Origin of the sequence: Pseudomonas sp. TTU2014-080ASC, assembly GCF_001446935.1 — a bacterium.
Taxonomy (GTDB): Bacteria; Pseudomonadota; Gammaproteobacteria; order Pseudomonadales; family Pseudomonadaceae; genus Aquipseudomonas.
In genome coordinates, this window is the sequence record NZ_LKKK01000011.1 from 341609 (window position 1) to 399279 (window position 57671).

The 57671-nt window shown below is 56.3% G+C and carries 49 protein-coding genes and 9 tRNA genes (2 of these 58 running past the window's edge); 51 read left to right on the top strand and 7 right to left on the bottom strand.

Features of this window, described 5'->3' with window-relative positions; all coding sequences use genetic code 11:
* A protein-coding gene (gene uvrB / locus AO726_RS12000; protein WP_058068310.1) for an excinuclease ABC subunit UvrB crosses the window boundary here: on the top strand, window positions 1–870 show its final stretch. 1146 nt of this gene lie to the left of the window's left edge; 870 of the gene's 2016 nt are visible here — the last part of the coding sequence; its start codon lies off the left edge, out of view; its stop codon occupies window positions 868–870.
* 6 nt (window positions 871–876) lie between these two features.
* On the opposite strand, the gene AO726_RS12005 is transcribed toward uvrB, so the two are convergent.
* Window positions 877–1776, bottom strand: coding sequence for an EamA family transporter (locus AO726_RS12005; RefSeq protein ID WP_058068311.1), 900 nt, complete (start codon window positions 1774–1776; stop codon window positions 877–879).
* Between the two features lie 295 nt (window positions 1777–2071).
* On the opposite strand from AO726_RS12005, the gene gltX reads away from it, so the two are divergent.
* The 10 genes from gltX to AO726_RS12050 all read left to right on the top strand — a co-directional run bounded on the left by gltX (window position 2072) and on the right by AO726_RS12050 (window position 7497).
* Window positions 2072–3553, top strand: a complete 1482-nt coding sequence (gene gltX, locus AO726_RS12010) for a glutamate--tRNA ligase (protein WP_058068312.1) — start codon at window positions 2072–2074, stop codon at window positions 3551–3553.
* A gap of 146 nt (window positions 3554–3699) precedes the next feature.
* Window positions 3700–3775, top strand: a tRNA-Ala gene (locus AO726_RS12015).
* 64 nt (window positions 3776–3839) lie between these two features.
* A tRNA-Glu gene (locus AO726_RS12020) sits at window positions 3840–3915 on the top strand.
* A 50-nt stretch (window positions 3916–3965) separates the two neighbouring features.
* Window positions 3966–4041 (top strand) — tRNA-Ala (locus tag AO726_RS12025).
* 48 nt (window positions 4042–4089) lie between these two features.
* Window positions 4090–4165: transfer RNA gene (locus AO726_RS12030), tRNA-Glu, on the top strand.
* 213 nt (window positions 4166–4378) lie between these two features.
* Window positions 4379–4501, top strand: a complete 123-nt coding sequence (locus AO726_RS21515; RefSeq protein WP_275044099.1) for a hypothetical protein — start codon at window positions 4379–4381, stop codon at window positions 4499–4501.
* Between the two features lie 269 nt (window positions 4502–4770).
* Complete coding sequence (locus AO726_RS12035) at window positions 4771–5412, top strand: bifunctional 4-hydroxy-2-oxoglutarate aldolase/2-dehydro-3-deoxy-phosphogluconate aldolase (protein WP_058068313.1); 642 nt, start codon at window positions 4771–4773, stop codon at window positions 5410–5412.
* 5 nt (window positions 5413–5417) lie between these two features.
* Window positions 5418–5864 carry an acyl-CoA thioesterase gene (locus tag AO726_RS12040; protein WP_058068314.1) on the top strand — a complete coding sequence of 149 codons (447 nt, stop codon included), beginning with the start codon at window positions 5418–5420 and terminating at the stop codon, window positions 5862–5864.
* Window positions 5865–5949: 85 nt separating this feature from the next.
* The gene (locus AO726_RS12045; protein ID WP_058068315.1) at window positions 5950–6927 is read left to right on the top strand and encodes a tRNA dihydrouridine synthase; all 978 of its coding nucleotides are present in this window, start codon (window positions 5950–5952) and stop codon (window positions 6925–6927) included.
* A 123-nt stretch (window positions 6928–7050) separates the two neighbouring features.
* Window positions 7051–7497 (top strand): Hsp20 family protein, encoded by a 447-nt coding sequence (locus tag AO726_RS12050; protein WP_058068316.1) that lies wholly within the window; start codon window positions 7051–7053, stop codon window positions 7495–7497.
* 62 nt (window positions 7498–7559) lie between these two features.
* Here the strand turns inward: AO726_RS12050 and AO726_RS12055 are convergent, their stop codons facing one another.
* Window positions 7560–10859 carry a PAS domain S-box protein gene (locus tag AO726_RS12055; protein WP_058068317.1) on the bottom strand — a complete coding sequence of 1100 codons (3300 nt, stop codon included), beginning with the start codon at window positions 10857–10859 and terminating at the stop codon, window positions 7560–7562.
* 111 nt (window positions 10860–10970) lie between these two features.
* Entirely contained in the window at window positions 10971–11852 is an 882-nt protein-coding gene (locus AO726_RS12060) for a LysR family transcriptional regulator (protein ID WP_058068318.1), read from the bottom strand.
* Between the two features lie 170 nt (window positions 11853–12022).
* Between AO726_RS12060 and leuC the strand changes: the two genes are divergently transcribed.
* The 16 genes from leuC (at window position 12023) to AO726_RS12140 (ending at window position 34331) form a co-directional block, all read left to right on the top strand.
* Entirely contained in the window at window positions 12023–13450 is a 1428-nt protein-coding gene (leuC, locus tag AO726_RS12065; RefSeq protein WP_058068319.1) for a 3-isopropylmalate dehydratase large subunit, read from the top strand.
* A 10-nt stretch (window positions 13451–13460) separates the two neighbouring features.
* Window positions 13461–14108: a 3-isopropylmalate dehydratase small subunit gene (leuD, locus tag AO726_RS12070; RefSeq protein ID WP_058068320.1), complete on the top strand. Its 648-nt coding sequence runs from the start codon at window positions 13461–13463 to the stop codon at window positions 14106–14108.
* A gap of 51 nt (window positions 14109–14159) precedes the next feature.
* A complete protein-coding gene (gene leuB, locus AO726_RS12075; RefSeq protein WP_058068321.1) occupies window positions 14160–15242 on the top strand; it encodes a 3-isopropylmalate dehydrogenase in 1083 nt (360 codons plus the stop codon).
* Between the two features lie 54 nt (window positions 15243–15296).
* A complete protein-coding gene (gene asd, locus AO726_RS12080) occupies window positions 15297–16409 on the top strand; it encodes an aspartate-semialdehyde dehydrogenase (RefSeq protein WP_058068322.1) in 1113 nt (370 codons plus the stop codon).
* Between the two features lie 140 nt (window positions 16410–16549).
* On the top strand, window positions 16550–17560 hold the full coding sequence (locus tag AO726_RS12085; protein WP_058068323.1) for an aspartate-semialdehyde dehydrogenase: 1011 nt from the start codon (window positions 16550–16552) through the stop codon (window positions 17558–17560).
* 154 nt (window positions 17561–17714) lie between these two features.
* Entirely contained in the window at window positions 17715–20642 is a 2928-nt protein-coding gene (locus tag AO726_RS12090) for a FimV/HubP family polar landmark protein (protein WP_058068324.1), read from the top strand.
* A gap of 3 nt (window positions 20643–20645) precedes the next feature.
* Entirely contained in the window at window positions 20646–21527 is an 882-nt protein-coding gene (gene truA, locus AO726_RS12095; RefSeq protein ID WP_058068325.1) for a tRNA pseudouridine(38-40) synthase TruA, read from the top strand.
* A 36-nt stretch (window positions 21528–21563) separates the two neighbouring features.
* Window positions 21564–22196 carry a phosphoribosylanthranilate isomerase gene (locus AO726_RS12100; protein ID WP_058068326.1) on the top strand — a complete coding sequence of 211 codons (633 nt, stop codon included), beginning with the start codon at window positions 21564–21566 and terminating at the stop codon, window positions 22194–22196.
* A gap of 198 nt (window positions 22197–22394) precedes the next feature.
* The gene (gene accD / locus AO726_RS12105; RefSeq protein ID WP_058068327.1) at window positions 22395–23279 is read left to right on the top strand and encodes an acetyl-CoA carboxylase, carboxyltransferase subunit beta; all 885 of its coding nucleotides are present in this window, start codon (window positions 22395–22397) and stop codon (window positions 23277–23279) included.
* Complete coding sequence (gene folC, locus AO726_RS12110; RefSeq protein ID WP_058068328.1) at window positions 23276–24583, top strand: bifunctional tetrahydrofolate synthase/dihydrofolate synthase; 1308 nt, start codon at window positions 23276–23278, stop codon at window positions 24581–24583. The genes accD and folC overlap by 4 nt, the downstream gene beginning before the upstream one ends.
* The gene (locus AO726_RS12115) at window positions 24567–25172 is read left to right on the top strand and encodes an SPOR domain-containing protein (RefSeq protein WP_058068329.1); all 606 of its coding nucleotides are present in this window, start codon (window positions 24567–24569) and stop codon (window positions 25170–25172) included. The genes folC and AO726_RS12115 overlap by 17 nt, the downstream gene beginning before the upstream one ends.
* Before the next feature lie 125 nt (window positions 25173–25297).
* A complete protein-coding gene (locus AO726_RS12120) occupies window positions 25298–25840 on the top strand; it encodes a CvpA family protein (protein ID WP_058068330.1) in 543 nt (180 codons plus the stop codon).
* 53 nt (window positions 25841–25893) lie between these two features.
* On the top strand, window positions 25894–27399 hold the full coding sequence (purF, locus tag AO726_RS12125) for an amidophosphoribosyltransferase (protein ID WP_058068331.1): 1506 nt from the start codon (window positions 25894–25896) through the stop codon (window positions 27397–27399).
* Window positions 27400–27438: 39 nt separating this feature from the next.
* Complete coding sequence (locus AO726_RS12130; RefSeq protein ID WP_058068332.1) at window positions 27439–28650, top strand: O-succinylhomoserine sulfhydrylase; 1212 nt, start codon at window positions 27439–27441, stop codon at window positions 28648–28650.
* 178 nt (window positions 28651–28828) lie between these two features.
* Window positions 28829–31462 carry a LuxR C-terminal-related transcriptional regulator gene (locus tag AO726_RS12135; RefSeq protein ID WP_058068333.1) on the top strand — a complete coding sequence of 878 codons (2634 nt, stop codon included), beginning with the start codon at window positions 28829–28831 and terminating at the stop codon, window positions 31460–31462.
* Between the two features lie 127 nt (window positions 31463–31589).
* Window positions 31590–34331, top strand: a complete 2742-nt coding sequence (locus tag AO726_RS12140) for a peroxidase family protein (protein ID WP_058068334.1) — start codon at window positions 31590–31592, stop codon at window positions 34329–34331.
* Between the two features lie 357 nt (window positions 34332–34688).
* On the opposite strand, the gene gspD is transcribed toward AO726_RS12140, so the two are convergent.
* Window positions 34689–36641 carry a type II secretion system secretin GspD gene (gene gspD / locus AO726_RS12145; protein ID WP_058068335.1) on the bottom strand — a complete coding sequence of 651 codons (1953 nt, stop codon included), beginning with the start codon at window positions 36639–36641 and terminating at the stop codon, window positions 34689–34691.
* A gap of 4 nt (window positions 36642–36645) precedes the next feature.
* Entirely contained in the window at window positions 36646–37296 is a 651-nt protein-coding gene (locus AO726_RS12150) for a type II secretion system protein N (RefSeq protein WP_058068336.1), read from the bottom strand.
* A 249-nt stretch (window positions 37297–37545) separates the two neighbouring features.
* On the opposite strand from AO726_RS12150, the gene gspE reads away from it, so the two are divergent.
* The 14 genes from gspE to AO726_RS12220 all read left to right on the top strand — a co-directional run bounded on the left by gspE (window position 37546) and on the right by AO726_RS12220 (window position 45651).
* Window positions 37546–39033 (top strand): type II secretion system ATPase GspE, encoded by a 1488-nt coding sequence (gspE, locus tag AO726_RS12155; RefSeq protein WP_058068337.1) that lies wholly within the window; start codon window positions 37546–37548, stop codon window positions 39031–39033.
* Between the two features lie 2 nt (window positions 39034–39035).
* Entirely contained in the window at window positions 39036–40253 is a 1218-nt protein-coding gene (gene xcpS, locus AO726_RS12160) for a GspF family T2SS innner membrane protein variant XcpS (RefSeq protein ID WP_058068338.1), read from the top strand.
* 3 nt (window positions 40254–40256) lie between these two features.
* On the top strand, window positions 40257–40682 hold the full coding sequence (gspG, locus tag AO726_RS12165) for a type II secretion system major pseudopilin GspG (protein WP_058068339.1): 426 nt from the start codon (window positions 40257–40259) through the stop codon (window positions 40680–40682).
* Between the two features lie 5 nt (window positions 40683–40687).
* Window positions 40688–41248: a type II secretion system minor pseudopilin GspH gene (gene gspH / locus AO726_RS12170; protein ID WP_058068340.1), complete on the top strand. Its 561-nt coding sequence runs from the start codon at window positions 40688–40690 to the stop codon at window positions 41246–41248.
* Window positions 41245–41634, top strand: coding sequence for a type II secretion system minor pseudopilin GspI (gene gspI / locus AO726_RS12175; protein WP_058068341.1), 390 nt, complete (start codon window positions 41245–41247; stop codon window positions 41632–41634). The genes gspH and gspI overlap by 4 nt, the downstream gene beginning before the upstream one ends.
* The gene (gspJ, locus tag AO726_RS12180) at window positions 41631–42305 is read left to right on the top strand and encodes a type II secretion system minor pseudopilin GspJ (protein WP_058068342.1); all 675 of its coding nucleotides are present in this window, start codon (window positions 41631–41633) and stop codon (window positions 42303–42305) included. Before gspI ends, gspJ begins: the two co-directional genes overlap by 4 nt.
* Window positions 42302–43267, top strand: a complete 966-nt coding sequence (gspK, locus tag AO726_RS12185) for a type II secretion system minor pseudopilin GspK (RefSeq protein ID WP_058068343.1) — start codon at window positions 42302–42304, stop codon at window positions 43265–43267. Before gspJ ends, gspK begins: the two co-directional genes overlap by 4 nt.
* Entirely contained in the window at window positions 43264–44397 is a 1134-nt protein-coding gene (gene gspL / locus AO726_RS12190; RefSeq protein ID WP_058068344.1) for a type II secretion system protein GspL, read from the top strand. Before gspK ends, gspL begins: the two co-directional genes overlap by 4 nt.
* 2 nt (window positions 44398–44399) lie before the next feature.
* The gene (gene gspM, locus AO726_RS12195) at window positions 44400–44915 is read left to right on the top strand and encodes a type II secretion system protein GspM (protein WP_241492103.1); all 516 of its coding nucleotides are present in this window, start codon (window positions 44400–44402) and stop codon (window positions 44913–44915) included.
* A 131-nt stretch (window positions 44916–45046) separates the two neighbouring features.
* Window positions 45047–45122 (top strand) — tRNA-Val (locus tag AO726_RS12200).
* 35 nt (window positions 45123–45157) lie between these two features.
* Window positions 45158–45234 (top strand) — tRNA-Asp (locus AO726_RS12205).
* Window positions 45235–45331: 97 nt separating this feature from the next.
* A tRNA-Asp gene (locus AO726_RS12210) sits at window positions 45332–45408 on the top strand.
* 54 nt (window positions 45409–45462) lie between these two features.
* Window positions 45463–45538 (top strand) — tRNA-Val (locus tag AO726_RS12215).
* Between the two features lie 36 nt (window positions 45539–45574).
* Window positions 45575–45651: transfer RNA gene (locus tag AO726_RS12220), tRNA-Asp, on the top strand.
* Between the two features lie 285 nt (window positions 45652–45936).
* On the opposite strand, the gene AO726_RS12225 is transcribed toward AO726_RS12220, so the two are convergent.
* Window positions 45937–46974, bottom strand: a complete 1038-nt coding sequence (locus tag AO726_RS12225) for an AraC family transcriptional regulator (protein ID WP_058068346.1) — start codon at window positions 46972–46974, stop codon at window positions 45937–45939.
* A 212-nt stretch (window positions 46975–47186) separates the two neighbouring features.
* Between AO726_RS12225 and AO726_RS12230 the strand changes: the two genes are divergently transcribed.
* From AO726_RS12230 to AO726_RS12250, 5 genes are all read left to right on the top strand, one after another.
* Window positions 47187–49220, top strand: coding sequence for an NADPH-dependent 2,4-dienoyl-CoA reductase (locus tag AO726_RS12230; protein ID WP_058068347.1), 2034 nt, complete (start codon window positions 47187–47189; stop codon window positions 49218–49220).
* Window positions 49221–49297: 77 nt separating this feature from the next.
* Window positions 49298–49729 carry a nuclear transport factor 2 family protein gene (locus AO726_RS12235; RefSeq protein ID WP_058068348.1) on the top strand — a complete coding sequence of 144 codons (432 nt, stop codon included), beginning with the start codon at window positions 49298–49300 and terminating at the stop codon, window positions 49727–49729.
* Window positions 49730–49991: 262 nt separating this feature from the next.
* Window positions 49992–51332: a hypothetical protein gene (locus AO726_RS12240; RefSeq protein WP_058068349.1), complete on the top strand. Its 1341-nt coding sequence runs from the start codon at window positions 49992–49994 to the stop codon at window positions 51330–51332.
* A 2-nt stretch (window positions 51333–51334) separates the two neighbouring features.
* Complete coding sequence (locus AO726_RS12245) at window positions 51335–52261, top strand: 1-aminocyclopropane-1-carboxylate deaminase/D-cysteine desulfhydrase (protein WP_058068823.1); 927 nt, start codon at window positions 51335–51337, stop codon at window positions 52259–52261.
* A gap of 79 nt (window positions 52262–52340) precedes the next feature.
* A complete protein-coding gene (locus tag AO726_RS12250; protein ID WP_058068350.1) occupies window positions 52341–53450 on the top strand; it encodes a cyclic nucleotide-binding domain-containing protein in 1110 nt (369 codons plus the stop codon).
* A 2-nt stretch (window positions 53451–53452) separates the two neighbouring features.
* Here AO726_RS12250 and AO726_RS12255 read toward each other — a convergent pair whose 3' ends face one another.
* The gene (locus AO726_RS12255) at window positions 53453–54391 is read right to left on the bottom strand and encodes a DUF1853 family protein (protein WP_058068351.1); all 939 of its coding nucleotides are present in this window, start codon (window positions 54389–54391) and stop codon (window positions 53453–53455) included.
* Between the two features lie 106 nt (window positions 54392–54497).
* Between AO726_RS12255 and AO726_RS12260 the strand changes: the two genes are divergently transcribed.
* The 5 genes in view from AO726_RS12260 to AO726_RS12280 are tightly spaced (at most 31 nt apart) and all read left to right on the top strand, a layout consistent with a single transcriptional unit that may run on beyond the window.
* Window positions 54498–55388 carry an NAD(+) kinase gene (locus tag AO726_RS12260; RefSeq protein ID WP_058068352.1) on the top strand — a complete coding sequence of 297 codons (891 nt, stop codon included), beginning with the start codon at window positions 54498–54500 and terminating at the stop codon, window positions 55386–55388.
* Window positions 55388–56362, top strand: coding sequence for a metallophosphoesterase (locus AO726_RS12265; protein WP_058068353.1), 975 nt, complete (start codon window positions 55388–55390; stop codon window positions 56360–56362). The genes AO726_RS12260 and AO726_RS12265 overlap by 1 nt, the downstream gene beginning before the upstream one ends.
* Entirely contained in the window at window positions 56359–57240 is an 882-nt protein-coding gene (locus AO726_RS12270) for a rhomboid family intramembrane serine protease (RefSeq protein WP_058068354.1), read from the top strand. The genes AO726_RS12265 and AO726_RS12270 overlap by 4 nt, the downstream gene beginning before the upstream one ends.
* A gap of 31 nt (window positions 57241–57271) precedes the next feature.
* Window positions 57272–57535 carry a YeaC family protein gene (locus tag AO726_RS12275; protein WP_058068355.1) on the top strand — a complete coding sequence of 88 codons (264 nt, stop codon included), beginning with the start codon at window positions 57272–57274 and terminating at the stop codon, window positions 57533–57535.
* A gap of 25 nt (window positions 57536–57560) precedes the next feature.
* Window positions 57561–57671, top strand: partial view of a DUF2797 domain-containing protein gene (locus AO726_RS12280; protein ID WP_058068356.1) — the start only. The gene runs 726 nt beyond the window's last position; the window shows 111 of its 837 coding nt (coding positions 1–111); its start codon is at window positions 57561–57563; the stop codon falls past the right edge of the window.

Consider the following 57671-nt stretch of genomic DNA (forward strand, 5'->3'; position numbering starts at 1 on the left):
GCAGCCAGTCCGCAGACCATCTTTGTCTCCGCCACGCCTGGCCCTTACGAGGCGGAGCATTCCGGGCGGGTGATTGAGCAGGTGGTGCGCCCGACCGGTCTGGTTGACCCGGAAATCGAAGTGCGGCCGGCCCTGACTCAGGTGGACGACTTGCTCTCTGAAATCAACAAGCGCGTGGCAGTTGAGGAGCGGGTGCTGGTCACCACACTGACCAAACGCATGGCTGAAGACCTTACAGACTATTTGGCCGATCACGGCGTCAAGGTGCGTTACTTGCACTCGGATATTGATACGGTCGAGCGGGTCGAAATTATCCGTGATCTGCGTACTGGTACGTTCGATGTGCTGGTGGGCATCAACCTGTTGCGTGAAGGTCTGGACATGCCGGAAGTGTCGCTGGTGGCCATTCTCGATGCTGATAAAGAGGGCTTCCTGCGCAGCGAGCGCTCGCTGATCCAGACGATTGGCCGAGCAGCGCGAAACCTCAACGGCAAGGCCATTCTGTATGCCGACCGCATGACCGGCTCAATGGAGCGGGCGATCAACGAAACCGAACGCCGCCGGACTAAACAGATTGCCTTTAACGAAGAGCACGGCATCGTGCCCAAGGGTGTGGTCAAGGACATCAAAGACATCCTTGAAGGTGCCGTGGTGCCGGGGGCGCGTAGCAACAAGCGCAAAGGTATGGCCAAGGCAGCCGAAGAAAGCGCCCGTTACGAAAGCGAGCTGCGCTCGCCGAGCGAGATCACCAAGCGCATCCGTCAGTTGGAAGAGAAGATGTACGCGCTGGCCCGCGATCTGGAGTTCGAAGCGGCGGCGCAGCTGCGGGATGAAATCCAGAAACTGCGCGACCGTCTGCTACAGGTCTGACGGTAATCAGCGTCGCGCGAAGATAATCAGCACTACGCCGCCCAAGGTTATGGCGCAGGCCAGCAGGGCGGTCAGGCTGAGTTGTTCGCCGAGCAATATGTAACCGAGTAGCAGGGCCACCACTGGGTTCACAAAGGCAAAAGTGGACACCATGCTTGGTCTGACTTCCCGCCGAAGCCAAAAGTAAGCGGGATAAACGCCAAGGCTGACTGGCAGGATCAGATAGGCCAGCCACAGCCAGGCCTCGCCGCTGAATTTAGAGAACTCCAATTGCTGCCAGTCGCCGTGCCACAGGCCAAACAGCGCCAGGGTCAGGGCGCCGATGATCATTTGCAGGCTCAGTCCCAGCCAGCTAGATTTGAACGCCGGGCGCTGGCGCATTATCCAGGCTCCGCCTGCCCAGAACAGAGTAGCCAGTACGACCAGCAGGCCGGAAAACCATTGCTCGACTGAGGCGCGGTGATCCAGTCCGTTACTCATCAGCAATACAATCCCGGCGCACGCAAGTGCTAACCCGGCAATGACCCAGAAGGGTGGGCGCTCTCCCAGTAGCCATTCCAGAGCCACACTCCACAACGGCAGTGTGGTGTAGAGCATGGCCAGCATGCCTGTGGGCAAATATTGGTTGGCGTAGATCAAAGCGCCCTGACCAACGGCAATTAAGGCCAGGCTGCCGATTAGCACGCCACCCCAATCACTGCGCTGTATGTGCATCTGTTTGCTGGCGATCACCCAGGCCAGCGCCAACAAGCCCGCAATGGAAAAGCGCAATGTACCAATAATGAATGGCGGGACTTCACGCAGCAGATAATGGTTGGCCAGATATGTGGTTCCCCAGCCGATATAAATGACGGCAAAAGCAAGGACGAGCAGCAGACTACGGGCAGGAGCTGTGGTTGACGACATGTGAACCTGAAAGGCTGATGTGAGCGGCGACAGATCGGAGGTGTGCTCGAAAAGCTGTGTTCCGTGATGCCGAGCAGAATAGGAGATTAATCGGATAACAGCATACGGATAGCACGACCTGATCGATATAGCGAAGGCGTCATCGTCAGGCAGGATTGCGGCTTGCGTACTGCAAAGGTGCAGCTGGGTGGTTGCAACCGAGCCCCCTTGTATAGGGCGTCGCTGGAGCCAGCCCCGCGTTGCCTGCTAACATTCCTCTTTTAATCGCGTTCACAGTAATTCTCCGGGAACTTTCATGACCACCGTACGCACCCGTATCGCGCCGTCGCCAACTGGCGATCCGCACGTAGGCACCGCCTATATCGCTTTGTTCAACATGTGCTTTGCCCGTCAGCACGGTGGCGAATTCATCCTGCGTATCGAAGATACTGACCAGCTGCGTTCGACTCGTGAATCTGAGCAGCAGATTTATGATGCGCTGCGCTGGTTGGGGATTGAATGGAGCGAAGGTCCGGACGTAGGCGGCCCGCACGGCCCATATCGTCAGAGCGAGCGCGGCCACATCTACCAGAAGTACAGTGCTGAACTGGTCGAGAAGGGCCATGCATTCCATTGCTTCTGCACCGCTGAGCGCCTGGACAAGGTCCGTGCTGAGCAAATGGAAGCCAAGCAGACACCGCGTTACGACGGTCACTGCATGCACCTGTCTGCTGAAGAAGTGCAAAAGCGCCTGGCAGCTGGCGAGCCGAATGTGGTGCGCATGAAGGTGCCGACCGAAGGTGTCTGCGTGGTGCCGGACATGCTCCGTGGTGACGTTGAAATCCCGTGGGATCGCATGGACATGCAGGTGCTGATGAAGACCGACGGCCTGCCAACTTACTTCCTGGCCAACGTCGTTGATGATCACCTGATGGGTATCACCCACGTATTGCGTGGGGAAGAGTGGCTGCCTTCGGCTCCGAAACTGATCCTGCTGTACGAATACTTTGGCTGGGAGCAGCCTCAGCTGTGCTACATGCCGCTGTTGCGTAACCCGGACAAGAGCAAGCTGTCCAAGCGTAAGAATCCGACCTCAATTACCTTCTACGAGCGTATGGGTTTCCTGCCGCAGGCCATGCTCAACTACCTCGGTCGTATGGGCTGGTCGATGCCAGATGAGCGAGAGAAGTTCACTCTGGATGAAATGATCGCCAACTTTGACATCAATCGCGTGTCGTTGGGTGGTCCGATCTTCGATCTGGAAAAGCTGTCCTGGCTCAATGGCCAGTGGATGCGCGAGCTGTCAGTTGAGCAGTTTGCAGCAGAGGCACAGAAGTGGGCCTTTAACAGTAACTACTTGATGCAAATCGCTCCGCACGTGCAAGGGCGGGTGGAAACTTTCAGTCAGATTGCGCCGTTGGCGAGCTTCTTCTTTGCGGGCGGTCTGAATCTGGATGCCAAGCTGTTTGAGCACAAAAAACTTTCGGCAGATCAGGTGCGCCAAGTCATGCAGCTGATTTTGTGGAAGCTGGAAGCCTTGCGTCAGTGGGAAAAGGACAACATCACCGCCTGTATTCAGGCTGTTGTTGAGCATTTGCAGCTGAAACTGCGCGATGCCATGCCGTTGATGTTTGCCGCCATTACTGGGCAGGCCAGCTCTGTTTCTGTACTGGATGCGATGGAAATCCTCGGCCCGGATCTGACCCGCTTCCGCCTGCGTCAGGCCATCGAGTTGCTCGGTGGTGTGTCGAAGAAGGAAAACAAAGAGTGGGAAAAACTGCTGGCAGCGATTGCCTGATCAGCCGACATGACCGGCCAGCGCTGCGCGATGGCCGGTCATGTCGGGTAAGTGTTTGTTCTGTCAGCAGAAAATATTGCGATAGCGCATAAAAATTTGTTGACACAAACGGGGCGCGCTCTTAACATGCGCCCCGTCCTTGAGATGGGGCTATAGCTCAGCTGGGAGAGCGCTTGCATGGCATGCAAGAGGTCGACGGTTCGATCCCGTCTAGCTCCACCAATCTCAAAGCCGAAAGGCTTGCCACAGTGGACTCAAACGAGTCGGCTGTTTTGAAGGGTTCTGCGTCCCCTTCGTCTAGTGGCCTAGGACACCGCCCTTTCACGGCGGTAACAGGGGTTCGAGTCCCCTAGGGGACGCCACTATTTCCAGCCCAGTGCTTCGGCACTGAGTGTCGAGAGACATAAAATCTGGGGCTATAGCTCAGCTGGGAGAGCGCTTGCATGGCATGCAAGAGGTCGACGGTTCGATCCCGTCTAGCTCCACCAATTTCCACGACCGATCAGCCAGTTGCTGATTGCGTTATCGAAGGTTTCGTCCCCTTCGTCTAGTGGCCTAGGACACCGCCCTTTCACGGCGGTAACAGGGGTTCGAGTCCCCTAGGGGACGCCATTTTTACCTGCCTTGCAGGCTCTGAAAGGGTCATTCGTATGAATGACCCTTTTGTTTTATTTGCCCGAATGATTTCTCTTGCCGCAAATTCAGCTCCTGATTGATCCCATATTGTCATCTTTGTTGTGGCACATGCAGGAGCTGTATGGGGATATCAGACTGGTGCCCTCCGTTATAGACTGCTCGCCTATGTCGTACTGATAAGGTCCAAGTATGCTGCATCCGGCGATGGAGCAAGTGGCGGCTGTGGCAGATTGCGTTGGCGACCGAGCAGGCTTCAGCGCACTGGGCTGGCTGTTCGAATCTGGCTGGTGCCTTGGCGATGCAGTTGAATGAGGCGCGTCTGGTCATGAAGCTGGGCGGCGTTGCGCACCTCGCGATTATTTTCAGTTATAACGACCTTTTTTCGGTCCCTGCGCCGCTGTGCGAGAGTGCCAAGCGGCTTAAACGCGCGTTTTTGTGTGGTTTTTGCAGGAGTGCCGGTAATGGGCGATGGCATCATTTAGGGCAAGGCCGGGATGTAGCTGTCGCTGTTTGGCCGTGATCTGATTGCGTGGATGCCAGCAGTTTAGGTCTGAATGAATGACACGAGTGGGGAGCTGGCTATGAGCCTGACGATGGATGCGGTGCTGCAGCAGGCCCGCCCGGTATTACCGGTTCTGGTAATCGAAGATGTAAGTCTGGCTTTGGATCTGGCAGCTGCGCTGCATGCCGGTGGCATCAGCGTGCTGGAGGTGACATTGCGTACGCCGGTAGCGCTGGATGCCTTGCGTACCATGCGTCAGGAGTTACCTGATCTGTTGATCGGGGCGGGTACGTTGATTCACGCCGAGCAGTTTCGGGAGGCCAAAGAGGCTGGAGCGCAGTTTTCTGTCAGTCCGGGGTTTACTGAGCGACTGGCGGCAGCAGCAGATGATTCGGGGTTGCCGTACCTGCCGGGTGCCATGACGCCGTCCGAAGTATTGCTGGCGCTGGAGCATGGCTATCGCTCGTTGAAATTGTTTCCAGCTGATGGGGCCAGCAGCATCAAGATGCTGAAGAGCTTCAAGGGGCCGTTCACTGGCATTCGCTTCTGTCCGACTGGTGGGGTTAACCCTGATAATCTGTTGAGCTTTTTGCGCTTGCCCAATGTTGCCTGCGTGGGCGGAACCTGGATTGCTCCAAGCAATCTGGTGCGGGCACGAGCATGGGATCAAATCACTCAACTGGCTCGGGAAGCGTGTGAGTTGGCCGGTAGTCTGGAGTAATCGATATGAATTGGGATTTCACCGACCCGTTTGTGATTGATCTGTGTGTCAATGCAGAGGACATCGATGGGCTGGGGCACGCCAACAATGCGGTGTATGTCAGTTGGCTGGAGCGTTGCGCTTGGCGTCACTCGCAGTTTCTTGGTCTGGATCTGGCTGAGTACCGCCGTCTGGACCGGGCCATGGCAGTGTTGCGCCACGAAATTGATTACCTGGCCAGTGCTTACGAGGGCCAGCAATTGCAGATGGCCACTTGGATTATTGAGTCAGATCACCGCTTGAAAATGACCCGACACTTCCAGCTTGTTCGTCCAGAAGACGGCGTGACGCTATTGCGGGCCCGCACGACCTTTGTCTGCATCGAACTCTCTACCGGTAAGCCCAAACGCATGCCCGCCGAGTTTGTGGAAGGATACGGAGCAGCCGTGTTAAGCGCAGACGCCTTGCTTTAAAAGGTGTTGACCGCACGATACCTAGCTGTTCATCCGGGACGCTGCGCCGCGTACACTACGCGGCGTTTTTTCGAGAGCTGACCCGATGCAGATTGCTTTGGCCCCGATGGAGGGGCTGGTTGATGAGATTCTCCGTGATGTCTTGACCCGCGTTGGCGGTATCGACTGGTGCGTGACGGAATTTATTCGCGTCACTGAGCGCGTGTTGCCGGTTAACACCTATGAGAAGCTTGCTCCGGAACTGTTCACCGGTGCGCAGACAGCAGCGGGAACGCCAATGCGCGTGCAGTTTTTGGGCTCTGATCCGGCTTGCCTGGCGGATAACGCCGCGTTTGCCTGCACTTTGGGGGCACCGGTCGTTGACCTCAACTTTGGCTGTCCGGCCAAGACCGTCAATAAGTCACGCGGTGGTGCCATCCTGTTGAAAGAGCCGGAATTGCTGCATGCCATCGTGCGTGAGGTGCGCCGCTCGGTTCCTTCGGATATCCCGGTCACGGCAAAAATGCGCCTGGGCTTTGATCACAAGGACTACGCCCTAGAGTGCGCCGAGGCGCTGGCAGACGGTGGCGCTGCGCAAATCGTGGTGCATGCCCGGACTAAAATGGAAGGTTATAAGCCGCCGGCGCATTGGGAATGGGTGGCTAAAGTGCAGGATGCGGTCAAGATTCCGGTGTTTGCCAATGGCGAAGTGTGGACGCTGGAGGACTGGCGGCGCTGCCGCGAGGTCAGCGGCGTCGAAGACATCATGTTGGGGCGTGGGCTAGTGGCGCGCCCCGATCTGGCCCGGCAGATTGCAGCTGCGCGTGCCGGGCAGGAAGTAGTTCCGATGACCTGGGAAGAACTGCAACCACTGTTGGCTGACTTTTGGCTGCAGGCGCGGCGTAAGCTTTCCCCGCGTTATGCACCTGGGCGGCTTAAGCAATGGCTGGCGATGCTGACGCGCAGCTATCCGCAAGCCACTGAGCTGTTCAACCTGTTGCGTCGGGAAACGGACTGTCTGCGTATTGATCACCTGCTGGGAGTGAAGTACCTGCCCGACGATTTACAGCACGCGATCGCCTGAACCGTCTGTAAGGAAAATTTTCAGGGTCTTGAAAACCATTTGTGTGGCCACATGTTTAGTAGCGTGGGATGCCGAAGTCGGGTCCCGCGTGACACAACTCGCTGAATTTCAGGAGATTTAAACATGAGCACTGCATTTTCTCTGACCCCACTGTTCCGTCATTCCGTTGGCTTTGACCGTTTTAACGATTTGTTTGAGTCGGCCATGCGCAATGAAAGCGGTAGCAGCTATCCACCCTACAACGTCGAAAAATACGCTGATGACCAGTACCGCATCGTGGTCGCAGCAGCTGGCTTCCAGGAAGAAGACCTGGAGCTTCAGGTAGAACGTGGGGTGCTGACTGTGACCGGCAGCAAGCGTGAATCCCAAGCCGAGAGCGTGACTTACCTGTATCAGGGCATCGCTCAGCGTGCGTTCAAGCTGTCCTTCCGTCTGGCAGACCATATCGAGGTCAAATCAGCGAGCCTGGTTAACGGACTGTTGAACATTGATCTGGTCCGTATCATCCCGGAAGAGGCCAAGGCCAAGCGCATTCCGATTGGCTCTGCGACCCCGGCGCTGCAGAACTAAGCAGCTGTTGGCCGACACGCGGCCTGTAAACGACAAGAGCACCTTAAGGTGCTCTTGTCGTTTCAGAAGGTGCTCGGCAAGCGATTTTCCATCAGCAGCTCGGCGAATTTGTCAGCAGGCACTGGCTTGCTGAACAGGTAGCCCTGGTAAAAGTTGCAACCCTGCATTTGCAGGAACTGCAACTGCTCAATTCGCTCAACGCCTTCTGCTACAACGCTCAGCCCCAGACTACGAGCCATGGCAATGATGGCGCGGATGATGCCCGCATCGTTGATATCCAGCACTGCATCGCGGACAAATGACTGGTCGATTTTCAGGGTCTCAACCGGCAGCCGTTTGAGGTAGGTCAGCGAACTGTAGCCGGTGCCGAAGTCATCCATGGCGAAGCTGACGCCGATGCGTTTGAGTCGGTGCATCTTGGCAATGGTGTCATCCAGATGCTGAATCACGATGCTTTCGGTGATTTCCAGCTTGAGCATGTGCGCCGGTAACTCACAGTCGTTGAGAATGCATTCGACCTGTTCAACGAAGTCGTGCTGGCGGAACTGGCGCGGGCTGATGTTGACGCAGAGATTGAACTCCTGGGCGTTGATCAGCCCTTTGCGGATCAGCCGTGAGCATTCGAGGCAGGCTTTCATCAGTACCCAGTTGCCCACTTCGATGATCAGGCCGCTTTCTTCCAGTACATGAATGAAAAGGGCAGGGGACTGCACTCCGTATTCAGGGTGCATCCAGCGCAGCAGTACTTCGCATCCGGTGATGTGATTATCGCTAGCGTTGATCTGAGGCTGAAAGAACAGCTCAAATTCATTACGCACTAAGGCCAGACGCAGTTCGTTTTCCAGGCGCAAACGGTCACTGGCAGCCTGTTGCATGGACTCATGGAAGAACTCTGTGGTGTTTCGACCGCCGTCTTTGGCCCGATACAGTGCGATGTCGGCGCGCTTGAGCAGGTCGTCCGGGTTGTCACCATGGTCTGGTATCAGGGCAATACCGATGCTGGGAGTGACGCGCAGCTGATGGCCGTCCACTTGCATCGGTTCGATCAGTAACTGCCGCAGCTTTTCCGCAATCTCACGCACCTGTTTGAGTACTGAGGTGCGTCTGCCTTCCAGCCCGGAGATCAGAATCACAAACTCGTCACCACCCAATCGCGCCACGGTGTCTTCTTGGCGCACGCTGGATTCAAGGCGGGCAGTAATCAGTTTTAGCACTGCATCGCCAATCGGATGGCCCAGCGAGTCGTTGATGTGCTTGAAGTGATCCAGATCGATAAACAGCAGCGCTCCACGCAAGTTATGGCGTTTGAGCAGGGCAATTTGCTGGCTGAGTCGATCCAGCAGCAGGGCGCGGTTAGGCAAGTTGGTCAGTGGGTCGTGGTAGGCCATGTGCTGGACCTGCGCCTGAGCCTCCTTCAGCTCACTGATGTCCCGGGCAGTCAGAAGCAGGCAGGGTGTGCCGTGCAGCTGAATATGTTCGACCGAAACCTCAACATTTTTGAGCTTTCCGCTGCGATGCCGGCCTTGCATTTCCATGTGGTAGACATGGCCTTCCTCTACGACCCGTTTGATCATCCTGGCGCGCTCTTCAGGGTTGACCCAGATGTTGAGTTCGTCTGTGGTGCGGCCAATAACCTCATCGAAGCTGTACCCGGTCAGGCGGCAGAATCCCTCATTGACCTCCAGGCAGCGTCCACTGTCACGCTCGGTGATGGTGATGGCGTCAGGGCTGGAGTGAAAGGCCAGGGCGAATTTCTCCTCACTGGCCTTTAGCTCTTCTTGAGCTTGCTGTAGCTGGGTGATGTCGCGGAAGGTGCTGAGCAGGCAGGGGCGCTCATTGAGCATGACGGTCCGTGAAGAGATGACGCAGGTGATCGGGTTGCCGTGTCTGTTGCGGAAGTGGGCGACTTCATTATCGAGGCGGTGATCACTCTGGACTTTAAGGAACAGCTTCTGGCGCTCTTCCAGATCAACCCATAGTTTGACGTCAGTCATCTTGCGGCCAAGCACTTCTTCCGGTTCCCAGCCAAATGTCTGGGTGAAGCTGGAGTTGATCTCCAGTGCGATACCTTCCGGCAGAGTGGTCAGAGTTACCGGGTCCGGACTGGCCTGAAACAGGCTGGAGAATTTGGCTTCGGAGGCAGCAAGGTCCTTCTCGCGCAGAACACGGTCGGTGATGTCGATAAGAATGCCTGCCATCCGTTCGGGTTTGCCGTCGGCGCAGCGGTAGAGCTTGGCTGTACTCTCAAGGTAGCGCACCTGATTGTCGGCAAGGTTGGCTCGGTAGGTGATCTGGTAGTGGGTGCGAATGCCTTGCAAGAGCTCTTCGTAGTGCTGGCGCATCATCAAGCGGTCTTCCATCGGGATCACCGTGAAAAACTCGCCGAAGGTGTCATGAAAAGGCTTTTCCGGCAGTCCGTGAAGCTGTGCCGCTCGCGCTGAGCCGAACAAGGTATTGCTGGGGATATGCCACTCCCAGGTCCCTAGTGCCACTGAATCCAAGGCCAGATTCAGCCGCTCCTGACTGTCACGCAGTTCCTCTTCCTGCTGACGTTGTTGGGTGATGTCACGGAGTGACAGTACCAGACAAGGCTTGCCCTCTAAATGGATCAGGCCGCCAAATATAAGGTTGCGACAGAGCTTGCCGTTACGGTGGTAGTGGGTGGCTTCAAGTCCGTTGAGCTGGCCTGCGCGCGCGGCGTCGACCATGACCTGGCGCTCTTCTTGGCTGGCCCAAAGCTTGAGATCGACTGAGGTACGGCCGATGGCTTCTTCACTGCTCCAGCCGAATTGACACTCAAAGCCACGGTTGACTTCAATAAAGCGGCCTTCTTCCAGAGTGGTAATTACCACCGCATCGGGGGTGTAGTGGAAGGCCTGCGAGAACTTCTCCTCACTGCTGCGTAGGGCTTGTTCCTGAGTCTGTTGTTGTGTGATATCGCGGATAACCCCCATAACCCGCTGCTTGCCGTCAGCGTCTTGCTGCATGCTGCCGCTGATTTCAAGCCAGTGTAGGCTGCTGTCTGGCCAGTAGATGCGGTGGCGGATAGCTGTTCGGGTAGGGTTGCCTCTGAGGAATTGCTCAAAGACTTGGATGACTGCAGGGCGGTCTTCTTCGTGGATCAGGTTGATGTAGTCTACGCGCCTGCTTAGTGGGTAGTTCGGGTCCAGGCCAAAGAGTGCTTGGGCTCCGCGGGACCAACTGATAGCGCCACTTTCAATATCCCAGTACCAAGCACCAAGCTTGGCTCCAGTCAGGGCTCGTAACAGCCGGGGAGCATCATTCCACGTGCTTTCGAATTCGGCAGGGTCGGTGGCGGGAACATAAGGTAATGGGGGACGGCGATCAGTGGGTGTGGCCACGTCCGCGTTTCCTTTCTAGTGAGCGGGTAGCACAGGCCGAAACCCTCGTGGGCTTAGTCGTGCCAACCCTTTCTTATATTTATATGTGCACGTTAGCGTTTTGTCGCTTCACTATGCAAGACCGTCCCGGTTTGAATCGAGCAGGCGCATAAAGGCCCTGGCTGCGTTGGATAGCGTGCGCTCGCTATGAAAGATATAGCCCAGCTGGCGAGATAATTGAATGCCGGGTAATGGCAGGCGAACTACTTGTTCATCCAGCATTGTGCGTGGCAACACACTCCATGCAATACCGATGGAGACCATCATCTTGATGGTTTCCAGGTAGTTGGTGCTCATGGCGATATTGGGTGTCAGGCCCTGGGCCTCAAACAAGCCGCTGACGATATGTCGGGTGAAGGTGTTTCCGCCGGGAAAAACCGCCGGATGGCCAGCTACATCCGTTAGGGTGACCGCATCAATTTGAGCCAGCGCGTGGCCGGGAGCGGCAACAAAGTCCAGTGGGTCATTCCATACAGGTACCGCATGAACTGGTTCGCGGGTCTGTGGGGCTAGGGTGATGACAGCCACTTCCGCCCGGCCATGCAGGATCTCCTCGTAGGCCACCTCTGAGTCCAGAAACTGAATATCCAGCGCCACTTGCGGATGTGCCTGGGTGAAGGCGCGTAGCAGAGGCGGCAAGCGATGTAAGCCGATGTGGTGACTGGTGGCCAGGGTCAGGCGGCCGCTGATCTCGCCGTTCAGGTTGGTCAGCGCGCGGCGCGTATCATCAAGCACATTAAGGATCTGGTAGGCCCTTGGCAGTAATGCGCGTCCGGCTTCAGTCAGGCTTATCTCCCGGCCCAGTCGGTCAAACAGGCGCATATCCAGCTGTTGCTCCAGGCTGGCGATCCGTTTGCTCACCGCAGGCTGGGTCAGGTGTAGGCGCTCACCTGCTTCAGAGAAGCTGCCGTGTTCAGCAACGGCAATAAATGCGTGTAGGGCAGCTAGGTCCATGTGGCGATCTCACTGAGTCAAAGACGGCATATGTAGCTTTTGTATTCCACTTTGGAATTCATAAGATGAAAAATATGAATTTGAGTAATTTAAACCAAAACCATAGGATTGGCACATAAGCCAAAGGGCTATTAGCCCTGGCATATAAATACGCTGATGAGGATAGGCTGATGGCCGGTAAAACGCTGTATGACAAGCTTTGGGATATGCATGAGGTCAAGCGTCGTGACGATGGTTCGTCACTGATCTATATCGACCGTCACATTCTTCACGAAGTAACTTCGCCGCAAGCGTTCGAAGGTCTGCGTCTGGCTGGACGTAAGCCATGGCGCATCGACGCCAACATCGCCACGCCTGACCACAACGTACCGACCAGCAAGGACGAGCGTGAAGGTGGTGTGAGCGCGATCGTTGATGAGGTGTCCCGTATTCAGGTGCAGACTCTGGACGAGAACTGCGACGACTTCGGCATCCTTGAGTTCAAAATGAACGACATCCGTCAGGGCATCGTTCACGTGGTTGGCCCGGAGCAGGGCGCAACCTTGCCGGGCATGACCGTGGTGTGTGGCGACTCCCACACCTCGACGCACGGTGCGTTTGGTGCGCTGGCTCACGGCATCGGTACTTCTGAGGTTGAGCACGTGCTCGCCACTCAGTGCCTAGTGGCCAAGAAAATGAAAAACATGCAAGTGCGTGTTGAAGGCAAGTTGCCGTTTGGAGTGACTGCCAAAGATATCGTGCTCGCCGTTATTGGCAAAATCGGTACCGCTGGCGGTACTGGCCACGCGCTCGAGTTCGCCGGCAGCGCGATTCGCGACCTGTCCCTCGAAGGCCGTATGACCCTGTGCAACATGTCCATCGAGGCCGGTGCCCGCGTTGGCCTGGTGGCTGTTGATGAAAAGACCATTGCTTACGTTGAAGGTCGTCCTTACGCGCCGAAAGGTGCGGATTGGGAAAAGGCTGTGGCTCAGTGGAAAGGCTTGGTTTCCGATCCTGACGCCAAGTTCGATACTGTGGTCGAGCTGAAAGCTGAAGACATCAAGCCTCAGGTGAGCTGGGGTACTTCGCCGGAAATGGTTCTGGCGGTTGATCAGCGTGTGCCGGATCCGGCTGCCGAGGCTGACCCGGTCAAGCGTGACTCTATCGTACGCGCACTCAAATACATGGGCCTGACCGCCAATCAGCCGATTACCGACATTCGCTTGGATCGCGTATTTATCGGCTCTTGCACTAACTCACGCATTGAAGACCTACGCGCTGCAGCTGAAGTGGCCAAAGGCCGCAAAGTAGCCGCCAACGTCAAACAAGCGCTGGTGGTTCCAGGGTCTGGTCTGGTTAAGGCTCAGGCCGAAAAAGAAGGTCTGGATAAGATCTTTATCGAAGCCGGTTTCGAATGGCGTGAGCCAGGTTGCTCCATGTGTCTGGCGATGAACCCGGACAAACTGGGCAGCGGTGAACACTGCGCCTCTACCTCTAACCGCAACTTTGAAGGGCGTCAGGGGGCCGGTGGACGTACTCACTTGGTCAGCCCGGCCATGGCTGCTGCCGCTGCCGTAGCGGGCCACTTTATCGACGTGCGTGAATTGCTCCAGGCCTGAGGACTCGATTATGAAAGCTTTTACCCAACACACCGGCCTGGTCGTGCCTTTGGATCGCGCCAACGTCGACACTGACCAGATCATCCCGAAGCAGTTTCTGAAGTCGATCAAACGCACCGGCTTTGGCCCGAACCTGTTTGATGAGTGGCGTTATCTGGATGTCGGCCAGCCGAATCAGGACAATTCCAACCGTCCGGTTAATCCTGAGTTCGTGCTGAACTTCCCACGTTATCAGGGCGGCAGTGTACTGCTGGCCCGTGAAAACTTCGGCTGTGGTTCCAGTCGCGAGCACGCTCCATGGGCATTGGAAGAGTACGGTTTCCGCGCCATCATCGCGCCGAGCTTTGCAGATATCTTCTTCAACAACAGCTTCAAGAATGGTTTGCTGCCGATCATCCTCAAAGAGGAAGAGGTGGACGTACTGTTCCAGCAGGCTGAGGCCAATGTTGGTTACCAGTTGACCGTTGATCTGCAAGCGCAGACAGTAACCCGCCCTGACGGCGTGCAGTACAGCTTTGAAATTGATGCTTTCCGTAAGCATTGCCTGCTTAATGGTCTGGACGACATCGGCCTGACCCTGCAGGACGCCGACGCCATCAAAGCTTTCGAAGGCCAGTATCAGCAGAGCAGCCCGTGGCTGTTCGGTGCCATCAAGTAATGACTCGGGCGGGCGCACAGGCGCTCGCCGTTTTTTAGGATTGAGAAAAGCATGTCCAAGCAGATTCTGATTTTCCCAGGCGACGGCATTGGCCCGGAAATCGTGACCGAAGCAGTCAAGGTGCTGCGTACCGCGAATGACAAGTTCCAGCTGGAGCTAGAGCTGAGCTTCGACGAGCTCGGTGGTGCAGCCGTAGACAAGTACGGCGTACCGCTGGCTGATGAAACGTTGGAGCGTGCCCGTGCCGCTGACGCCATTCTGCTGGGGGCTGTTGGCGGTCCGAAGTGGGACAAGATCGAACCGGCCATCCGTCCTGAGCGCGGCCTGCTGAAGATTCGTTCGCAACTGGGCCTGTTTGCTAACCTGCGTCCGGCCATTCTGTATCCGCAACTGGCCGCGGCTTCTTCGCTGAAGCCAGAAGTGGTGGCTGGTCTGGACATCCTCATCGTGCGTGAGCTGACCGGTGGCATCTACTTTGGTCAGCCGCGTGAAAGTAAAGTGCTGGAAAATGGCGAGCGTATGGCTTACGACACGCTGCCATATAGTGAGAGTGAAGTGCGCCGTATCGCCCGTGTCGGCTTCGACATGGCCCGCGTTCGTGGCAAGCGTCTGTGCTCGGTAGACAAAGCTAACGTGCTGGCGTCCAGCCAATTGTGGCGTTCTGTAGTCGAAGAAGTGGCGAAGGATTATCCGGACGTCGAGCTGTCCCATATGTACGTCGATAATGCCGCGATGCAGCTGGTACGTGCACCGAAGCAGTTTGATGTGATGGTTACCGATAACATGTTCGGTGACATTCTCTCGGACGAGGCTTCCATGCTGACCGGTTCCATCGGTATGCTGCCGTCCGCGTCGCTGGATGCCAACAACAAAGGCATGTACGAGCCTTGCCATGGCAGCGCACCAGATATCGCTGGTCTGGGTATTGCTAACCCACTGGCAACCATCCTCTCTGTGTCGATGATGCTGCGCTATAGCTTCGGTCAAGTCGCTGCTGCAGATGCAATTGAGCTGGCAGTCAGCAAGGTTCTGGATCAGGGCCTGCGCACAGGTGACATTTACAGCGAAGGTACGACCAAGGTTGGAACTGCCGCGATGGGTGACGCTGTAGTCGAAGCGTTGCGCAATCTGTAATCTTTCTGGCCCGCCGGATGCCTCTGGCGGCTAGCTTATATAGGTGTTGTGGTTATGAAACGTGTAGGTCTGATCGGCTGGCGCGGCATGGTTGGTTCCGTGCTGATGCAGCGCATGCTGGAAGAGCGGGATTTCGACTTGATCGAGCCGGTGTTCTTCACCACCTCCAATGTCGGCGGTCAAGGTCCGTCCATTGGCAAGGAAACTGCGCCTCTTAAAGATGCTTACAGCATTGATGAGCTGAAAAGCCTTGACGTGATTCTGACCTGTCAGGGTGGCGACTACACCAATGAAGTCTTCCCTAAGCTGCGTGAAGCAGGCTGGCAGGGCTACTGGATCGACGCGGCATCCTCGCTGCGTATGGATGACAGCGCAGTCATCGTGCTGGACCCTGTCAACCGCAAAGTGATCGATCAGCAGTTGGATGCAGGTGTTAAAAACTACATCGGTGGCAACTGCACCGTTAGCCTGATGCTGATGGCACTGGGCGGACTATACGAAGCCGGTCTGGTTGAGTGGATGAGTGCCATGACTTACCAGGCTGCATCGGGTGCAGGTGCGCAGAACATGCGTGAACTCATCAAGCAAATGGGTGCGATTAACGCTTCCGTTGCTGATGATCTGGCTGATCCGGCCAGTGCCATTCTGGATATCGACCGCAAAGTGGCTGAAGCCATGCGCAGTGATGCCTTCCCGGTCGATAACTTCGGCGTGCCGCTGGCAGGCAGCTTGATTCCTTACATCGACAAGGAGCTGCCTAACGGTCAGAGCCGTGAAGAATGGAAAGGTCAGGCTGAAACCAACAAGATACTCGGCCGCTTCAAGAACCCAATTCCGGTTGATGGCCTGTGTGTACGTATTGGTGCAATGCGCTGCCACAGCCAGGCACTGACCATCAAGCTGAACAAGGATGTGCCCCTGTCGGACATCGAAGGTCTGATTAGCCAACATAATCCTTGGGTCAAATTGGTTCCGAACAACCGCGAAGCGAGCATCCGTGATCTCGGCCCGACTGCTGTAACCGGAACCCTGAATGTCCCGGTTGGTCGTCTGCGTAAGTTGAACATGGGTTCCCAGTACCTGGGCGCGTTCACTGTCGGTGACCAGCTGCTGTGGGGGGCTGCGGAACCGCTGCGCCGCATGCTGCGGATACTTCTGGAGCGTTAAAAGGCTGGACCTGATTTCAGGTTGCGCCATGAAGCGGGCTACTGAGCGTCGACAAGATCGATTGCTGGGTAGTCCGCTTCTTTGCATTTGGCTGCTCGATCTATAGAGTGCAGAACCCGTTTATTTGTTGAAGTGATCTAATGAGTCGAAAGTTTGAGATTGCCGTGATCGGTGCCACTGGCAGTGTGGGAGAAACACTTGTGCAACTTCTGGAGGAGCGCGCGTTCCCCCTGGGTTCGCTGCATCTGCTGGCCAGTGGTGAGTCGACAGGCCAGTCTGTCTCTTTCAGGGGCAAGAATCTGCGGGTTAAAGATCTGCAGATGTTCGACTTTTCAACGGTGCAGATCGCTTTCTTTGCGGCTGGAAAGACCGTGACCCAGCGGTATGCACCAGTAGCTGCAGCCGCAGGCTGCTCGGTGATTGATCTAAGCAATGGCCTTGAGTCTGATCGGGCGGTGCGAGTTGTTCCTGAGGTTAATGCGCACGCGCTCGAAGGTCTAAAAGCGCCATTTGTACTGGCCTGTCCGAGCGCTATTGGCACTGTTCTGGCTTGTACCCTAGCTGCGTTGCCTGTGGCTGTCCGGGTTGAGCAGGTTGTAGTTACGGCGTGCATGGCTGTGTCGAGTCGGGGCCGTGAAGGCGTCAGCGAGTTAGCTCGGCAAACAGCTGAGCTGCTTAATGCGCGTCCTTTGCAAAATAATGTTTTTGATCGGCAAATGGCATTTAATCTACTGGCACAAGTCGAGTCAGTTGATGAGCATGGGCATAGTGCCATCGAGCGACAGATTGTCGCTGACTTGAAGTTATTGCTGGGTCGTCCTGAACTGCATGTTTCGGTAAGTTGTATTCAAGTACCTGTATTCTTTGGAGATAGTCTCAATGTCAGTCTGCAGACTGCTGCGGATGTTGACATGCAACAGGTTCGATCTAGTTTGGATGCGGCGCCAGCTCTGGAGTTAGTGGAAAACGACGACTTCCCGACAGCCGTTGGGGATGCTGTAGGGCAAGATGCCATATATGTCGGAAGAGTTCGTTCTGGTTTTGACAAGCGCTCCGAACTGAATTTGTGGATTACGTCTGATAATGTGCGCAAGGGTGCAGCGCTAAATGCTGTGCAATTAGCCGAATTATTGATAAAACACTATCTGTAAAAGATACTTACCAAGAAATTTGAAGAATCTTTCGAGCTTGGCAATACTGCTTCCGATGTATTGCTGAATGGGGGAACGCCGCAGGCGTGGGTGTTCAGCAATGCTCAGTAACTCTCGCGGGCTGAGATAAAAAGATAAAACAAGGGATAACGCTATGGTTCGGGTTCGCAAACTTGTGCTGGCAATAGCAGCGGCTTCGGCGCTGACATCCGGTATGGCGCATGCGCTGGGGCTTGGGGAAGTTACGCTGCGTTCCGCGTTAAATCAGCCATTGCTGGCTGAGATCGAGTTGCTGGAAACGCGTGATCTTTCCGCTGGCGAGCTAGTCCCCGCGCTGGCCTCCCAGGAAGACTTCAGCAAAGCAGGTGTTGACCGCCAGTACTTCCTCTCGGACCTGAAGTTCACTTCCGTAGTAAAACCCAACGGTAAGAGTGTCATTCTGGTCACGTCCAGCAAGCCGATGCGCGAGCCTTATCTCAACTTCTTAGTTGAGGTGCTGTGGCCAAATGGCCGCTTGCTGCGCGAATACACCTTGTTGCTTGACCCGCCACTGTATACCCCGCAGAGCGTTATCCCATCCAATACCCAAATGCCGGTGGTTTCTTCACCTGCGCCGCGCATCCAGGCGCCTCAGCCCACGCCACGCCCGACAGCCGTAACCCCTGCGCCACGCCCAGTAGCTCCGTCCGCGACGCCAGTCGCTGGGAGGGCGCCCAGTACACCTTCCCCAAAGCTTGTGGGTAGCAATGAGTATCGTACCTCCTCCAACGACACTCTTTGGGAAATAGCCCGTAGTGCGCGAGGAAATGGCAGTGTGCACCAAGCCATGTTGGCAATTCAGGATCTGAACCCTGGCGCTTTTATTGACGGCAACATCAATCGCCTTAAGAGTGGACAGGTGCTGCGTCTGCCAACTGATGAGCAGATCAGAAGCCGCTCACAGCAGGAAGCAATCAGTCAGGTAACCGAGCAAAATACAGCTTGGCGAGAGGGGCGCAGCTTGTCGGCGACAGCCCGACAGCTGGATGCGACTCGACGCACCACTGCTGAACCTGCTCCAGCCAAAGTTGAACAGACTGATAGCCTCAAACTGGTAGCTGCAGAGAGTGGTAAATCTACTGCAGGCAGCGAAGCGGGGGTGGAAGACAGTAAGGCTCTGGCCAATAAACTGGCTGTCACTCAGGAAAGTCTCGACTCCAGTCGCCGTGAAAGTGAAGAGCTGAAGGGGCGTCTTGCAGACCTGCAAAGCCAGTTGGATAAGCTGCAACGCTTAGTTGAGCTTAAAGATAGTCAACTGGCTAAGCTGCAAAGTGACCTAGCCGCTCAGTCTCAAGAAACAGCTACAGCTGAGACGTCTGCTGCAGAGCCTGTTGTAACGCCTCAACCTGCTGCTACCGCTCCTGCCGTTGAGCCTTCTCCAGCAGCAGAAATCGCTCCGGCTCAGGTACCAGCAGAGGCTGAGCCCGCAGCTGTTGCCCCAGCGGCAGAGGCTTCTGCCGAACTGGACTACAACTACTCTGAAGAGCCAGTTGCGCCTGCTGTAGCTGAAGCAGAGCAGCCAGCAGCTCCCGCCCCGGCAGCGGTTGAACCGGCAAAACCAGCTGCACCGGCCGTAACTGCTACAGAAAGTGTCCCTGTTGAAGAAAGCATACTCGATAAGATTCTGGCCAACCCCATGTGGTTAGGTTTGGCCGGTGGTGCAGCCTTGCTGGCTCTGTTGTTGGCGCTGATGATTGTCTCGCGCCGCAATGCTATGAAAGAGGCTGAGTTGCAGCAGAATCTGGTCGCGGATGCTGACAAGTCGGATGAGTTCGACGCAGATATGCAGCTGCCGGATGATAGTTTTGAAGGGTTGAACGACAGCGCGGAAAGCGCTCTGCATGAGTCTGCAAGTGAGGAGCGTGTTAGCGCGCAAACCGCAGATGTGCTGGGCGAAGCGGATATTTACATCGCATACGGACGGTTCCCTCAGGCTGCCGAACTTCTGGAAGGCGCTATCAAGGATGAGCCGGCGCGTGCTGATCTGCGCCTCAAACTGATGGAAGTCTATGCAGAAATGGGCGAGCAAAACGGTTTTGCTGCTCAGGAAGCTGCACTGCGTGCCCAGGGTGTGGGCGCTACCGATGTTGAGCAACTGAAGTCCCGCTACCCAGCCATGATGCCAGCTTTGGCAGCAACTGCTGCGGTTGGGACAGCAGGGTTTGCGGCTGCGCAGGAAGATGAGTTGAACTTGGATGATCTGCAGCTGGACGAGCCAACTGCAGAGCTGGCAGTGGCCAGTACGTTACAGCCAGTGGTTGAGAATCAGCCTGAGCCGCTTCCAGCTGATCTGGATGATGCATTTGACCTGAGCTTTGATGATCTGGATGCTGAGCTGGAGCGTGATCTGCAGACTTCCACAGCATCTACAGAGCTGGATAGCCTGTCACTGGATAGTGACGAGTTCTCAGCCTCTCTGGACGAAATCCAATCTGCTGAGCTGGCCACTGATGATGCGCTGGAGTTCGATATTGGGTTTGCTGATACCGCTGAACCTGCGGCTGGCCTTGAGCCTGAACTGAATGATTTCAGTCTTGAACTTGATGCACCTGCTCAACCTTCAGTCGCGGCGGAAGACGATTTCCTGCTGAATCTTGATGAAGTGCCGGCTGCAGCGCCTGTTACGCAGCTTGATGAGGCTCCGGCATTTGAGCCGTTGTCGGCGGATCTGCAAGCGGATGATTTTGATCTATCCGCGGACTTTGATCTTGCTGAAAGCGATACTGTTGCCTCGCAAGCTCCAGCCGACAGTTTTGCCAGCCAACTGGACAAGGTCAGTGCTGAGCTGGATGAGCTGAGCAACAGCTTGCCTCAGGCTGGGGAAGCGCAGACTGATCTGGCGTCGTTCGATGGACTGGACGCTGATGATGATTTCGACTTCCTGTCCGGTGCAGATGAGACATCTACCAAACTCGATTTGGCGCGTGCCTACATCGATATGGGCGATGCTGAAGGAGCCCGTGATATTCTCAGTGAAGTCATCAATGAAGGTAACGAAGGTCAGCAACAGGAAGCCCGTGAGCTGATCGCTAAATTGGTTTAATAAATGTCTGATGGTGTTACTACAGCGGCAGCCGAATCGGCTGCCGCTGGCGTTTTTAAGATAGCGCTTGGAATTGAGTACAAGGGCTCACGTTATCGTGGCTTTCAGCGTCAGGCGGCTGGTGTACCGTCTGTGCAAGGAGCGCTGGAAAAGGCTTTGACCAAAGTGGCCGGTGGCGTGCCTGTCACCATTAGCTGCGCCGGGCGTACAGATGCGATGGTGCATGCTTGTGGCCAGGTGGTTCATTTCGAAACGACGGTTGTGCGTCCTCTGCATGCCTGGGTGATGGGCGGCAACATGAACCTGCCAGGCGACATCAGCGTAACTTGGGCCAAAGAGATGCCGGCGCATTTCGACGCGCGATTCAGTGCTATAGCTCGGCGTTACCGCTATGTGATTTATAACGATCAGATCCGCCCGGCTCATCTGGCCGAGGAAGTGACCTGGAATCACCGCCCTTTGGACATTGTGCGGATGCGCGAAGCGGCCAAGGTTTTGGTTGGAACCCATGATTTCAGTTCGTTCCGGGCTAGTCAGTGCCAAGCGAAATCACCGGTTAAGACGATTCACCATCTTGAGCTGATTGAGTTAGGGCGTTTGCTGGTGCTGGATATCCGCGCTAACGCATTTCTGCATCATATGGTGCGAAATATTGCCGGTGTGCTGATGACTGTTGGTGCCGGTGAGCGACCGGTAGAGTGGGTGCAGGAGGTTCTGGATCGCCGCGAGCGCAGGGCTGGCGGTGTAACGGCGCATCCATACGGTCTTTACTTGGTTAAGGTGGATTATCCGCAGGAGTTCGACATACCGCAGCGTTATCTCGGGCCGCACTTCCTGTCTGGTTTGCCAGATGTGGCGGCTGACGCCTCAGAGGCGATTTGTTAGCATCCGTCGATTGTTGAATGGATTGAGGTCTGCCTGTTGTCAGTCGTACGTAGCAAAATTTGTGGAATTACCCGCATAGAAGATGCTTTGGCTGCTGTGCAGGCCGGTGCAGACGCTATTGGCCTGGTGTTTTATGCCAAAAGCCCGCGTGCAGTGAATGTGCAGCAGGCTAGGGCGATCATTGCTGCATTGCCGCCATTTGTGACTACGGTCGGCTTGTTTGTGAATGCCAGTCGTTGTGAGTTGGGCGAGATTCTGGATGCCGTACCGCTGGATTTGCTGCAGTTTCATGGCGATGAGGCACCAGCTGACTGCGAGGGCTATCACCGGCCTTTTATCAAAGCTCTGCGTGTAAAACCGGGTGATGACATCGCCGCCGAGGTTGCACCCTACGGGCAGGCTAGCGGCATTTTGCTGGACACTTTTGTGCAGGGCGTGCCGGGCGGAACGGGTGAAGCTTTCGACTGGTCATTGGTGCCAGAGGGTTTGAGCAAGCCGGTGATTCTGGCGGGCGGTTTGACGCCGGAGAATGTAGCTGAGGCCATCGCCCAAGTCCGCCCCTATGCTGTGGATGTCAGTGGAGGCGTAGAAATCAGTAAAGGCATTAAAGACGCTGAAAAGATTCAGGCCTTTATGCGAGCAGTGCAAGGCGCTAAAGCTGCCTGCTGAATGTGACGATGCGGCTTGCTTGGCCGTCCATAAACCTAGTGCAGGTTATGGGAACACTGCGGACAGCTGCGTAAGGCGGCGGGCGAGATTCTAAAGTCATCACGCCGGCCCCTGAAGTGGCTGCACTTATGAATTTATCCGGACGGGCTGAGCCTCAGGCGTTATCCGGTCCGGTCAATAGCTTGGAGAGTCAAGAGCATGAGCAACTGGTTGGTAGACAAACTGATCCCATCGATCATGCGTTCCGAGGTCAAGAAGAGTTCGGTTCCTGAAGGTCTATGGCATAAGTGCCCGTCATGCGACGCGGTGCTGTACAAGCCTGAGCTGGAAAAGACCTTGGATGTTTGCCCCAAGTGCGACCACCACATGCGCATCGATGCGCGTACACGTCTGGGTATCTTCTTGGATGTTGAGGGGCGCGAAGAGCTGGGGGCTGATCTGGAGCCGGTTGATCGCCTGAAGTTCCGCGACAGCAAGAAGTACAAAGACCGCTTGACTGCAGCACAGAAACAAACCGGAGAGAAGGATGCCTTGGTTGCTATTCGTGGCACGCTGCAAGGTATGCCGATTGTGACTGTGGCCTTTGAGTTCTCCTTTATGGGGGGCTCCATGGGGGCCATCGTGGGTGAGCGTTTTGTCCGTGCGGCTAATGTCGCGCTGGAACAGCGCTGCCCGCTGGTGTGTTTCTCTGCGTCCGGTGGCGCACGCATGCAGGAAGCACTGATCTCCCTGATGCAGATGGCCAAAACCTCCGCAGTATTGGCACGTTTACGTGAGGAAGGCATTCCATTCATTTCGGTTCTGACCGATCCGGTTTATGGCGGCGTTTCTGCCAGTTTGGCAATGCTGGGTGATGTGATTGTCGCCGAGCCTAAAGCGCTGATCGGCTTCGCTGGTCCACGTGTAATTGAGCAGACTGTACGTGAGAAGCTGCCTGAGGGCTTCCAGCGCAGTGAGTTCCTGCTGGATCACGGCGCTATTGACATGATCATCCCGCGCGCTGAATTGCGTTCGCGTCTGTCCCGCCTGCTGGCCCAGCTGATGGGGCGTCCATCGCCAGTAGCACTGCCGGAATCTGCATGAGCCAGCGCTCTCTTGCCGAGTGGCTGACCTACCTTGAGCAGTTGCATCCCAGCGCCATTGATATGGGGCTGGAACGCTCAAAAGCAGTTTTAGATCGTCTTAATCTCGGCGCTGTTGCGCCGAGAGTCGTTACGGTCACCGGAACCAACGGCAAGGGTTCCACCTGTGCGTTCATTGCTTCTCTGCTGAGTAGCCAGGGCATGACGGTGGGGGTGTACAGCTCGCCGCACTTGCTGCGTTACAACGAGCGCGTGCAAATCAACGGTATTGAAGCCTCTGACGCAGAATTGTGTGAAGCATTTGCGGCAATTGAGGCTGCCCGTGGCGACATTTCCCTGACGTATTTTGAGATGGGGACTCTGGCGGCCTTCTGGTTGTTCAAGCGCGCGGCGCTGGATGCTCTGGTCCTTGAAGTGGGGCTGGGCGGGCGTCTGGATGCGGTCAATCTTCTCGATGCCGATGTCGCTGTTGTAACCAGTATTGGCGTTGACCATTCCGACTGGCTAGGTGATACCCGTGAATCGGTGGCGTTTGAGAAGGCTGGAATTTTTCGCGCTAATAAGCCAGTCGTCTGTGGTGATTTGCAGCCGCCGCAGCCTTTATTGGCACGGGCGGAAGTGCTGAATGCGCCTTTATTTGTACGTGGCTGTGAGTTCGATCTGAGGCTCGGCGGACAAAGTTGGTCGTGGCAGGGGCGCACTCTTCGCGGTGAACACTTGACGCTTGATCAGCTGCCGTTGCTTGATCTGCCCATGGAGAATGCTGCAGTGGCGCTGCAGGCGTATGCGATGCTCGATTTGTCCTGGCAGCCGCAGGTTATCGCCCAAGCATTGCAACGCACCCGTGTGATCGGACGGCTTGATCGGCGTTCTGTTACCTGGGCCGGCAAAAAACTGACTCTGCTGCTTGATGTAGGGCACAATCCGCATGCAGCAACGTATCTGGCGCAGCGACTGGCGGCGCGGCCATTGACACATAAGCGCCGTGCTGTGTTTGCTTTATTGTCTGATAAAGATTTGCTAGGTGTTGTGCAGCCTCTGCTGGGGCAAGTCGAAGACTGGGCGGTAGCGCCTTTACCAACCAGTCGTACTCGACAGGCGTCTGAATTGCAGGCTTGTCTGCAAGCACTAGGTGCTTCTGTTGAGGCGTACGATTCAGTTAGTGTTGCGCTGGAAGCGCAGCTGAATAGGGCAGCAGACGAGGATGAGGTTCTGCTGTTTGGTTCATTCTATTGTGTGGCCGAGGCCCTAGAGTGGCTAAGCCACAAGGCCGATGGGGGCGTGCAGGATGGCTTTGCTGGATAAGGGATTGAAGCAACGAATGGTTGGAGCTGTGGTGCTGTTGGCTCTGGCGGTTATTTTGTTGCCGATGTTGCTTTCGCGCCAGGACGAACCCAGGGTGGTTGAGGTCAATGCACCTGAAATGCCTGAGGTGCCTCAGATTGTTGAGGTTGAGCCTGAGCCAGTTGCGGTGCCTGAGCCGCAGCCGGTACCCGAGGAGATAGTGACTCAGCAGGCAGAACCTGTTGTACCTGCTCCTGTGGCATCTAATCCTGCACCTGCACCTGCACCTGCACCTGCCAAGCCGGTGGTGGCTGAAAAGCCTGCCGCACCTGTTCCGCCTCAGCCGCAAAGCCGCTTGGACGCTAACAGTCTGCCCGTCAGCTGGTCGATTCAGGTGGCGAGCCTGTCCAGTGCCGAGGGCGCCAACAAGCTGCAGAACACCCTCCGTGGTCAGGGTTATAACGCCTATGTGCGTAGTTTTGACGGCATGAATCGGGTCTTTGTCGGTCCGGTAATTGAACGAGCTGAAGCTGAGCGCATGCGTGATCAGCTCAACCGTAAGCACAATGTCAGCGGTTTTCTGGTTCGTTTTCAGCCTGAAGGGCGTTGAATTAGCGGCGTACAGCCGGTTAGATCCGGCTGTCGGTCGGTATTTGGCCTGATATCAATCCTCTGCTTACGCCTGTCCGGGCGCTCTGTTAAAATATTTCGCCTTTCCCGTAGGTAATCTGCATCGTGGCTTTCACCTGGGTCGATTGGGCGATCATCGCCATCATCGTCATTTCAAGTTTGATCAGTTTAAGCAGAGGTTTCGTTAAGGAAGCCTTGTCCCTGCTTAACTGGATTGTGGCAGGCGTTGTCGCCTGGATGTTTGGCGGAGCGCTCGCCGGCCATCTCACTGACTATATCGAGACACCGTCTGCGCGGGTCATTGCGGCCTGTGCCATTTTATTTGTGGTGACGCTTCTGGTCGGCGCACTGATCAGTTACCTGATTGGTGAGTTGATTCGGGTCACGGGTTTATCGGGTACAGACCGTTTTCTTGGCATGGTGTTCGGCGCTGCGCGCGGGGCATTGCTGGTTGTTGTGCTGGTTGGCTTGCTGAGTCTGGCCCCGGTTCAAGAGGACATTTGGTGGCAACAGTCCACACTGTTGCCGCATTTTCTGATGGTGGCTGACTGGTCAAAAAACTTGATTCTCAGCTTGTCCAGTCAGTGGCTTGCCAGTGGCGTCACGGCACCGGTGGAGTTACCGTTTAAAGAGGTATTGCAGCCATAAAGGCAGCAATGCATTGAGATTCATCGTGTTTCATAAAGTAGGGGTTGCGTCACATGTGCGGCATTGTCGGTATTGTCGGTAAATCGAACGTCAATCAGGCGCTGTATGACGGTCTGACTGTCCTCCAGCACCGCGGCCAGGACGCTGCCGGTATTGTCACCAGTCACAATGGACGTCTGTTCCTGCGTAAGGACAACGGGCTGGTGCGTGATGTATTTCAGCAGCGTCATATGCAGCGCCTGGTAGGTAATGTTGGCATTGGTCACGTTCGCTATCCGACTGCAGGTAGCTCCAGCTCTGCAGAAGCGCAGCCGTTTTATGTGAACTCGCCGTACGGCATTACCCTGGCGCATAACGGCAACCTGACCAACGTGGAACAGTTGGCCAAAGAGATTTACGAATCCGATCTGCGTCATGTGAACACTAATTCCGATTCGGAAGTGCTGCTAAACGTTTTCGCTCATGAGCTCGCTGTGCGCGGCAAGCTGCAGCCCAGCGCGGACGACATTTTCGCTGCGGTGTCCAGTGTGCATGAGCGCTGTGTTGGCGGTTATGCGGTTGTGGCCATGATTACCGGTCATGGCATTGTGGGTTTCCGTGATCCTAACGGGATTCGCCCAATCGTATTCGGTCAGCGCCACACCGATGACGGTGTTGAGTACATGATTGCTTCCGAGAGCGTGTCGCTAGACGTTCTGGGCTTTACCTTGATCCGCGACCTGGCTCCGGGCGAGGCGGTGTATATCACTGAAGAAGGGGAGCTGTTTACCCGTCAGTGCGCTAGCAATCCGAAGTATTCGCCGTGCATCTTTGAGCACGTTTATCTGGCTCGCCCGGATTCGATCATGGATGGCGTTTCGGTGTACAAGGCTCGCCTTCGCATGGGTGAGAAGCTGGCTGAGAAGATCCGCCGCGAGCGCCCGAATCACGATATCGATGTGGTGATCCCAATCCCGGACACCAGCCGCACTTCAGCGCTGGAACTGGCCAATCATTTGGGCGTGAAGTTCCGCGAAGGTTTTGTGAAGAACCGTTACATCGGTCGTACATTCATCATGCCGGGGCAGGCAGCTCGCAAGAAGTCAGTACGCCAGAAGCTTAACGCCATTGAGCTGGAGTTCCGTGGCAAGAATGTGATGCTGGTGGATGACTCGATTGTGCGTGGCACTACCTGCAAGCAGATCATCCAGATGGCTCGCGACGCCGGAGCTAAAAATGTGTATTTCTGTTCGGCGGCACCAGCTGTGCGCTACCCGAACGTCTATGGCATTGACATGCCGAGCGTGCACGAGCTGATCGCTCATAACCGCACCACCGAGCAGGTGGCTGAGCTGATTGGGGCCGATTGGTTGGTGTATCAGGATCTTCCTGACCTGATCGATGCCGTTGGTGGCGGCAAGGTGAAGATCGAAAACTTCGATTGCGCTGTATTCGACGGCAAATATGTCACCGGTGACGTGGATGCGGCCTACCTGGACAAGATCGAGCAGGCGCGCAATGACGCATCCAAGTCCAAGGTGCAGTCTGTCAGCGAAATTATCGACTTGCACAACAATTAAGGTTACACGGCCTGTGTTATGGGCCGTTGAGAGGTTGCAATGACGATTGAATGGGAAGCCGGGCGTCTGGACAGTGATCTGGACGGTGTGAGTTTCGATACCCTGGCGGTCCGTGCCGGTCAGCAGCGTTCGCCGGAAGGTGAGCACAGTGAGGCGCTTTTCCTGACCTCCAGTTACGTTTTTCGTACGGCTGCTGATGCCGCCGCACGCTTTGCAGGTGATGTGCCGGGTAATGTGTATTCGCGTTACACCAACCCAACCGTGCGTACCTTTGAGGAGCGAATGGCGGCGTTAGAAGGGGCCGAGCAGGCGGTTGCTACATCCTCCGGAATGGCGGCCATCATGTCTGTGGTTATGAGCCTGTGCAGCGCCGGAGATCATGTTCTGGTGTCGCGCAGTGTATTTGGTTCGACCATCAGTCTGTTCGAGAAGTACTTCAAGCGTTTCGGCGTGGAAGTTGACTACGTCCCACTGGCTGATCTCGACGGTTGGGCGGCTGCTTTCAAGGCCAATACCAAGCTGTTGTTTGTTGAGTCTCCGTCAAACCCGCTGGCTGAACTGGTGGATATCACCGCGCTGGCCGAGCTGGCTCATGCCAAAGGTGCTTTGCTGGCGGTTGATAACTGTTTCTGTACGCCTGCTCTTCAGCAGCCGCTGAAGCTGGGCGCTGATGTGGTAATCCACTCGGCCACCAAGTACATCGACGGTCAAGGCCGTAGTATGGGCGGAGTGGTGGCTGGGCGTGCCGAGCTGATGAAGGAAGTCGTTGGTTTCCTGCGCACGGCTGGGCCAACCCTGAGTCCGTTCAATGCCTGGCTCTTCCTGAAAGGGTTAGAGACTCTGCGTATTCGCATGCAGGCGCATTGTCAGAGTGCTTTGCAGCTGGCGCAGTGGCTGGAACAGCAGCCTGGGATTGAGAAAGTGCACTACGCCGGCTTGACCAGCCACCCGCAGCACGAGCTGGCCAAGCGTCAGCAGAGTGCCTTTGGTGCGGTTGTGAGCTTTGAAGTGAAGGGCGGTAAAGAGGCAGCCTGGCGCGTCATTGATGCCACCCGTGTGATTTCGATCACCACCAACCTGGGCGATACCAAGACTACCATTGCCCATCCTGCGACCACCTCCCATGGGCGTCTGACGCCTGCTGAGCGTGCCAATGCCGGTATCAGCGACAGTCTGATCCGTGTAGCGGTTGGCCTGGAGGATGTAGCGGATCTGCAAGCTGATCTGGCTCGCGGTCTGGCCGCTATCTGACGAGCATCAACACTGGCGGGCTTCCCGCCAGTGTGCGGTTTCCCTTTTTCCTGCCTCTGCCACTCTGGCGTTTCACACCTTTGGTTAGGTGCTGCTTTATCGCTTCCGGGAGCTAGCATTCTTGTTATAAGCGCTGAGGTTTCGGCGCAACAATAATAAGAACCAAGGTTGCCAGCTGATGAACCGTGCTCTGCCTCTGGTGCCACCGGTCAATGGTGTTCTGCGCCCGTGCCTGCTGAATTTGCTGTCGCGTAGCAGTAGCTATGCGCTGACCCTGCTAATGGCACCTGCCGGCTCCGGCAAATCCACTCTATTACAGCACTGGCGCGCTGCCATTCAGGACACCCTTGTCTATTGCCCGCTGCATGTGCGCGACAATGAACCGATGCAGTTTTTCCGTCGTTTGACCGAGTGCATCCGTGAACAGGTTGAGGTGTTTGATAGCGCTTGGTTTAACCCGCTTGCGGTGGAGAGCAACTTGTCGGCTCATGTCATGGCCGAGCTGCTGATTGATGCGTTGGGCAGTGTGGAGCACAGGCTGTATGTAGTCCTGGATGATTTTCAGTGGATTAAGGATGAGCGCATTCTGGAAGTTATGTCTGCGCTGCTGGAACAACTGCCACAGAATGTTCATCTGGTGATTGCCAGCCGTAATCATCCGGGCTTTTCGCTTAGTCGTCTCAAGCTGGAAAACCGTCTGCTCAGCATTGATCAGCACGACCTGCGCCTTTCGGCAGAGCAGGTGCAGCTGCTAAATGCCGACTTGGGCGGGGCACCGCTAAGTCTGGAGTACATTGACAGCCTGCTGAGTATGACTGAAGGCTGGGTGGCGGGGGTCAAGATTGCGCTGTTGGCTTATGCCCGCTCCGGTGCCAGAGCGCTGCAGCGTTTTGACGGTAATCAACCGGAAATCGTCGACTATTTTGGCCACGTTGTACTGCGCCAGTTGCCTGCCGAGCTACGTGAATTCTTGCTGTGCTGTGCATTACTTGAGCGCTTCGACGGAGCTTTGTGTGACCACGTCATGCAACGCAAGGGATCGGCTCGCCTACTGGAAGATTTTGCGGAACGGCAATTGTTCCTGCTGCCGATTGAGAATCAGCCTGGCTGGTTCCGTTTCCATGCCTTGCTGCAGGATTTTCTTTGCCGCAGGTTGTGGGTTGAGCATTACACGCAGTTGGATGAGCTGAACCGTCGTGCGGCTGACTATTACCTTAGCCATGGCGAGTTTGAGCTGGCCTTGTCGCATGCCCGGCGCTGTTCGGATCAGTCGGCGTTTCTTGAGTTGTTGGAGTACAGCTGTGCGGATTGGGTGCGTTGTGGACGCTTCGCCGACATTCTGCGCTGGTTGGAGTCGATGTCGGATGAAGTTCTGAGTACTCATCCGCGCTTGGTGGTCTGGCTGGTGGCAGCATTGACTATGTCTCGGCGCTTTCATCAGGCCCACTATTATTTGGAGTTGCTGGAAGCATCAGATGTTGCGGCAGTGGAGCCGGCCACACTGCGTTTTTTGTCGCTCACCTTGGGGCTTTTTGAGCACGACAAGGATTTTGTGACGCCTGCGCAGTGGTGTGATTCATTAAATACTACGCATTCCCTTGAGGTGCGGGCTTGCACATTGGCGGCTCTGGCCTATCAGCACTTGCTGGCGGCCAGACTGCAGGAGGCGATTCGCTGTGCCAGTGAAGCCAAGCAAATGCTGAGGCAGTGTGGGTACAGTTTCCTGGAAAGCTACACCGATCTGATTATCGCGCTTTGCCACCGCAATGCCGGGCGTGCGGCCTTTGCGCGTAAGGAAGTCAGCAATGATTTTCTGCGTAGCGATCCTGCTGAGCCTGAATGGGTGAACCGCGCCACGGCTATGGTGGTGACGCTGTATGAGCAGAACCGCATGGATGAGGCTCAAGATCTGTGTGAACGGCTGATGGAGGTGATTAACTCGTCATCCGCCACTGAAGCCATTGCCACGGTATACATCACCTTATCGCGTCTGGTTCATCGTCGTGGCCACAGCAACCGCGCCAGTCGTTTGTTGGATCAGCTGTCCTGCATTTTGCAGTTAGGCAACTATTCGCGCTTTGTCAGCCAAGTGGGGCAGGAGGGAATGTGTCAGGCCTGGCTCAGCGGAAAACCCGCTTTGCTCGAGGTACTGGCGCAGCGCTTTGATTTGCCGGCGCGTTTGCAGAAAGGCGAGTGGGAAAGCACCCGTGAGTACGATGAAAGCTGGGAGCGTAGCGGCTTGGCCTGCGTGTACTGGTTGCGTTCCCGTGGGGCACCAGGACAGGCGCAGGCTGAGCGGATACTTAAAGTGCTGGCCGCTTCGCTCAAGCGCAGTGAAATGCAGGCCAGGCTGTTGGTCATCGAAGCCAATCAGTTGGTATTGGCCGCTGCCAATCAGACACAGGAGCAGCAGTTGGCTGCACTGCTGAGGGTGATTGAGCGTTTTGGTATCACCAACATGAGCCGCTCGGTTTTTGATGAGGCGCCAGGGCTGGGAGCTTTAGTACAGGGGCTTGCGAAAACTGGGGTGCTAGTGGTGCCGGAGCGCTACCGTGAGCACTATGGCGAATTTTTTGAGGTGGAGCAGGGTGTTTCTGCCAGTCATCCAATTGCCTGCGGCGTGCTGACCGGCAAGGAGATTGAGATATTTGAGTGTCTGCTCAATGGGCTGTCGAATACGCAGATCAGTGACAAGACCGGCATTGCCTTGTCCACCACCAAGTGGCACCTGAAAAACATCTATTCCAAGCTCAATGTCTCCAGTCGCACTGAGGCGATTCTCAGTGTACGCCCGCGTACTTCAATCAACTGATCCATTATTTAGCACCATCCCCTCCTTGGGAGGGGGGGCTAAACCGACACCGTTCACTACTCTCCATGACGCGCTGCTATGTCGGTAGCTGCCTCATCTGTACAACAATAAGAACGGGAGCAATGCCATGTCGGTATGGGTCACCTGGCCAGCTTTGACCAAGCTGGGAACGCTGGGCATTTTCGCCGGACTGCTAACACTCGCAGCCGAGCGCGAAGCACTGCTGAAAAACAATCTCTTCGATCTTGAGAACTTTGACGGGTACAACGCACAGATCAACTGTGACGCGCGGAGCCTGACCGCACGTACAGAGGATGGTACCTGCAACATTCTCAGCAACCCTGCCGAAGGTTCCGCGCTGAAGCGTTTCGGTCGCAACATCAACCCGGCTTACACTCAGGGCGAAACTACCACGCTGCTGACGCCTAACCCACGTGACGTCAGTATCAGCCTGTTGGCTCGTGATGAGTTCAAGCCGGCCACCAGCGTGAACTTCATTGCTGCCTCCTGGATTCAGTTCATGACCCATGACTGGTTCCACCACGGCGCTAACGCTGTTGATGATCCGATCACCTTCCCGCGTCCTGCCAATGACCCTAAAGGCAGCGGCACTATGTCTGTTCAGCGCACCCAGCCTGACCCGACCCGTACCGGTGCCGACGCTGGCAAGCCACGTACTTACCGTAACCACACCACTCACTGGTGGGACGGCTCGCAACTGTACGGCAGCGACAAGGCAACCAGCGATAAGGTCCGCTCCTTTGTTGACGGTAAGCTGAAAGTAAACGCCGACGGTACCCTGCCTAAGGAACTGATCAGCGGTAAACCAGTCACCGGTTTCAATGAAAACTGGTGGGTTGGTCTGAGCATGCTGCACCAACTGTTCACCCTTGAGCACAACGCCATTGCGACCAAGCTCAAGCAGAAATATCCGGAGAAGAACGACCAGTGGCTGTATGACCGCGCGCGTCTGATCAACTCGGCTCTGATGGCCAAAATCCACACTGTTGAGTGGACTCCGGCAATCATCGCCAACCCGATTACCGAGCGTGCAATGTACTCCAACTGGTGGGGTCTTCTGGGGCAGGGTGGTCCGCGTGACGACTTCCAGGCTGATGTGCGCAAACTGCAGGAAGATTTGGCTAAGTCCGACTCCTTCGTTAAGCGTATTCTCGGCTTTGACCCGAATGTTGCAGGCAGTATCGGCAACGGTTCTATCAACCATGCCCTGACCGGTATCGTTGGCTCGACTGCACCGAACAACGCAGGCGTTCCGTTCAGCCTGACTGAAGAGTTCGTGTCGGTTTACCGCATGCACCCGCTGATGCGTGACAACATCAACGTGTACAACGTTGGTTCGAACCAGGTTTCGCGCTCTATCCCGATTCAGAACACTCGTGACGGCGATGCTGAGAACATTCTCAACGCTGAACGCGCTGATCGCCTGTGGTACTCCTTCGGTATCACTCACCCGGGGTCGCTGACTCTGAACAACTTCCCGAACTTCCTGCGTGATCTGTCGATCCCGTTGGTGGGCAATGTTGATCTGGCAGCAACCGACGTACTGCGTGACCGTGAACGTGGTGTGCCGCGTTACAACGAGTTCCGTCGTCAGATTGGTCTGAAGCCAATCACTAAGTTCGAAGACCTGACCAAAGATGCCACCACCCTGGCTCAGCTTAAGCGTCTGTACAACAACGACATCGAGAAGATCGATGCTCTTGTTGGTCAGCTGGCTGAAACTGTACGTCCGGAAGGCTTTGCCTTCGGTGAAACCGCGTTCCAGATCTTCATCGTCAGCGCTTCGCGCCGTTTGATGGCTGACCGCTTCTTCACCAAGGACTACACCGCTGAGGTGTATACCCCAGAAGGTATCGACTGGGTTGAGCACACCACCATGGTTGACGTTCTGCGTCGTCACAACCCGCAGCTGCACTCCAGCTTGGTGGGCGTTGATAACGCGTTCAAACCTTGGGGGCTGAACATCCCGGCTGATTACGAAAGCTGGCCGGCTGCTAACAAACAAGCCAACCTGTGGGTTAACGGTGCCCTGCGTACGCAGATCCCGGCTGACCAACTGCCAGCGCTGAAGAAGACCGATGCACTGGGTCTGCTGGGTTCCATCCTGTGGAACAAAGTTAAGACTCGCAGTGACGTTGCCGAGGCAGGTTACAAGAAGCCAATCCATGCTCATGGCGTGATGGCTAAAGTGAAGTTTGTGCCGACTGGTAACAACGCCTATACAGGTCTGTTCAAAGGCTCTGATTACGGCCTGCTGCGTCTGTCCGTGACTGAAGATCCGAAAGGCAAAGACTTCATGCCAGGTCTGGCGTGGAAGGCCTTTGTTGACGGTAAGCCTTCGGAAAACGTGTCTGCGCTGTACACCCTGAGTGGCCAGGGCAGCAACCATAACTTCTTCGCCAACGAGATGTCCCAGTACGTTCTGCCTGAGGCAGACAACATGGGCAGCAGCATCATCTTCTCGGCTGTCACCCTGAAGCCGACACTGTTGCTGATGAACGACTTTGCCAAAGTCACCCAGACAGGAGCAGCAGTATCTAAGCCGGTTGCTCCGACTCAGGTCTACTTCGTGCCTCGTAGCGAAGTGCGTAGCCGCTTCTCGACTGCAGCGCATGACTTCCGCCAGGATCTGCTGACTCTGACTGAAGGCACCAAGCTGTATGACGTGTACGCAACCTCGATGGAGATCAAAACCTCGATCCTGCCCTCGATTGCTAAGCGCTACGCAACTGAGCGTCGTAACAGTGCTGTGAAGATCGGTGAAATGGAACTGACTTCTCCGTTCATTGCCTCTGAATTCGGTGACTCTGGTGTGTTCTTCAAGCACCAGCGTAACGAAGACAAGTAATCGCAGGCACTCTGCTTGAGCGGTAAAGGACATACCGCTGAAGCAGCAAATACGAATAGCCCCGAGAAATCGGGGCTTTTTCGTTTCTGATATAGGCGTCTCTCGCTACGGCCAGCCGAGCAGAGGGTGATCAGGCAGTTGCTTCGTGGCCTTACCACAGATATGGGAGGGGCCGCCTGATCCCAACATCGCTAGAGGTTCAAGGTCTGTCTGTGACGTAGAACTAAAGGGAGAAGGTTGTGGTGATGCAGACTCATCACAGCACATGCTGTTTGCGTGTGGCATTGATTGTTAACAGAGGGCTACTGACACAAATAAAAAGGCCCCGGCGCTACCGGGCCTTTGATTGAGCAGGGATTAACGCAGGTCGATGGAGCCCCTCTTGTCCGATTGATCGAACAGACTTGTCGGATCGGCGGGCAATATGCCGGGTTTGTAGTCTTCACGACCTTCGCCCAGTACGCGTATGTCGCTGTATTTTTTACCGGAAAGAGCTGCCAGTCCGGCAGCGTCTCGCACAACTGTTGGGCGCAGAAAAACCATCAGGTTGCGTTTGACTCGGGTTTCTTTACTCGACCGGAACAAGCGCCCCAGTACCGGGATATCGCCGAGTACAGGAACTTTGGAATCGGCCTGAGTGACGTCGTCTTGTATCAGGCCCCCCAATACGATGACCTGGCCATCCTCAGCCAGAATCGTGCTCTTAATTGAGCGCTTGTTGGTGATCAGATCAACCGCCGATACACCCTGAGTGGTTGGTGCAATGGACGAAATTTCCTGCTCAATTTCCAGACGCAGGGATGCACCGTCATTGATATGCGGGGTCACTTTAAGGGTTACCCCAATGTCCTGACGTTCGATGGTGGTAAAGGGGTTGTCAGCGCCGGATGAGTTAGTGGTAAACGAGCCGGTTTGAAAAGGCACGTTCTGGCCCACGAGGATTTCAGCTTTTTGATGATCCAGTGTCAGCAAGCTTGGTGTGGAGAGCAAGTTGCTTTTGCTATTGGCCGAAAGCGCTGTAATCAGGACGCCGAAACTGTCTGTTCCCAAGCCGATGATGGCACCATCAGGTAGGTTGCCGATGGCGCTGTTGTCATTGCCTTCTTTTTGGTCGAGGAAGGCTTTGAGGATTGTCCCGACAGAAAGTCCGGTGCCACTGAAGTTGGTGCCGCCAATGCCACCCGTACTGCCGGTTGCATCCACGGCCCATTGCACGCCGAGCGCATCAGAAATATCACCGGATACCTCGACAATCGCCGCCTCAACCATAACCTGAGCTCGTGGTACGTCTAACTGGCGGACGATGTCTTCCAGGGTCGCGACCACATCCGGTTCGGCTAGCAGAACCAGCGCGTTCAGGCTTTCGTCAGCGCGAATCAAGAGCGTTTGAGGTTTTCCGGTTCCAGCCTCTGTACTGCCTTCTGGCTTGAGCTTCTCTGACAGCTCGCCAAGTGTCTCGGCCAGACTCTTCGCATCGCCATGGCGTAAGCGGATAACTCGCGTATTAGCTGAGCGGCTCGTGGGCGTGTCGAGTGAGTGAGCGAGGTTGATCAGCTTGGTACGAGCAGCCGGTGGGCCAAGGATGATCAGCCGGTTAGTGCGGCCATCCGCAATGACCTGTGTGCCGGATGCGCCTTTAGTCTGGCCGCGATCAATGGAGTTGCGCAGCACCTCAGCGGTATCCATGACCCATGCGTGTTGCAGGTTCATGACGCTGTAATCGTTCTGGCCTTTTTGGTCCAGTTGGCGGACCAAATCTTCTATACGTTTGATGTTGGCCGTTCGGTCGCTAATGATGATTGCGTTGGCGCTGGTAATTGCCGCTAGATGTCCGTACTGAGGCACAAGCGGGCGGATCAGCGGAATGAGTTCTGCTGCCGATGAGTGCTGAACCTGAATCAGGCGCGTCTCCAGCCGGTCGGGCGCAGAGCGGCCTGTGTCGGCTTCGGCTTTAGCCTCGGCATTAGGCACGATGCGAGCCTGATCGCCCTGAGTGATGACGGTGAAGCCGTGGGTCGCCATCACCGACAAGAACAGCTGATACACCTCAGTGAGGTTCAGTGGGCTGCTGGAGACTACGCTGACCTGGCCTTTGACCCGTGGATCGACTACGAAGGTTTGACCGCTGATCGAAGCAATCTGATCAATAAACTCACGGATGTCGGCACCCTTGAGATTGATCGTCCAGCTTTCTTCTTGTTGGCTATTGCTGGGCGTAATGCCTGTAGGGGCTGCAAGGGCCGGGAGAGGGCTGAAAACCAGTCCGGCTAGCAGCAGGGCGGAGGTGATACGCGAGAGAGTCGGAGTCATCGGGTCACTGGCTTTCCGTGGCAGGTTCAGAGGTATCGACAGGCTGCGTTTCAACAGTTGCTCCCTGCATCTGCTGTTGTAAATCACGCATGCGCTGACGCAATTGCTTGAGGTCATCGGACTCAAGCAGTTCAAGTTGCTCAGGTGTCAGGCTTTCTTCAACCGGAGGGGTGTAGCTATTTTCTGTTGGGCTGAAAGCGCTGGATTTGGCCACAGGAAAGCTCAGACTTTCACGGCGACCATTGCGCATGAGTTCAACTTGTGTCATGGCAACTGAATGCAGGGTCACGCCGCTGCTTATTTCACTGCCGACCTGATAGCGCTGGGCTGTGCTGCCATTGAGAATAATGGCGCTGGATAACTGCGGGTCAGGATTAACGAAACTGCCAAGTAAAGTCAGGTTGAGGCTGGTGCTTGGAGCTGGGCCCTGACTAGCGGCGCTGCTGTTGCCGAATACTTTGGACAGTTGTGGGTCGAGGGTGTTCTCGCCACTGGCCTGAGCTGGTTCTTCGCTGCCTTTAGGGACTGCCTGGGTCAGCCGGATCCAGTCAATACTCTGCCATCCCAGGTTAATACACATGGCAATAACCAAGGCTAGGCCCAGCAAAGTAGGGGCATGTCGGTACAGCCAGCGTGGGTAGGCTGGTAACGGCAAGGGGTGTCACTCCATGGCTTATTATTATATCGGTGTAGCAATTTGGCCGATCATAACGTCTTGCCGGGCGTTTGCCAGCCCCTCGTTAGGATGGTGTTTCATGCGGCGCAATGTGCTAAAGATAGCGCGCTGCTTTCAGGAGATTGCGGTCAAATAATAACAATTAACACGCAGAGTCTATTTTGAGGCTCGCCAGAGGATTGGCCGGCCGTTAATGGAATAATCGTGTCAGATAAAGGCCTGTTAGGGATGAATGCGCTGCTCACCGATGCGCCAACACGGCGCCTGCCATTTAGTTTTGCCAAACGCCATGGCGTGCTCTTGCAAGCCATCTCGGGTGTGCCCGGACTCGCTTATCGTCCAGGTGTAGATCCAGTGATCCTGGCCGAGGCTCGCCGCTATTTGGGCACTGACCTGGCGTTGTTGCCACTCTCCAGTGAAGCCTTTGAACAAGCGCTGGGCGTTGCATATCAGCATGACTCGGCCTCCATGCAGCTGGCTGAAGATATCGGCGGTAGCCTTGATCTTGCAGCGCTGGCTGATCAGGTTCCTGAGACCGAAGACCTGCTGGAGCAGGAAGACGACGCGCCGATTATTCGTCTGATCAACGCCATTCTTGGTGAGGCGATCAAAGAAAACGCTTCTGATATCCACTTGGAAACCTTTGAGAAACGCTTGGTGGTGCGCTTCCGGGTTGATGGCGTCCTGCGTGAAGTGCTTGAGCCCAAGCGCGAATTGGCCGGGTTGCTGGTCTCCCGGGTCAAGGTGATGGCGCGACTGGATATCGCCGAAAAACGTATTCCTCAGGATGGCCGCATTTCCCTCAAGGTCGGTGGCCGGGAAGTGGATGTGCGTGTGTCGACGCTACCATCTGCCAACGGTGAACGAGTGGTGTTGCGTTTGCTCGATAAACAGGCCGGGCGACTCAATTTGCAGCACTTGGGCATGAGCAGCCGTGACCGCGACCTGATGGAAGCCACCGTGCGCAAACCACACGGTATTTTGCTGGTCACAGGCCCCACCGGATCGGGGAAAACCACCACGCTTTATGCCAGCCTGACCAGTCTTAACGATTCCACGCGCAACATTCTGACGGTCGAAGACCCGATAGAGTATCACCTCGAAGGCATCGGCCAGACCCAGGTTAATTCCAAGGTCGACATGACGTTTGCGCGCGGATTGCGAGCGATTTTGCGCCAGGACCCGGATGTGGTGATGGTCGGTGAAATCCGCGACCGGGAAACCGCCGAAATCGCAGTGCAAGCGTCGCTGACGGGGCACTTGGTGCTATCGACGCTGCACACCAACAGTGCCATTGGTGCGATCACCCGCCTGGTTGATATGGGTGTTGAACCGTTCCTGCTGTCTTCGTCTTTGTTGGGCGTGCTCGCACAGCGTCTGGTTCGGGTGCTGTGCCCGCATTGCAAAGAGCCCTATCAGGCAGATGAAGCTGAGTGCCGGATGTTGGGCGTATCGACTGAAAACCCGCCAACACTCCATCACGCGCGTGGCTGTGCAGAGTGCCATCAGCAGGGCTACCGCGGCCGAACAGGTATCTATGAGTTAGTGGTATTTGACGACCAACTGCGCACCTTGATTCACAACGCTGCATCCGAGCAGGAAATGACACGTCATGCCCGTAGCCTTGGCCCCAGTATCCGTGAGGATGGTCGGCGCAAGGTGCTGGAAGGCGCTACCACGATTGAAGAAGTGCTGCGCGTGACGCGGGAGGAATAGGTTTGGCCGCGTTTGAATACATCGCGCTGGATGGCAAAGGCCGTCAGCAGAAGGGCGTGCTGGAGGCTGACAGTGCCCGACAGGTTCGGCAGATTCTGCGTGAGCGGCAGATGGCACCGCTTGAGGTTAAGGCCTCGCGCAGTCGTGAAAATACCAGTACCGCGGCTCAGTTCAGTTTCGGTCGGGGAATCTCTGCGGCGGATCTGGCATTAATTACCCGTCAGCTGGCCACACTGGTGCAGGCCGCACTGCCGATTGAAGAGGCATTGCGTGCTGCTGCCGCCCAAGCCACCTCATCCCGCGTGCAGAGCATGTTGCTGGCGGTGCGGGCCCGGGTACTGGAAGGGCATGATCTGGCCAGCAGCCTTAAGGAATTTCCCTCGGCGTTCCCCGATCTTTACCGCGCCACGGTGGCAGCTGGTGAGCATGCCGGGCATTTGGGACCAGTGCTGGAACAGTTGGCGGACTACACCGAACAACGTCAGCAGTCGCGTCAAAAGATTCAGCTGGCGCTGCTGTATCCGCTGATTTTGATGGGGGCATCGCTGCTGATTGTGGGCTTCCTGCTGGGCTATGTGGTGCCAGATGTGGTCAAGGTGTTTATCGACTCCGGACAAACGCTGCCAGCCTTGACCCGCGGGCTGATTGCGCTGAGTGACTGGGTTAAGGGGTGGGGTTGGCTGGCGGTGTTGTTAATAGCCGCCGGCATTGTCGCCTTGCGCATTGCGCTGCGTGATGAGGCGTTTCAGGCGCGCTGGCATACCTTTCTGCTAAGGGGGCCGCTGGTTGGGCGGCTGATCCGTGCAACCGATTGCGCTCGTTTTGCTTCCACTTTGGCGATTTTGACTCGCAGCGGCGTGCCGCTGGTTGAAGCCTTGCACATTGCGGCTCAGGTTATTGCCAATCGGGTGATTCGCGCTGATGTATTGGTGGCAGCACAAAAAGTCCGTGAAGGCGGATCGCTGACCCGGGCGTTGGAGGTCAGCGGCCAGTTTCCGCCGATGATGCTGCACATGATCGCCAGCGGTGAGCGCTCGGGTGAGTTGGATCAGATGCTGACGCGTACGGCGGCGAATCAGGAAAGTCAGTTAGCCGCACAGATTGCGCTGCTGGTAGGGCTTTTTGAGCCTTTTATGTTGGTGTTCATGGGGGCGGTGGTGCTGGTTATTGTGCTGGCTATCTTGTTGCCAATTCTCTCTCTCAATCAGTTGGTGGGTTAAGTAATGAAGAAACGTCAGAGCGGTTTTACCCTGATCGAAATCATGGTCGTGGTGGTCATCCTCGGCATCCTCGCGGCGTTGGTTGTTCCTCAGGTTATGAGCCGGCCTGATCAGGCCAAAGTCACTGCTGCACAGAACGATATCCGCGCCATTGGCGCAGCGCTGGATATGTACAAACTCGACAATCACGCTTATCCGAGCACCCAGCAGGGCCTTGAAGCGTTGGTGAAAAAGCCCAGCGGCAATCCCCAGCCGAAAAACTGGAACCGCGATGGCTACCTGAAGCGCTTGCCGATCGATCCGTGGGGCAATCCGTACCAGTACCTGGCGCCAGGTACCAAGGGAGCGTTTGACCTGTATTCCTATGGTGCTGATGGCAAGGAAGGCGGCAGCGATCAGGATTCCGATATCGGTAACTGGGATCTCTGATCAGCATGAATCAGCACCGCGCAAAAACTGGGGGCTTTACCCTGATTGAGTTGTTGGTGGTGCTGGTTATTCTCGGCGTTTTAATTGCGTTGACTGCATTTAGCAGTGGCATAGCAGGGCCGGGGCGCAAGTTGCAGGGCGAGGCGGAGCGTCTGGCAGGTTTGATTGGCGTATTGGCAGAAGAAGCCGTATTGGACAATCAGGAATATGGACTGCTGTTAACGCCAAACACCTATCAGGTGCTGCGCTACGACCCGCTAAAACGTGACTGGCAACCATTGTCTGGCAAGCCGTATGCGCTTCCGGAGTGGGCTGAGCTGAGCGTTGAGCTGGAGGGGGAGGCGCTCAAAATGCCTCAGCTGGATAAAGACTCCTCCCAATCGCTGAAACCTTCCAGATCGGTTAAGCCAGTCCCGCAAGTGCTGCTGCTGTCGAGTGGCGAGATGAGTCCTTTTCGTATGCGTCTGGCTGAACGTCGAGCTGACGGTTTGCGCATGCAGTTGGTGACTGACGGCTTTCAACTGCCCAAGGCTGAGCTGGAGCCAGATTCAGGGGCCACTAAATGAAACGTGCCCGTGGCTTTACTCTGCTCGAAGTTTTGGTCGCTTTGGCGATTTTTGCGCTGGTCGCGGCCAGTGTGCTTAAGGCTGGGAGCGCTAGCTTGCAAACGGCTTCGCGTCTTGAGGACAAGACGTTGGCCATGTGGGTGGCTGACAACCGACTGACTGAAATGCAGCTCGCACAAGAGCCCGTCGCCGATGGGCGCGAGAAAGGTGAAACCGAGTTGGCCGGACGGCGCTGGCAGTGGCTTAGCGAGGTGCGAGCGACCAGCGAGCCGAATATGCGCCGGGTCACCCTGTGGGTGGCGCTCTATGAGCCCAAGGATCTGGCTATCGACATCAGTGAGCGCTCGCTGGTGAGCCTTAGTGGTTTTATCGGGACCATGCCATGAAACGTGCTAAAGGGTTCACACTGCTGGAGCTGCTGATCGCCATTGCTATCTTTGCGCTGCTGGGTTTGGCGACTTATCGCATGCTCGACAGCGTTATGCAGACCGATAAAGTAACTCGGGCGCACGAGGCGCAGCTGCGTGAATTGATTCGGGCTATGGCCGCATTTGAGCGAGATGTGATTCAGGTGATCGCTCGTCCTGTGCGCGACCCATTTGGCGACCCGCGGCCTGCTCTGGTAGGGGAAGAACTCAATGGTGCGGTGATCGAGCTGACTCGCAGCGGTTGGCGCAATCCCCTGGACCAACCGCGAGCCAGTCTGCAACGGGTAAGGTGGCAGCTCAGTGGTGAGCAATGGCAGCGCCGCTATTGGACGGTGCTGGATCAGGCGCAAGACAGCCAGCCACAGATTCAGCAAGCGCTCAGCGGTGTAACTGAACTGCATTTGCGATACATGGACAGTGAGCACACCTGGCAGGACAGCTGGCCACCGCTCGACGCCTCCAGCAAAGACTCGCTGATACTTTTACCCAAAGCGGTTGAGCTGCGGCTCCACCACCAGCGCTATGGCGAGCTGCTACGCCTGATACGTTTGCCGGAGGGAGTTCCTGATAACGAACGTAATGCTCCACCGGGGGAGTCTGACTCGCAACCTGAGGAGCCGGAATCATGAGGCGTCAGCAGGGTATGGCGCTGATCACTGTGCTGTTGGTGGTCGCTGTAGTGACGGTTATCAGTGCAGGCATCATCAATCGTCAGCAGGTTTCAATCCGCAGTAGTGCCAATCAATTACATGTGAGACAGGCACTGCAGTACGCCATGGGCGGAGAAGTTCTGGCCAAGGCCATCCTGCAGCGCGATTTTAACCAGGGAAACACCAGCAAACCGGTGGACCACCTGGGAGAGCGCTGGGCCAAACTCAACAAGCCTTTTGCGTTAGATGAAGGCGGGCTGCTGCAAATCCAGATCATCGACCTGACCTCGCGCTTCAACCTCAACAGTCTGGTGCGTAACGAGCAGGTAGATAAAGCGGCGGTCGCCCAATTCCGGCGCTTGCTGCTGAGTTTGCAACTCAATGCGGCTTATACCGAACGACTGATCGATTGGATTGATGCGGATGACCAACCTTCTGGTGGATATGGTGCTGAAGACAATCAGTATCTACTGGACCCACCAGCCTACCGCGCAGCCAATCGTGAGTTCACGGATGTCTCTGAGTTACGCCTGATTCTGGAAATGACCCAGAAGGATTATCAGCTGCTGCTGCCCTATGTAACTGCGCTGCCAGCTGACGCCACGCTGAATATCAATACTGCCAGTGCTCGCATACTCACGACTCTGGCGGATGGCATTTCCTACAGCACTGCACAGGGTTTAGTCGCCGCTCGGGGCGCGGAAGGGTATTCAGACCCGGCAGCTATTGAAGCGCAACTGGGTGGCATGAAACTGGAAAGCCAGGCGCGAGCTGTTGGCAGCCGTTACTTTCAGGTAATCACGGATGTAACCGTTGGAGATCGCCGCCAGGTTTTGCGCAGCAATCTGTATCGGGGGGCTGACGGTAAGGTCTTTGTGCTGAGTCGGGATTTGGGGCAGGGGGCGCTGATGCCTGTGGTCGTTGAGGAAGAGCAAGAATGAATACGCATATCTTTCTGCCGCCAGAGGCGTGTGCGGAGGTTAATCCGGAACTGCCGGTTTGGCTGGTGTCAGCCGAAACCAGTGAAGCGCTAAGTTTTGCCGAGGCGCAGTCGGGGCTGAGTGGAAGTTGGACTTTGGTGTTGCCCGTAGAGGCAGTCACCGCCTGTGCTGTCAACCTGCCTACCCGCAAGGCGCGCTGGTTACGGCAAGCTCTGCCGTTTGCGGTAGAGGATGTGGTGGCTGAAGACGTTGAGTTGATGCACCTGGCGCTGGGTGAGGCTTTGGAGGATGGGCGTCACCGTGTTTTCGCTGTGCGTAAGCAGTGGCTGAGTAGCTGGCTCAATATCTGCGAGCATCCTCCGCAGGTTATTGCCTTGGATGCTGATTTGTTACCGGCTGGGGGTGGCAGCGTGTTGTTTCAAGCCAAGCGCTGTTTGCTGGGGGGCGACAATGCAGCACGTCTGGCCTTCAGGCCTGACGAGTGGGAGCAAATAAGTGCGCTGAGTGTTCAGCCAGTCCAGGCGTGGTATGAACAAGGAATGCCACTGCCATCCAGCATGGAGCAGGCCGAGCCTCTGGAAGATGTACGCAGATGGCTGGCCGAACAGCCGGTACGCAATAACCTTGCGCAGGGAGACTTTGCAGTGCAAAGCAGTAATGCGCAGTGGCAGCGTTTCAAGCCGGTGGCCATGGTAGTGGCGCTGTTGCTGGTCATGCAGTGGGTGTTCAACCTGGCGCAGGGCTGGCACCTGCAGCGGCAAGCGGATGCTTATGCGGCCTCCAGTGAGGCGCTGTACCGCGAGCTTTTTCCAGACGACACGCGATTGGTCAATGTTCGCGCGCAATTTGATCATCACCTACAGGTCGCTGCAGGTGGTGCACAACCGCGTTTGCTGAATCTGCTGAGCGAGGTCAGTAAGGCCCTTAACCAAAGCGGCAGGAAAGTGGAGATTGCACAGGTGGACTTCAGCGAGGCCCGTGGCGATCTCGCCATGCAGGTTTTGGCCAGTGGTTTTGCTGATCTGGAGCAGCTGCGCGAGCGTTTACAGGACAGTGGGTTGAGCGTGCAGTTGGGTTCAGCGACGCGTGAAGGTGACGGGGTCAGTGCCCGCGTGGTGGTCGGAGGATGAACATGCTTGCACAAACAAAAGGCTTTACGCGCCACTTGGAGAATTCCCAGCTGATGGTCCGTTGGCGCTGGTTGCCGCCCCGTGATCAGGCCTCATTGGTGGCGCTTGCGGCATTTTTGCTGCTGGTCGTGCTGTATCTGGTGCTCTGGCTGCCTGCACAAAAGCAAGTCCAGCAGGCACGCCAGGCATTCGAGTCACAGCGTGAGTTGAATGCCTATATACAAGCGAATGCAGAACGGGCCAGAGCGATTGCCAATGTCCCTCAGGTGACGGTTGATCCGGCTCGCTTGCAGGGGTTGGTGACCTCAACTGCAGCTGCACAGGGCTTGATGGTGGAGCGCGTCGATAGTGATGGCAGTGGCGTGGTGCAGGTGAATCTGCGCCCAGCCCCATTTGCCCAGCTACTTCGTTGGTTCACCTTGCTGCAGGAACAAGGTGTCGGTATTGCGGAGGCGGGGCTGAACCGAGGTGATGACAACTTGGTTACGGCACGTCTGAGTTTGCGTGTCGCAAATTGAAGATGGGGTCGGCGATGGTCATCCCAGGTTAGTGGTGCTGGTAGCATTTTTTGGCTTTTTTCAGAAAAACTTCAAGCAGGGTGTTGACTTACGTTCGGTTCGTCCGTAAATTGCGCACCTCGCAAGCAAGCGGGTGATTAGCTCAGCCGGGAGAGCATCTGCCTTACAAGCAGAGGGTCGGCGGTTCGATCCCGTCATCACCCACCACTTGCTGTGAAAGGACATCATGTCCAAACCGACGCGCAGCGGTAGTTCAGTCGGTTAGAATACCGGCCTGTCACGCCGGGGGTCGCGGGTTCGAGTCCCGTCCGCTGCGCCATATTTTCCATCTCAGGCATGCCTGGGATGAGACAGACCAGCCAAGCTGTTCTGTCAGACGAAGCAAGAGTTGTACGGACGTAAGTCCAAACCGACGCGCAGCGGTAGTTCAGTCGGTTAGAATACCGGCCTGTCACGCCGGGGGTCGCGGGTTCGAGTCCCGTCCGCTGCGCCATATTTAAGAAGCCCTTGGGTCAAACTGAGGGTTTTTTATTGAAGTAGAGATACCGGGTGGTTAGCTCAGCCGGGAGAGCATCTGCCTTACAAGCAGAGGGTCGGCGGTTCGATCCCGTCACCACCCACCATTTTTGTTGTACCGGGCGTTATGCCCAAACCGACGCGCAGCGGTAGTTCAGTCGGTTAGAATACCGGCCTGTCACGCCGGGGGTCGCGGGTTCGAGTCCCGTCCGCTGCGCCATACAAGAAACCCTCAGGTAGCAATACCTGAGGGTTTTTTCTTGCCTGAGTCAAACTGTCATATTGCGTTCATATTTATTCTCTAGCCTGATAATCACTCAGCAGCAGGAGTGTTCCTTGTGCTTACAGGGAACCTTGGCTTGCGAGTTGAGTCCGAAGATCAATGGTAACCAGAGGAGAATTGTATGGACGAGTATCAGGAAGAGCTGTTGGAAGCCCGGGCTGCAGAGCTGGGTCCAGTTGAGTTGGATGAAGACGCTACCGAGCTTTGACGAGGTAGCGTTTTTTATTGGGCACGACGCTGTTCGCGTCGGTACTCGCCCGGGGTCTGCTGGTTCCAGCGTTTAAAGGCCCGTTGAAATGCCTCGGCTGAGGCAAAGCCCAGCAAGTAGGCAATCTCCCCAAAGCTTAATTCAGTGTCGCGGATATAGGCCATCGCCAGATCCCTGCGTGTGTCATTGAGCAGGATGCGGAACTGCGTACCTTCTTCGGCTAGCTTGCGCCGCAGTGTCCAGGTTGGCAGATGCAGGCGTTTGGCTATTTCTTCGAGATCAGGTTCTCGCCCGTGCAGTAAGGATCCCAAGATCAGCGTGATGCGCTCGCTGAGGTTGCGTGTGCGGGTCAGCTGTTCCAGTTCTTTTTCGCAGAGTTGCAGCAAATGGTGCCAGGTGCTCGGGCAGTGCTCTGGGTTACGCAGGTTGAGTGTCTGTTGGCTTAGTCGCAGTTGGTTGTGGCTGGCGGAAAACTCAACTGGGCAGTTAAAGAGGCTGGCGTAGTGTTCTGCGTAGTCAGGAGCGGAGAATTCGATTTGGGCTTTGTCGAGTGTGATCGGCTGCGCGCTCAGGTTGATGAAGTAGTGCTGCCAGCTCGACAGGACTGAATCGACGACAAAGCGGTTGTAGGCGTTGTAAGGGCTAATTGAGTAGAAGCGCAGCCAGGCGCCCTGAGTGTCTTCATGAAAACTGGACTGGCCGCGATAGTTGGCTGCATAGAGGGGCTCGAAGCGGGTTATGGCCCTTGCTGCTTCACGTACGGTCGGTGCCTGAGCAGCGGTCACTCCGGCGAGACCTAGTTGGCTGAGACGAGCGTGTTTACCCATCAGCAGGCCCAGTGTCGGTTGCTGGCATTGCTGGATTGCGCTGTGGCCCAGGCGCATGAAGCGCGGGATCGACAGGCGCGCGCGTGGTTCAGACATGCGGCTGGGGTCGAGGCCGTAGGCTTGCAAAAGGGCTTCCGGAGCATGCCCGCAATGCCTCATGGCGTCGGCCAGAGAGTGGACGAAGCTGACCGACAGGTTGCCAAGTTTGATTCGGGCTTTATGCATGTGATTTGGGTCGTGAGTCCTTAGCCAGCTTGTAAGGTAGGTAACGACACTGGCTTTGCCAAGGGCTTATGTAAGTTTTGATCAGTATCTTGTCAATTATGGTCATTGAGCGCGTGGCTCTGGGTGACTATCGTCTTCGCCATATCGACTGATGCCCAATGATGAGGTGTCAGCATTTCCGTGCAATGCCAAAGCCCGATGTGGAGATTGTCATGACTGCTCACTACCCCAACCTGCTGGCCCCGTTGGATCTCGGCTTTACCACGTTACGCAACCGCACCCTGATGGGTTCTATGCACACAGGCTTAGAGGAAAGGCCGGATGGCTTTGAGCGGATGGCGGCTTATTTCGCTGAGCGTGCCCGTGGCGGCGTTGGCCTGATGGTAACGGGCGGGATTGGGCCAAACGTCGAGGGTGGTGTGTACTCCGGTGCCGCCAAGCTGACAACGCCGGAAGAGGCGGAAAAGCACAAGATTGTGACCCGCGCTGTGCATGAGGCTGGTGGCAAGATCTGTATGCAGATTCTTCACGCCGGGCGCTATGCCTACAGCCCGAAATCGGTAGCACCCAGCGCGATTCAGGCTCCAATCAACCCATTCAAACCCACTGAGTTGGATGAAGACGGTATTGAGAAGCAGATTGCCGATTTCGTCACCTGTGCCTCGTTGGCGCAGCGGGCCGAGTACGACGGCGTTGAAGTGATGGGTTCGGAAGGCTATTTCATCAACCAGTTCCTGGTAGCTCATACCAACCAGCGCACAGACCGTTGGGGCGGATCCTATGAAAACCGCATGCGTCTGCCGGTGGAGATTGTACGGCGCGTGCGCGAAGCAGTTGGCCCTAACTTCATCATCATCTACCGCCTGTCCATGCTCGATTTGATCGAGGGTGGCAGCACTTGGGATGAAATTGTGATGTTGGCCAAGGCTATCGAAAAGGCCGGTGCAACCATTATCAACACCGGTATTGGTTGGCACGAAGCGCGCATTCCGACTATTGCCACCAAGGTGCCGCGTGCAGCCTTCACTAAAGTCACGGCGAAACTGCGTGGTGAGGTGGGCATTCCGCTGATTACCACCAATCGGATCAATACTCCGGAAGTGGCTGAACAGGTTCTGGCGGAAGGCGATGCTGACATGGTGTCGATGGCGCGTCCGTTCCTGGCTGATCCGGATTTTGTGAACAAGGCTGCGGCAGGTCGTGCGGATGAAATCAACACCTGCATCGGCTGCAACCAGGCTTGTCTGGATCACACTTTCGGCGGCAAGTTAACCAGTTGCCTGGTTAATCCTCGTGCCTGTCATGAAACCGAACTGAACTACATCCCAACCACCCAGGTGAAGAAAATTGCTGTGGTGGGGGCGGGCCCAGCGGGCTTGTCGGCAGCGACTGTGGCGGCTGAGCGTGGTCACAGCGTTGTGCTTTTTGATGCGGCATCTGAGATTGGTGGTCAGTTCAATGTGGCTAAGCGAGTACCGGGCAAGGAGGAGTTCTACGAGACTCTGCGCTACTTCAAGCGCAAGTTGGAAACCACAGGTGTGGATGTGCGCCTTAACACTCGGGTGAGTGCTGATGACCTGCTCAAGGAGGGCTTTGATGAAGTCATCCTAGCCACCGGTATTGTGCCGCGTACTCCGGCGATTCCGGGAATTGAGAATGACAAGGTGATCAGCTATCTGGATGCCATCCTGCAGCGCAAACCGGTCGGGCAGAAAGTTGCAGTGATTGGAGCGGGCGGCATTGGCTTTGATGTCTCTGAGTTCATCACCCATCAGGGCGAGTCCACCAGCCTCAACCGAGAGGCGTTCTGGAAAGAGTGGGGTATCGACAAAGCGCTTGAGGCGCGTGGCGGTGTGGCCGGGATCAAGGCTGACGTACACCCGGCGGCCCGCCAGGTATTCCTCCTGCAACGGAAGAAAAGCAAGGTCGGCGATGGCCTGGGTAAAACCACTGGCTGGATTCATCGAACAGGCCTGAAGAACAAGAATGTGCAGATGCTCAATTCTGTTGAGTACCTGAAAATTGATGACGCAGGCTTGCACATTCGTATAGGCGAGGGTGAGTCCCAAGTGCTGCCGGTCGATACGGTGATTATCTGTGCGGGCCAGGAGCCGCTGCGTGAGTTGCAGGATGCGCTGGTGGCGGCCGGGCAGTCAGTTCATCTGATTGGTGGCGCTGACGTGGCTGCTGAGCTGGATGCCAAGCGGGCGATCAATCAGGGCTCGCGCCTGGCTGCTGAGTTGTAAGGCTGGAAGCCCCGCTGAGTGCGGGGCTTCTTGTATCGGTGGGGCGCGCTTGAAAACACAATAATAAGGAGAGCGTTATGAGCATGAATCTGACTTTGCAATCGGCTGCTGGCGAAACTCTGGAGCGTTGGCATCAGATGGTGGCGCAGCATGATTTGAGCCGGCTGCCCGAGTTGTTGCACGAACAGGCTGTATTCCGTTCGCCTGTCGCTCACAAGCCCTATCAAGGGGCACCTGTGGTTTCTCTGATCCTTAATACAGTTATCAAAGTATTCTCCGGTTTTACCTATCACCGACAGTTGGCCTCGGGCGATGGTTTGAGCGTGGTGCTGGAATTCAGCGCCAGCGTGGCGAATCGGGAGTTAAAGGGGATTGATCTGATCCGTTTCGACGAAGCAGGCAAGATCGTCGAGTTCGAAGTCATGGTTCGCCCCATGAGTGGCTTGCAGGCGCTGGGGGAGGAGATGGGCCGTCGCTTGGCTCCTTATCTCAAAGCTGAGCAGCCATAGTTGCTTTTGAAGTGCTATTTGATTAGTCCGATAATGTGTTTCAGGGAGTGAGTTGGCAGGGTGACTGATAACTGTGTCACATGGCAGGGTTGTTGTTTCACCTAGACTTGCTGGCAGCTTGAACGGACTAATGCTTTTGCATAGCCAAAACTAGGTATGTCCATTATTGGGCTGCTGCACTATAACGATTTCAAAATATGCGTAGCGCGTGCCAACCGTGCAACGTACTGAACAGCGGTTATGTTCGGGCGAGGGGAGTTCGATGGGGCTGAAGAAGAAACCTCAGATGGTTGAGGCTGTGTTGTTCTTCAATGAACAAGGCAGCATCGGCAAACAGATGTTGTTCACTGAATTCGAAGCATTACTCGATGGCGTGGTGAACATTGCCGAATTCGCGGATAAGCAGAAACGTGCAGCGTACGTACTGATTACACCGCGTTTGCAAATCAAATCGCTGGTGTGCTTCTACCTTGATTTTGATGAAGACGGCGCGCCAGATGGCGGCTGGAATATTCCGCTGCAGTCGCTGGCGGATCAGGCTGAGCGGGGCATTGACCTTGGTGCCGGCCCAGTCCGGTTGGTCACTCATGACAACTGCCCGGTCGCGAGCTACCGGCACTTCCTGTGGGAGCCATCAGACTCACCTGAGTGCAATGACTTTGTGCAGTTGGCTGATGCAGTCAAACGCAATGCGTTGGGGTTACTGCTGGATGAGGAGCCACAACCGGCTGTTGCCACTTCGCTCAAGGCAGGCAGTGGCCAGCTAAGAGAAGAACGCGAGCAGCGCATGAAAAATGCCGAGCTGCTCAAGCAGCAGCGGCAGTTACTCAATACGCTGACTCAGCAACACGACGATGAGATGAACCGCCTCAAGGCTGATGCACAGCAGCGTATACAGGCACAAGCTGAACGGATTGCAGCGCTGCAGCAGAGTGTGGATCAGCAGCAAGCCGACAATGCGGCGTTGCAGGTCCGAATAGCCGAGTTGCAGGCCGAGTTAGCAGCACAAGCCGCCAGCTTTCAAGCCAGCCGCAAGGATATGGGCGATCAGCTGCGTAGTCTTGAGCAGGATGCCCGGCATGAGGCCGAGCAGATGCGCGCCCAGTTTGATCGCGAACTGCAGGACAAGTTGGACAAGCTGCAGGCTCAGCATAAGGAGCAGTTGTCCATCCGCGATGTAGAAATGAGTTACCTGCATCAGCAGGATGCGGATAACCAGCAAGAGATCAAACGTCTGACCGAGACCAATGCCCAGCTGCTGACTCAAGGCGGTTTGCGCTATCTGGAGAATCTGAGCGCGTTGGGTGTGATGTTTGTGGTGTATCACGCCGGGGCCGGTCATCTGACGATTCCGTTGCAGGACGTTGAGCTGTATCAGGAAAACCCGATGGCCTATGCCGCTGGCAAGTGCTTTGTCAGCGAGGAGCAATACCGCCAGTGGGTCGATCACTATCAGCAGCCGACCTGTAGTGCGGTTATGGCTAACGGTGAGCGTTGCTCGATCCCGGTTGATCGTGTGGATGTACCGGGGCGTTTCGTTGCCGGTGAATCCAACTGCTGTTCGCGGCATAAGGCTACTGCCCGGGTACGTAACGTAGGTTGACCTTGCCACTGACGATTTCCGGCTGGTCTGCACATGCCCCGCTGCAGCCGCTAACACTGGAGTGGGCCGCTGCCGCAGGTGTTGAGCTGGCGGTACTGCGGCTGGATTTGCTTGATCCGCTGATCAGTGGCAATAAGTGGTTTAAGTTGCGCCATCACCTGCAGGCGGCAGCCGGGCAGGGAGCGCAGGGTGTCATCAGTCTGGGTGGTGCCCATTCCAATCACCTGCATGCCCTGGCGGCGGCAGGCAAGCGCTTCGGGTTTGCTACGGTCGGCTTGTTGCGCGGACATGAACAGGACACGCCTACCGTCCGTGATGTGCGGAAAATGGGCATGACTCTGCATTGGCTGGGTTACGGCGGCTATCGTGAGCGGCATACAGCTGGCTTCTGGGATGAATGGCTGCGGCGCTATCCGCAGTTTTATCCGGTCCCAGAGGGTGGTGGTGGGCATTTGGGGATGCAAGGTTGCGCCGAGATTGTGGCGATGATCGAGCGGCAACTGCCTGAGCTTGGTTGGGATAACTACGACGCCAGTTGGCTGGCCGCAGGTACTGGAACAACAGCCGCTGGGCTGCTGTTGGCTGAGCAGCCAGGGCGCACACTGCATGTGGCACTGGCGGTACCTGCTGGGCATGGCGTTGAGGGCTCTTTGCAGCAGGTGTGTGCCAATGCGCAAACGGATTATGTGCTGCACGATGCCAGCCGAGGCGGTTTTGCCAAAGTTGACCATGAACTGCTTGAGACGATGTTCGCAGCCGAAGCCGACAGTGGGGTGCCGTTGGAGCCGGTGTATACCGGTAAGGCGATAATGGCGTTGCGCCATGCTGTGCGGCGCGGTTACTTTGTCGCCGGTAGCCGAGTGGTTTTCATCCACACCGGTGGCCTGCAAGGACGGGCTGCGGCGCTGGAGCGATTTAACCAAGTTTGAGTCACCGCGTTTAAAGGCTGGAAGCGGCCCTCCAGCCAACCGATGTTAGTCGCAATTCATCCTGACGACTGGAGAGACTATGGGTGCCCCGCTCAATCCTGATCAGCTGCGCAGTTTAACGCCACTCAATGTACTGTCTGAGCAGCAATGGCGGGAGTTGCGCCCGCAGTTGGTACCGCAACCACTGCTGGCCGGGCAGGTGCTGTTTGCCTGTGGCGACCAGCAGCCTAGTACCTATTTTTTGCTCGCTGGTGAGCTGTTACTTACTGCTCAGGATGGCCAGGTGCAGACCTTGCAGGCCGGTACTGAGGTCAGCTGCCATCCTCTTTCTCCCAGCCTGCCGCGTATGCACGAGGCCCGTGCCCTGACGGATTGCAGCCTGCTGGTGCTGGATACGGATCAGCTGGATCGTTTGGTTACGTGGCAGCTGGCATTCCAGGATTTGTTGCTGGAGCTGGGGCAGAGTCATGGCGATCTCGAATGGCTGGAGCGTTTGCTGGAAAATCCGCTGTTCGCCAAGGTGCCTCCGACCAATGTGCGCAGCATGCTGGAGCGCCTGAAGCCGATCCAGTTGGCGGCTGGTGATCAGGTGTTGCGTGAAGGTGAACTGGGCGATTGCTGTTACTTCCTCAAGCAGGGCCGTGCAGATGTGATGCGCAGCGAGGGCAGTGCACTGCAAGTGCTGGCCGAGTTGGAGGGCGGAGCGTGTTTCGGTGAGGAAGCGCTGCTTGCCGATAAACCCCGTAACGCCACAGTGACCATGCTTGAAGATGGCGTGGTAATGCGTCTCGACCGGCAGGACTTCTTCGAATTGCTCAAAGCTCCGGTTGTTGCAGAGGTGACGCTGAGCGAAGCTCAGGCGCTGCTGGCTGAAGGCGCGCAATGGCTGGATGTGCGCCTGCAGGATGAATATGAGCGTGGCCATGCACAGGAAGCATTGAACATGCCCCTGCAGTTGCTGCGTTTGAAGGCCCGCTTGCTTGATCCAGCACGCACTTACCTATGCTGTTGTGACAGCGGTAAGCGCAGTAATAGCGCTGTGTTTTTGCTGACGCAGCTGGGCTACCGCGCCTTTGCCCTGCGCGGAGGTCTGGATGCACTCTCGGCAGATCAGCGGGAGCAACTGCTGTGCGAGCAGGGGGCAGGTTATCTGGTGCGTTCAGGCGGGCGGGTGGAGCGTAGTCTCTGATCTCAATCAGACTCTGGCCAACGATCATTGAGCAGAAACACCCGTTCAGCTTCAAGCCAGTCGCCAGTCGTTGAGGGTTCCAGTCTGATCAGCAACTGGGCGTTGCTGGCCTGGTTGAGTGTCAGCCGCCAGGTTTCGAACTGTTCATGGTTCCATCGCGTATCGCCGACTAGCCGCGCCGGAGCCAGCCAGGCTTGGCGGGGCAGTGGCTGCCAATGGCCGGGATTGCGTTCGATAAAGTCGTTCCAGTCTCGCTGATACAGCCAACGGCCTTTAAGGTGAAGAGGGTTATGCCCGTGAGGGTTAGCGGTGGGCTGATCCCACGGAGTGAACAGATAGCCGGACAGCCAGAGTGCTGCTTTCGGCTGTGCAATCTGCAAATGCGCGATGCTGGCCTGAGCTTCAGGCGTGGAGGACATCGGCAGTTGATGGCTGATCAGGTGATCCAGCTTGATATCCAGCCGGTCGTGGCTGCCAGGGCCGAGCCAGTCGTTATGGGCTGCGCCATCGCTGTCACGCCGCGCCAGATAAAACTTTACCGCCAGCTCCAGGTGATGCACGCCTTCGTTGTCCCGCAGCAGCAAGTCCAGTTCGCCCAAGGTGTGCCCTTGCTGGCGGATGGGCAGGTTGGCGCTTAGAACTTCAACGTCTGGTGCAGCCTGCAGGGCAAATTGCCACAGGCGTTCGTAATACAGGCCTAGACGACGTACAGAGCTTTGCTGCAAATGCGCTTCAAGCGCTGTGTTGTCTGCATCCAGCGCCTGCAGCCAGTTTGCTAACTCAGTATCGTGCTGCAACCAGCAACTGGCCTGTAACGGATGGCGCTGCGTTGCGGGCATATCGCTGAGAAGTGGTGGGGACAGCAGCGCCCAAGCCAGATCGCGTACGGCACTCTGGCGCAGTTCAGACATCAGATAGATGAGGCAGGCTTGGGTGTTCATGCAGCGAGCATAGCGCTAATCGGCGACCTGCACAGGCCTGCGGTTTGCCGCCATACAGGGCTTTCGCCCATAATCCAGCATTAGTTTTTGAGTGGGCGGGAGCATCATGGAACAGTTTCGTAATATCGGCATCATCGGGCGTCTGGGCAGTAATCAGGTGCTCGACACCATTCGCCGGCTGAAGACGTTTCTGCTTGCCCGCCACCTGCATGTGATTCTTGAAGACACCATTGCCGAAGTCCTGCCGGGGCACGGCTTGCAAACCTGCTCGCGCAAAATCCTCGGTGAAGTGTGCGATCTGGTTATCGTGGTGGGCGGTGACGGCAGCATGCTCGGCGCGGCCCGTGCGCTGGCACGGCATAAGGTGCCGGTATTGGGTGTAAACCGGGGAAGCTTGGGGTTTCTCACCGACATTCGCCCGGATGAGGTGGAAATTAAAGTAGCTCAGGTGCTGGAAGGGCACTACACCACTGAGACTCGCTTTTTGCTGGAGGCCGAGGTACGCCGCCACGGTGAAGCCATCGGCCAGGGCGACGCCATGAACGATGTGGTGCTGCATCCCGGCAAATCCACCAAGATGATTGAGTTTGAGCTGTATATCGATGGCCAGTTCGTCTGTAGCCAAAAGGCTGACGGGCTGATCGTTGCGACCCCGACCGGCTCGACGGCGTATGCCTTGTCGGCTGGCGGGCCGATCATGCATCCCAAGCTGGATGCCATTGTGATCGTACCGATGTACCCGCACACGCTGTCCAGCCGACCGATTGTGGTGGATGGCAACAGTGAGCTGAAAATCGTGGTGTCCAAGGACTTGCAGGTGTATCCGCTGGTGTCCTGTGATGGCCAGAACCACTTTACCTGTGCGCCCGGCGACACCATCACCGTGGCCAAGCGCCCGCAGAAGCTGCGTCTGATTCATCCGCTGGATCACAACTACTACGAGGTTTGCCGAACCAAGCTGGGCTGGGGTAGCCGGTTGGGTGGGGGTGACAGCTGATGGAGCTTGATCCCGCACGTGGTTATGACCTGATTGGCGATATCCATGGCTGCGGCAAGACCCTGGAGCGTCTGCTGAGCGAGATGGGTTATGCCAAGCAGGACGGGGTGTGGCGTCATCCCCGGCGAATGGCGATTTTTGTCGGTGATCTGGTGGACCGCGGCCCGCGTATCCGCGAGACACTGCATCAGGTGCATGACATGGTTCAGGCCGGTCAGGCCCTGTGTGCCATGGGTAACCATGAAATGAACGCGCTGGCTTGGAATACCCTGGCGCCACCGGGCAGCGGTCGGCAATACGTGCGCGAGCACTCGCCTCGCCACACCCGCTTAATCAAAGAAACCCTGGAGCAGTTCGAGGCCTACCCGGATGAATGGCAGGCTTTTCTGGATTGGTTCTATGACCTGCCGTTGTTTATTGATGCCGGGCACTTCCGCGTTGTGCATGCCTGTTGGGACCAAAGCCTGATTGAGCCGCTGCGTGCACAGTTCCCGGATGGCCGGATCAACGAAGCGTTTCTCAAGGAGTCGGCGGAACACGGCAGTTTTGCCGATATTGCTCTGGATCGCCTGTTGCGTGGCACCAACATGCGCCTGCCGGGCGGCATGACCCTAACCAGCTATGACGGATTTACCCGCTCGTCTTTCCGCACCAAGTTTTGGGAAGAAGACCCACAGACTTACGGCGATATCGTCTTCCAGCCCGATGCGTTGCCGGAGCTGGCGGCGCAGATGCCACTGAGTGAATCGCAGAAAACCGAACTATTGAAATATCCGGCCGATGAGCCGTTGCTGTTTGTTGGCCATTACTGGCGCAGCGGCAAGCCTACGCCAATCCGCAGCAATCTGGCCTGCCTGGATTACAGCGCCGTGCTCAACGGCAAGCTGGTGGCCTACCGGCTGGATCAGGAAACCCGTTTGGATGCGGATAAGTTCGTTTGGGTCAATGTTGACCGGCCGGAGGCCCGCCCATGAATGCTGTTGTAGCCATGCGTCTGCCTGAGCAGGCGGACCTGACTGAATTTGTTGCCCTGATGCGCCGTTTACAGGTGCCGCACCGGGTGGCGGAAGAGGCGGGCGAGCAAGTAGTGTGGGTACCGGATGAGCAGATGGCTGAGCAGGTGCGTGAGTTGTACGCCCGCTATCCGCAGGGTGATCAGGCTATCAGTGCTGCGATTGATGAGGCCGTTGCGCAAAGCGGTGCTGAGATCAAGCGTCCGGGTTTCATCCAGCAACTGGCTGCCAGCCGCATGACTGCCGCCGTGCTGGCCATCACGCTGCTGGCTGCACTGGTCACCATGCTCGGTGAAAACCTCAATACGGTGAGTTGGCTGAGCTTTGTCGACTTCCAGATTCAGGGTGACTACATCTACTTTGCCACGCTGGAGCACACCCTGAGCAGCGGTCAATGGTGGCGGCTGCTGACGCCGATGTTTATCCATTTCGGCATCCTGCATTTGGCCATGAATACTTTGTGGTACTGGGAGTTAGGGCGGCGCATCGAGTGGCAACAGGGCCCGTGGGTGCTGCTGTTTTTGAGCTTGTTATTCAGTCTGGCCGCTAACTTCGCCCAGCATTTGTACGGTGGGCCGTCATTATTTGGCGGGTTGTCCGGAGTGCTTTATGGCTTGCTTGGACACTGCTGGATATATCAGCGTTTAGCGCCGAACAATGCCTATCGTCTGCCGTCCGGCGTGCTGGTGATGATGTTGATCTGGTTGGTGATCTGCATGACCGGCGTATTTGAACTCTTGCAGTTCGGTGCAATTGCTAACGCAGCACACGTTGGTGGGCTGGTGGCAGGCTGTCTGACAGGGCTCCTAGGCGGTGCGCTGGCCCGCAGTCGCCGGTAAACTGGCCGCTATTTTGAATGTGGAGGTGCCTATGTCGACCTTTCTCGACGCGATCGCGAATATCACCCCTGAGATTTATCAAAACCTCAAACTGGCGGTGGAAATCGGTAAATGGCCCGATGGCCGTAAGCTGACTCAGGAGCAGAAGGAGCTGACTTTGCAGGCGCTGATTGCCTGGGAGATCCAGAATCTGCCTGAGGAAGAGCGCATCGGCTACATGGGCCCGCAGGAATGCAGCTCAAAGTCCGCGCCTATCCCGAATCTGCTGTTCAAGTCTTCGGACACGATGCATTAATTTTTTCTGATTAAACGAGTGTGTAATGAGTGAGTTGGCTCGCGGTTCCCTGAGCAAAATGGCGGCGCAGTTGGATGCGCCAGTGCAGTACAGCTTTCGCCTGGGCGAGGAACTGCTGCCGGTCAATCCATTGATC

Coding starts and splice junctions, on each gene's coding strand:
- leuD (WP_058068320.1), top strand. CDS start 13,461: ATGAAAGCTTTTACCCAACACACCGGCCTGGTCGTGCCTTTGGATCGC.
- gspH (WP_058068340.1), top strand. CDS start 40,688: ATGAATCAGCACCGCGCAAAAACTGGGGGCTTTACCCTGATTGAGTTG.
- AO726_RS12005 (WP_058068311.1), bottom strand. CDS start 1,776: ATGTCGTCAACCACAGCTCCTGCCCGTAGTCTGCTGCTCGTCCTTGCT.
- AO726_RS21515 (WP_275044099.1), top strand. CDS start 4,379: ATGCTGCATCCGGCGATGGAGCAAGTGGCGGCTGTGGCAGATTGCGTT.
- truA (WP_058068325.1), top strand. CDS start 20,646: ATGTCTGATGGTGTTACTACAGCGGCAGCCGAATCGGCTGCCGCTGGC.
- AO726_RS12255 (WP_058068351.1), bottom strand. CDS start 54,391: ATGAACACCCAAGCCTGCCTCATCTATCTGATGTCTGAACTGCGCCAG.
- AO726_RS12045 (WP_058068315.1), top strand. CDS start 5,950: ATGCAGATTGCTTTGGCCCCGATGGAGGGGCTGGTTGATGAGATTCTC.
- AO726_RS12270 (WP_058068354.1), top strand. CDS start 56,359: ATGAATGCTGTTGTAGCCATGCGTCTGCCTGAGCAGGCGGACCTGACT.
- AO726_RS12115 (WP_058068329.1), top strand. CDS start 24,567: ATGGCTTTGCTGGATAAGGGATTGAAGCAACGAATGGTTGGAGCTGTG.
- AO726_RS12050 (WP_058068316.1), top strand. CDS start 7,051: ATGAGCACTGCATTTTCTCTGACCCCACTGTTCCGTCATTCCGTTGGC.
- AO726_RS12085 (WP_058068323.1), top strand. CDS start 16,550: ATGAGTCGAAAGTTTGAGATTGCCGTGATCGGTGCCACTGGCAGTGTG.
- AO726_RS12140 (WP_058068334.1), top strand. CDS start 31,590: ATGTCGGTATGGGTCACCTGGCCAGCTTTGACCAAGCTGGGAACGCTG.
- AO726_RS12130 (WP_058068332.1), top strand. CDS start 27,439: ATGACGATTGAATGGGAAGCCGGGCGTCTGGACAGTGATCTGGACGGT.
- gltX (WP_058068312.1), top strand. CDS start 2,072: ATGACCACCGTACGCACCCGTATCGCGCCGTCGCCAACTGGCGATCCG.
- gspG (WP_058068339.1), top strand. CDS start 40,257: ATGAAGAAACGTCAGAGCGGTTTTACCCTGATCGAAATCATGGTCGTG.
- AO726_RS12275 (WP_058068355.1), top strand. CDS start 57,272: ATGTCGACCTTTCTCGACGCGATCGCGAATATCACCCCTGAGATTTAT.
- AO726_RS12240 (WP_058068349.1), top strand. CDS start 49,992: ATGGGGCTGAAGAAGAAACCTCAGATGGTTGAGGCTGTGTTGTTCTTC.
- AO726_RS12225 (WP_058068346.1), bottom strand. CDS start 46,974: ATGCATAAAGCCCGAATCAAACTTGGCAACCTGTCGGTCAGCTTCGTC.
- gspD (WP_058068335.1), bottom strand. CDS start 36,641: ATGACTCCGACTCTCTCGCGTATCACCTCCGCCCTGCTGCTAGCCGGA.
- AO726_RS12230 (WP_058068347.1), top strand. CDS start 47,187: ATGACTGCTCACTACCCCAACCTGCTGGCCCCGTTGGATCTCGGCTTT.
- gspM (WP_241492103.1), top strand. CDS start 44,400: ATGCTTGCACAAACAAAAGGCTTTACGCGCCACTTGGAGAATTCCCAG.
- AO726_RS12090 (WP_058068324.1), top strand. CDS start 17,715: ATGGTTCGGGTTCGCAAACTTGTGCTGGCAATAGCAGCGGCTTCGGCG.
- leuB (WP_058068321.1), top strand. CDS start 14,160: ATGTCCAAGCAGATTCTGATTTTCCCAGGCGACGGCATTGGCCCGGAA.
- AO726_RS12035 (WP_058068313.1), top strand. CDS start 4,771: ATGAGCCTGACGATGGATGCGGTGCTGCAGCAGGCCCGCCCGGTATTA.
- AO726_RS12135 (WP_058068333.1), top strand. CDS start 28,829: ATGAACCGTGCTCTGCCTCTGGTGCCACCGGTCAATGGTGTTCTGCGC.
- accD (WP_058068327.1), top strand. CDS start 22,395: ATGAGCAACTGGTTGGTAGACAAACTGATCCCATCGATCATGCGTTCC.
- AO726_RS12040 (WP_058068314.1), top strand. CDS start 5,418: ATGAATTGGGATTTCACCGACCCGTTTGTGATTGATCTGTGTGTCAAT.
- asd (WP_058068322.1), top strand. CDS start 15,297: ATGAAACGTGTAGGTCTGATCGGCTGGCGCGGCATGGTTGGTTCCGTG.
- purF (WP_058068331.1), top strand. CDS start 25,894: ATGTGCGGCATTGTCGGTATTGTCGGTAAATCGAACGTCAATCAGGCG.
- AO726_RS12265 (WP_058068353.1), top strand. CDS start 55,388: ATGGAGCTTGATCCCGCACGTGGTTATGACCTGATTGGCGATATCCAT.
- AO726_RS12060 (WP_058068318.1), bottom strand. CDS start 11,852: ATGGACCTAGCTGCCCTACACGCATTTATTGCCGTTGCTGAACACGGC.
- AO726_RS12235 (WP_058068348.1), top strand. CDS start 49,298: ATGAGCATGAATCTGACTTTGCAATCGGCTGCTGGCGAAACTCTGGAG.
- AO726_RS12250 (WP_058068350.1), top strand. CDS start 52,341: ATGGGTGCCCCGCTCAATCCTGATCAGCTGCGCAGTTTAACGCCACTC.
- folC (WP_058068328.1), top strand. CDS start 23,276: ATGAGCCAGCGCTCTCTTGCCGAGTGGCTGACCTACCTTGAGCAGTTG.
- gspI (WP_058068341.1), top strand. CDS start 41,245: ATGAAACGTGCCCGTGGCTTTACTCTGCTCGAAGTTTTGGTCGCTTTG.
- leuC (WP_058068319.1), top strand. CDS start 12,023: ATGGCCGGTAAAACGCTGTATGACAAGCTTTGGGATATGCATGAGGTC.
- gspK (WP_058068343.1), top strand. CDS start 42,302: ATGAGGCGTCAGCAGGGTATGGCGCTGATCACTGTGCTGTTGGTGGTC.
- AO726_RS12260 (WP_058068352.1), top strand. CDS start 54,498: ATGGAACAGTTTCGTAATATCGGCATCATCGGGCGTCTGGGCAGTAAT.
- gspJ (WP_058068342.1), top strand. CDS start 41,631: ATGAAACGTGCTAAAGGGTTCACACTGCTGGAGCTGCTGATCGCCATT.
- gspE (WP_058068337.1), top strand. CDS start 37,546: ATGAATGCGCTGCTCACCGATGCGCCAACACGGCGCCTGCCATTTAGT.
- gspL (WP_058068344.1), top strand. CDS start 43,264: ATGAATACGCATATCTTTCTGCCGCCAGAGGCGTGTGCGGAGGTTAAT.